Source organism: Bacteroides sp. D55t1_190419_B8, assembly GCF_015558905.1.
GTDB lineage: Bacteria > Bacteroidota > Bacteroidia > Bacteroidales > Bacteroidaceae > Bacteroides > Bacteroides vicugnae.
Genome location: NZ_JADMOU010000002.1, coordinates 288,358 through 346,028, shown reverse-complemented (window position 1 = coordinate 346,028; position 57,671 = coordinate 288,358). Strand labels below are relative to the sequence as shown.

38 protein-coding genes and 1 CRISPR repeat array (1 of these 39 running past the window's edge) are annotated in these 57,671 nt (G+C 40.5%); of the genes, 15 read left to right on the top strand and 23 right to left on the bottom strand.

Translation table 11 applies throughout. The annotated features are described in order from the left end of the window. Positions 1-124: 124 nt before the first annotated feature. Positions 125-2,482: a glycoside hydrolase family 3 N-terminal domain-containing protein gene (locus I2I13_RS03520; RefSeq protein WP_195648785.1), complete on the top strand. Its 2,358-nt coding sequence runs from the start codon at positions 125-127 to the stop codon at positions 2,480-2,482. Positions 2,483-2,666: 184 nt separating this feature from the next. On the opposite strand, the gene I2I13_RS03515 is transcribed toward I2I13_RS03520, so the two are convergent. Continuing rightward, on the bottom strand, positions 2,667-3,011 hold the full coding sequence (locus tag I2I13_RS03515; RefSeq protein WP_195648784.1) for a hypothetical protein: 345 nt from the start codon (positions 3,009-3,011) through the stop codon (positions 2,667-2,669). Between the two features lie 765 nt (positions 3,012-3,776). On the opposite strand from I2I13_RS03515, the gene I2I13_RS03510 reads away from it, so the two are divergent. Further along, the gene (locus tag I2I13_RS03510) at positions 3,777-4,433 is read left to right on the top strand and encodes an HU family DNA-binding protein (protein ID WP_148366840.1); all 657 of its coding nucleotides are present in this window, start codon (positions 3,777-3,779) and stop codon (positions 4,431-4,433) included. 181 nt (positions 4,434-4,614) lie between these two features. Here the strand turns inward: I2I13_RS03510 and rhuM are convergent, their stop codons facing one another. From rhuM to I2I13_RS03480, 6 genes are all read right to left on the bottom strand, one after another. Further along, complete coding sequence (gene rhuM, locus I2I13_RS03505) at positions 4,615-5,601, bottom strand: RhuM family protein (protein WP_195648783.1); 987 nt, start codon at positions 5,599-5,601, stop codon at positions 4,615-4,617. Positions 5,602-5,711: 110 nt separating this feature from the next. Further along, complete coding sequence (locus I2I13_RS03500) at positions 5,712-7,304, bottom strand: glycoside hydrolase family 30 protein (RefSeq protein WP_195648782.1); 1,593 nt, start codon at positions 7,302-7,304, stop codon at positions 5,712-5,714. An 84-nt stretch (positions 7,305-7,388) separates the two neighbouring features. Next, complete coding sequence (locus I2I13_RS03495; RefSeq protein ID WP_195648781.1) at positions 7,389-8,387, bottom strand: family 43 glycosylhydrolase; 999 nt, start codon at positions 8,385-8,387, stop codon at positions 7,389-7,391. A gap of 77 nt (positions 8,388-8,464) precedes the next feature. After that, positions 8,465-9,139: a DUF3823 domain-containing protein gene (locus I2I13_RS03490; RefSeq protein WP_148366842.1), complete on the bottom strand. Its 675-nt coding sequence runs from the start codon at positions 9,137-9,139 to the stop codon at positions 8,465-8,467. A gap of 12 nt (positions 9,140-9,151) precedes the next feature. Further along, complete coding sequence (locus I2I13_RS03485) at positions 9,152-11,002, bottom strand: RagB/SusD family nutrient uptake outer membrane protein (protein WP_195648780.1); 1,851 nt, start codon at positions 11,000-11,002, stop codon at positions 9,152-9,154. A gap of 14 nt (positions 11,003-11,016) precedes the next feature. Beyond that, positions 11,017-14,148: a TonB-dependent receptor gene (locus tag I2I13_RS03480; protein WP_195648779.1), complete on the bottom strand. Its 3,132-nt coding sequence runs from the start codon at positions 14,146-14,148 to the stop codon at positions 11,017-11,019. Positions 14,149-14,338: 190 nt separating this feature from the next. Between I2I13_RS03480 and I2I13_RS03475 the strand changes: the two genes are divergently transcribed. Beyond that, on the top strand, positions 14,339-18,457 hold the full coding sequence (locus I2I13_RS03475) for a two-component regulator propeller domain-containing protein (RefSeq protein WP_195648778.1): 4,119 nt from the start codon (positions 14,339-14,341) through the stop codon (positions 18,455-18,457). 117 nt (positions 18,458-18,574) lie between these two features. On the opposite strand, the gene I2I13_RS03470 is transcribed toward I2I13_RS03475, so the two are convergent. After that, the gene (locus I2I13_RS03470; RefSeq protein WP_148366845.1) at positions 18,575-19,537 is read right to left on the bottom strand and encodes a glycoside hydrolase family 18 protein; all 963 of its coding nucleotides are present in this window, start codon (positions 19,535-19,537) and stop codon (positions 18,575-18,577) included. A gap of 215 nt (positions 19,538-19,752) precedes the next feature. On the opposite strand from I2I13_RS03470, the gene I2I13_RS03465 reads away from it, so the two are divergent. The 7 genes from I2I13_RS03465 (at position 19,753) to I2I13_RS03435 (ending at position 30,123) form a co-directional block, all read left to right on the top strand. Then, the gene (locus I2I13_RS03465; protein WP_148366846.1) at positions 19,753-20,322 is read left to right on the top strand and encodes an RNA polymerase sigma-70 factor; all 570 of its coding nucleotides are present in this window, start codon (positions 19,753-19,755) and stop codon (positions 20,320-20,322) included. Positions 20,323-20,401: 79 nt separating this feature from the next. Beyond that, on the top strand, positions 20,402-21,298 hold the full coding sequence (locus tag I2I13_RS03460; RefSeq protein ID WP_148366847.1) for a FecR family protein: 897 nt from the start codon (positions 20,402-20,404) through the stop codon (positions 21,296-21,298). A gap of 260 nt (positions 21,299-21,558) precedes the next feature. Further along, a complete protein-coding gene (locus I2I13_RS03455; protein ID WP_370540796.1) occupies positions 21,559-24,792 on the top strand; it encodes a SusC/RagA family TonB-linked outer membrane protein in 3,234 nt (1,077 codons plus the stop codon). Positions 24,793-24,804: 12 nt separating this feature from the next. Beyond that, positions 24,805-26,358 (top strand): SusD/RagB family nutrient-binding outer membrane lipoprotein, encoded by a 1,554-nt coding sequence (locus tag I2I13_RS03450; protein ID WP_195648777.1) that lies wholly within the window; start codon positions 24,805-24,807, stop codon positions 26,356-26,358. A 28-nt stretch (positions 26,359-26,386) separates the two neighbouring features. After that, positions 26,387-27,319: a glycoside hydrolase family 18 gene (locus tag I2I13_RS03445; RefSeq protein WP_148366850.1), complete on the top strand. Its 933-nt coding sequence runs from the start codon at positions 26,387-26,389 to the stop codon at positions 27,317-27,319. Positions 27,320-27,325: 6 nt separating this feature from the next. After that, positions 27,326-28,471, top strand: coding sequence for a DUF1735 and LamG domain-containing protein (locus I2I13_RS03440; RefSeq protein ID WP_148366851.1), 1,146 nt, complete (start codon positions 27,326-27,328; stop codon positions 28,469-28,471). Between the two features lie 158 nt (positions 28,472-28,629). Then, entirely contained in the window at positions 28,630-30,123 is a 1,494-nt protein-coding gene (locus I2I13_RS03435) for a sulfatase-like hydrolase/transferase (protein WP_195648776.1), read from the top strand. Positions 30,124-30,239: 116 nt separating this feature from the next. On the opposite strand, the gene I2I13_RS03430 is transcribed toward I2I13_RS03435, so the two are convergent. Then, on the bottom strand, positions 30,240-32,621 hold the full coding sequence (locus I2I13_RS03430) for a family 20 glycosylhydrolase (RefSeq protein WP_195648775.1): 2,382 nt from the start codon (positions 32,619-32,621) through the stop codon (positions 30,240-30,242). A gap of 30 nt (positions 32,622-32,651) precedes the next feature. Next, positions 32,652-34,070, bottom strand: coding sequence for a sulfatase (locus I2I13_RS03425; protein ID WP_148366854.1), 1,419 nt, complete (start codon positions 34,068-34,070; stop codon positions 32,652-32,654). Between the two features lie 156 nt (positions 34,071-34,226). On the opposite strand from I2I13_RS03425, the gene I2I13_RS03420 reads away from it, so the two are divergent. The 4 genes from I2I13_RS03420 to I2I13_RS03405 all read left to right on the top strand — a co-directional run bounded on the left by I2I13_RS03420 (position 34,227) and on the right by I2I13_RS03405 (position 38,821). Further along, the gene (locus I2I13_RS03420; RefSeq protein ID WP_195648774.1) at positions 34,227-35,096 is read left to right on the top strand and encodes an AraC family transcriptional regulator; all 870 of its coding nucleotides are present in this window, start codon (positions 34,227-34,229) and stop codon (positions 35,094-35,096) included. Between the two features lie 211 nt (positions 35,097-35,307). Further along, complete coding sequence (locus I2I13_RS03415; protein ID WP_148366856.1) at positions 35,308-36,012, top strand: succinate dehydrogenase/fumarate reductase cytochrome b subunit; 705 nt, start codon at positions 35,308-35,310, stop codon at positions 36,010-36,012. Between the two features lie 37 nt (positions 36,013-36,049). Then, the gene (locus I2I13_RS03410; protein WP_004324018.1) at positions 36,050-38,029 is read left to right on the top strand and encodes a fumarate reductase/succinate dehydrogenase flavoprotein subunit; all 1,980 of its coding nucleotides are present in this window, start codon (positions 36,050-36,052) and stop codon (positions 38,027-38,029) included. 36 nt (positions 38,030-38,065) lie between these two features. Then, a complete protein-coding gene (locus tag I2I13_RS03405; protein ID WP_004324019.1) occupies positions 38,066-38,821 on the top strand; it encodes a succinate dehydrogenase/fumarate reductase iron-sulfur subunit in 756 nt (251 codons plus the stop codon). A 123-nt stretch (positions 38,822-38,944) separates the two neighbouring features. Here the strand turns inward: I2I13_RS03405 and I2I13_RS03400 are convergent, their stop codons facing one another. The 7 genes from I2I13_RS03400 to I2I13_RS03370 all read right to left on the bottom strand — a co-directional run bounded on the left by I2I13_RS03400 (position 38,945) and on the right by I2I13_RS03370 (position 46,927). Further along, complete coding sequence (locus I2I13_RS03400) at positions 38,945-39,784, bottom strand: helix-turn-helix domain-containing protein (RefSeq protein ID WP_148366857.1); 840 nt, start codon at positions 39,782-39,784, stop codon at positions 38,945-38,947. A gap of 281 nt (positions 39,785-40,065) precedes the next feature. After that, complete coding sequence (locus I2I13_RS03395; protein ID WP_195648773.1) at positions 40,066-41,067, bottom strand: fimbrillin family protein; 1,002 nt, start codon at positions 41,065-41,067, stop codon at positions 40,066-40,068. A gap of 53 nt (positions 41,068-41,120) precedes the next feature. Continuing rightward, complete coding sequence (locus I2I13_RS03390) at positions 41,121-42,122, bottom strand: DUF5119 domain-containing protein (RefSeq protein ID WP_195648772.1); 1,002 nt, start codon at positions 42,120-42,122, stop codon at positions 41,121-41,123. A gap of 9 nt (positions 42,123-42,131) precedes the next feature. After that, a complete protein-coding gene (locus I2I13_RS03385) occupies positions 42,132-43,409 on the bottom strand; it encodes a DUF3575 domain-containing protein (protein ID WP_195648771.1) in 1,278 nt (425 codons plus the stop codon). Positions 43,410-43,639: 230 nt separating this feature from the next. Further along, the gene (locus I2I13_RS03380; RefSeq protein WP_148366861.1) at positions 43,640-44,128 is read right to left on the bottom strand and encodes an HU family DNA-binding protein; all 489 of its coding nucleotides are present in this window, start codon (positions 44,126-44,128) and stop codon (positions 43,640-43,642) included. Between the two features lie 396 nt (positions 44,129-44,524). Next, entirely contained in the window at positions 44,525-46,300 is a 1,776-nt protein-coding gene (locus I2I13_RS03375; RefSeq protein WP_195648813.1) for an oxaloacetate decarboxylase, read from the bottom strand. Positions 46,301-46,534: 234 nt separating this feature from the next. Then, entirely contained in the window at positions 46,535-46,927 is a 393-nt protein-coding gene (locus I2I13_RS03370; RefSeq protein WP_164727300.1) for a hypothetical protein, read from the bottom strand. A gap of 124 nt (positions 46,928-47,051) precedes the next feature. Here I2I13_RS03370 and I2I13_RS03365 point away from each other — a divergent pair, with 124 nt between their 5' ends. Beyond that, positions 47,052-47,276: a helix-turn-helix domain-containing protein gene (locus tag I2I13_RS03365; RefSeq protein WP_004322957.1), complete on the top strand. Its 225-nt coding sequence runs from the start codon at positions 47,052-47,054 to the stop codon at positions 47,274-47,276. 499 nt (positions 47,277-47,775) lie between these two features. Here I2I13_RS03365 and I2I13_RS03360 read toward each other — a convergent pair whose 3' ends face one another. The 6 genes from I2I13_RS03360 to dprA all read right to left on the bottom strand — a co-directional run. Next, positions 47,776-47,997 carry a DUF4248 domain-containing protein gene (locus I2I13_RS03360; protein ID WP_195648770.1) on the bottom strand — a complete coding sequence of 74 codons (222 nt, stop codon included), beginning with the start codon at positions 47,995-47,997 and terminating at the stop codon, positions 47,776-47,778. 367 nt (positions 47,998-48,364) lie between these two features. Further along, a CRISPR array of direct repeats spans positions 48,365-49,712; the repeat unit is 47 nt; unit sequence GTTGTGATTTGCTTTCAAATTAGTATCTTTGAACCATTGGAAACAAT. A gap of 108 nt (positions 49,713-49,820) precedes the next feature. Continuing rightward, positions 49,821-50,153: a CRISPR-associated endonuclease Cas2 gene (gene cas2, locus I2I13_RS03355; protein WP_009001195.1), complete on the bottom strand. Its 333-nt coding sequence runs from the start codon at positions 50,151-50,153 to the stop codon at positions 49,821-49,823. After that, the gene (gene cas1, locus I2I13_RS03350) at positions 50,153-51,085 is read right to left on the bottom strand and encodes a type II CRISPR-associated endonuclease Cas1 (protein WP_195648769.1); all 933 of its coding nucleotides are present in this window, start codon (positions 51,083-51,085) and stop codon (positions 50,153-50,155) included. The genes cas2 and cas1 overlap by 1 nt, the downstream gene beginning before the upstream one ends. Beyond that, on the bottom strand, positions 51,078-52,091 hold the full coding sequence (locus tag I2I13_RS03345) for a virulence RhuM family protein (RefSeq protein WP_195648768.1): 1,014 nt from the start codon (positions 52,089-52,091) through the stop codon (positions 51,078-51,080). Before I2I13_RS03345 ends, cas1 begins: the two co-directional genes overlap by 8 nt. Beyond that, the gene (cas9, locus tag I2I13_RS03340; protein WP_195648767.1) at positions 52,088-56,620 is read right to left on the bottom strand and encodes a type II CRISPR RNA-guided endonuclease Cas9; all 4,533 of its coding nucleotides are present in this window, start codon (positions 56,618-56,620) and stop codon (positions 52,088-52,090) included. The genes I2I13_RS03345 and cas9 overlap by 4 nt, the downstream gene beginning before the upstream one ends. Before the next feature lie 880 nt (positions 56,621-57,500). Continuing rightward, positions 57,501-57,671 carry the end of a DNA-processing protein DprA gene (gene dprA / locus I2I13_RS03335; RefSeq protein WP_195648766.1) on the bottom strand. It continues 954 nt past the right edge of the window, so the window shows 171 of its 1,125 coding nt (coding positions 955-1,125); its start codon lies off the right edge, out of view; its stop codon occupies positions 57,501-57,503.

The window sequence follows — 57,671 nt, the reverse complement described above, 5'->3', positions numbered from 1 at the left end:
ATACGCACAGAATGTATCTTATTGGGGCATCATATGTATTCAATTGTATTTCGCCCTTTCGAGTGACTGCAAATCTTTCTACATTTGTGGTAGATTTTAAGTCTCACTCTAAAAATATCAACTCATGAAAAGCATTAAGAAAATGGTATTAGTATCAGCCTTTGCCGGTACCTGCCTTACAACTCACGCGCAGGCTACCCCTCCCGCCATCCCAACCGATCCGGCTATTGAAGCTAACATCCGGAAATGGCTTCAAAAAATGACTCTCGAACAGAAGATCGGTCAGATGTGTGAAATCACCATTGATGTGGTGTCTGACCTTGAAACCAGCCGTGAGAAAGGATTCTGTCTAAGCGAGGCGATGCTCGACACGGTTATCGGTAAATATAAGGTAGGCTCACTACTGAATGTCCCTCTGGGAGTAGCACAGAAGAAGGAGAAGTGGGCGGAAGCCATCAAGCAGATACAGGAGAAATCAATGAAAGAAATCGGTATCCCGTGCATCTATGGAGTAGACCAGATTCATGGAACGACCTACACGCTGGACGGAACGATGTTTCCGCAAGGCATCAACATGGGAGCCACTTTCAACCGGGAACTGACAAGGAAAAGTGCCGAAATATCTGCCTATGAAACCAAAGCAGGATGCATCCCCTGGACGTTTGCCCCGGTTGTCGATTTAGGTCGTGACCCTCGTTGGGCACGTATGTGGGAGAACTATGGAGAAGATTGTTATGTAAATGCAGAAATGGGCGTGTCGGCCGTAAAGGGATTTCAGGGAGAAGACCCGAACCGCATCGGAGCATACCATGTAGCTGCCTGTATGAAGCACTATATGGGTTACGGTGTACCCGTTTCCGGGAAAGACCGTACTCCTTCTTCCATCTCACGCAGCGATATGCGTGAAAAACACTTCGCTCCTTTCCTGGCTGCCGTGCGTCATGGTGCATTGAGCGTGATGGTGAATTCTGGCGTTGACAACGGCCTGCCTTTTCATGCCAACCGTGAATTACTGACCGAATGGCTGAAAGAAGACTTGAACTGGGACGGTCTGATTGTAACAGACTGGGCGGACATAAACAATCTCTGCACACGGGATCATATTGCTGCCACCAAGAAAGAAGCTATCAAGATTGCCATCAATGCCGGAATCGACATGTCAATGGTTCCTTATGAAGTGAGTTTCTGCGATTATCTGAAAGAGTTGGTTGAAGAAGGAGAGGTATCTATGGAGCGCATCGACGATGCAGTAGCCCGTGTGTTGCGTTTGAAATATCGTCTGGGATTATTCGACAATCCGTATTGGGACATTAAGAAGTATGACAAGTTCGGTTCTAAGGAATTTGCTGCCGTTGCCCTCCAGGCTGCCGAAGAATCGGAAGTGTTATTGAAGAATGACGCACATACCCTGCCGATAGCGAAAGGCAAAAAGATTCTGCTGACCGGGCCGAACGCAAACTCCATGCGTTGCCTGAATGGCGGATGGTCGTATAGCTGGCAGGGACACGTTGCCGATGATTACACGCAGGCATATCATACAATCTACGAGGCTTTGTGTGAGAAATACGGAAAAGAGAATATTATCTACGAACCGGGAGTCACCTATGCTCCTTACAAAAACGATAACTGGTGGGAAGAAAACAAACCGGAAATTGAAAAACCGGTAGCAGCGGCAACACAGGCAGATATTATCATCGCCTGCATTGGCGAGAACTCTTATTGCGAAACTCCCGGTAACCTGACGGATCTTACCTTATCGGAAAATCAGCGCAATCTGGTAAAAGCTCTGGCCGCTACGGGTAAACCTATCGTTTTGGTTCTGAACCAAGGACGTCCGCGTATTATCAATGACATAGAGCCTTTGGCAAAAGCTGTCGTCAACATCATGCTGCCAAGCAATTATGGTGGCGATGCACTTGCTAACTTATTGGCCGGTGATGCCAACTTCAGTGGAAAAATGCCGTTTACTTATCCCCGCCTAATCAACGCTTTGGCAACTTATGACTACAAACCTTGTGAAAATATGGGGCAAATGGGAGGTAACTACAATTATGATTCGGTGATGGATATTCAATGGCCGTTCGGCTTCGGATTAAGCTATACCAATTATAAATATAATAACCTAAAAGTAGACAAACCGACTTTCAATGCCGATGATGAGCTGATATTCACGATTGATGTAACCAATACGGGCAAAGTTGCCGGAAAAGAAAGTGTGTTGTTATTCTCTAAAGATTTGGTGGCAAGCAGTACACCGGACAATATCCGTCTGCGGAACTTTGAAAAGATCTCTTTGAAACCGGGAGAAACAAAGACTGTTACGTTGAAACTAAAAGGAAGCGATTTGGCATTTGTCGGATATGACGGTAAGTGGAGACTGGAAAAAGGAGATTTCAAGATCAAATGCGGTGACCAATGGATTGATATTGTATGCGATCAGACGAAAGTATGGAATACTCCGAATAAAAATACTCTTCATTAATAAGCTTCTTCTCATATATAAAAAATCACTTTTCTCTATCACCTATCACCAACGGCAATCAAACACCTTATTCATCGAGGTTTCCGGCGGTGATAGGTTGTTTTTTAACCTATCACCACATCTGTCACCTATCACCGCAAAAAGCACTACTTTCATCACATTTTTGCAAAGACAACTTGAATAGCTATGACTTAGAGAGCCATTTCTTTCTTTTCTTCACAGGAGCCATCACCAATTTAGTATGCAGTTCTTTGATTTCACATAAATCGAACCTTTCCTGTATATACACATACATGATGACCAAACGAATGAGTTCTTTATTCGGACATGAAAATTCATCTTTAGACAGCCCGTCTATCACTATATTCAATAAACAGAGAGAACACTGCAATTCAGCCTTTGACAATTGGTCTACGCTTTCAATATTTGCAAAGCTAGGCCAGTTTTCTTTCATAAAACTAAGCTTGTCGACGGAGCGTTCTAAATCGTGCTTCATCAGACAGGAACGGGAACAAGTAAAGTTACTCATAACTATCATTTTTAAATTATGTGTTCCCGTTTGCCAATAAAAAAGGCGCGGAAACTATTACTGTACTATCCTGTGAGAGGCTCTGGTGGGCCGTACCCGAATAATAAGCAATAGCTCCACGCCCGTTGAGGTATATAACAAATATATATACAACATGGACGTGGAGACCGATCACTTATTATCTACGGGTGCTAAATTTACCAGATTTCTCACAATAGATAATAAAAACACTATCTCCAATACAAAACAAGCGTATCCTCTCCCGAAGACACGCTACAAATATAACTATATTTTTCAGACAATGCCACAGTTGTCACAGTAAAATAGTTTAATTCTCCCTTGCCCTATATCTATCAAATAGAACAAGGCATATAAATACCTACAACAAGTAGGAATACTTTGCTTTTCTCCCTGATATAGTTTATCTTTGCTACCGATATAGTTCATTCTTCATGGCCGTGGCGAATTCCTACCACGGCTGTGGAAAGATACTACCACAGCCATGACGAGATCTCTCCACGGCCGTGGGAAACTAATGATAAAGGCACCGGAAGATAACTATCCCTATGCCTTAGTCCAAGAATAAAGGCAGGATAACTTATAAAAGCCGCTTGATAGCAAACAAACAACAGCTATATAACACCCTCCCTCTAAGTCCGAAGATGATCGATTAGCTTCGCAACAACAAAAAAAACAATGTCCTTATAGGCTTACAACGATAAATTTAAAATACGTAGTAATGTATAAGGCAAAAACAAGTAAATAATGGCAATACAATTTGAATTGTACAAGACTCCCCGTCCCAAGGATGAGGAAGGTAAGGAAGTGTATCACGCACGTGTAGTCAACTTCCAACACATTGACACAGACTATCTGGCAAAAGAAATCCAGATAGCAACTTCTCTAACTGAAGGGGATGTAAAGTCAGTTCTCGAATCCCTAAGTCATTTTATGGGGGATCGTCTTCGGGAAGGACAAAGCGTCCATCTGGATGGCATCGGTTATTTCCAGATAAAGCTGAATAGTCAAGAACCTATCACTTCGCCCAAACTAAAAGCGAATCAGATAAAACTCAAAGCCAACATCAGCTTTAAAGCGGATGCCAAACTGAAAAGGTCAGTCAGTGTTGTTCATGTGGAGCGAAGTAAACTGAAACCCCATTCGGCTGTCCTTTCAAATGACGAGATAGACAAATTGCTGACAAACTACTTCAAGAGCAACCCTGTATTAACCCGTCGCGACTTTCAAAGATTGTGCGGCTTTACCCCTACCACTGCCGCACGGCAAATCAAACGGCTGAAAGAGGAGGAGAAGAAGTTGAAGAATATCAATACTTATTATAATCCGATTTATGTGCCGATGCCGGGATATTATGGCAAGGCGGAGATAAAAGAGGATGAAGCAAATACTATACAGCAATAAAGTAAAGAGTATGAAAAAAGTGCCCAAGAAGACACTGCCGATCATTTTGCTGACGTCAGCAAAATGGTATTCCTGATAATAAATTTCCCCCAAAAAAATAACCTATTTTATGGTAGAATGAGAGACACCTTGAAGCGAGGTATCTCTCATTATCTATATCACTCATTAATAAGACCTAAATTCAATTATTCTTATTAATCAAATTGATTACTACCTTCACCATCACGTCCTTTTCTTCCGTCCGGCTTTCGGCAATCATCAACGTAAGTGCCACAAGCGTATTGTTTCCAATCAACTTCGAACCATCGGATTTATATAATATACCGTTCTTCTCCAGAAACCAAAGAAACAAGAAAGCGGCAATACGCTTGTTACCGTCACTAAACGAGTGATTCTTTACGACAAGGTAGAAAAGCATTGCGGCTTTTTCTTCAATGCTTGGATAAAGTTCTTCTCCACCGAATGTCTGATAAATGGTGTTGATAGAGCTTTTGAACGACTGATCCTTTTCATTTCCAAACAAATCACTGCTTCCGAACTTTTCCTGCAAAAGGTGAATGGCTTCCATAGCTTCTTCATAGGTGGCACGAAATTCTTCAGTAGGAGTCGTGGAGTCTACTTCCAATTGCTGGTAATCGTATTTATCCAGTGTATCCAGACCGTAAGTATAATCGGTAATCACACGCAAGAGTCCATTAGCCTCATCCAGCGTCAGTTGCTTATGCTCGATGACGTTGGAAAGAAGACGCACGGTGCTCTTCAGGTCTTCCAGTTGAGCAGCTTTGACCTGCTGATTAATGGCGTAACCCTTAATCAGGTAGTCTTTCAGGATTTTGTTCGCCCAGATACGGAATTGGGTGCCGCGCATGGAATTGACCCTATAACCGACAGAAATAATCATATCAAGATTATAATAAATAATGTGACGCTTGATAGTCCGATTCCCTTCCATCTGAACTTGTGCAATTTTTGCACAAGTTGAGTCTTTCTCCAACTCTTCCGACTTATAGATGTTATTAACATGCTTCACTATGGAAGTTCTATCCGTTTGAAACAATTCCGCCATTTGAGCTTGATTGAGCCACACCGTCTCATTCTCCAACTTTACATCAATGGAAGTTTTCCCATCCTTTGTCTGATAAATGACAATTTTTCCTCTATTGTCCATAAAATGCCTCCTTATTTATGCATTGTGTCCGTCCATTACCTTCGTAGCAATGGACGGACACACAAATGTACAACTTTCAAAAAGAAATAAAAATATAGAGCCGTTTTTAATTATTTGCTCTGAAGCGTTACAATAGAACGCGCCGGAATCTGAACTGTTTTTCCACTTTTCACTGTCTTCACCGGAAGCAAATTTTCCCCTTCTTTATCCGAAGTACGATAAATCTGCCATTGCGTATTTCCTACTTTTTCTTTATGAATAGAAAACTCTTTTTCCTCATTGGCATAGTTTATAACGACTATCACATACGTTCCATCTACGTTTTTGTAAGCAGAACACATCAATCCTTGCTGATCGGTATCGCCATCAGGGATGAAAGCGTTTGTTTGATCGAAAGCCGAAACGGATAGCCTGACTGCTCCCGGACGGATAAAACGGCTATAATTTCCTAAAGCCCACATCAATTTAGAATCTTCTACTCTACCATCCAAGAAGTTATCGTCAGTAGTGTACTCGCGAATCAGTCCGTCTTTGTAGTCACCACCAATGGCACGCCACCATTGCCAACTTTCGGCTCTAGCATACACAATGTCATGATGAATGATACGTGCCACATAGAGCGCTGTCTTCATTGTACGGTCGAAACCATTTCCACCACCAATTTCTTCATCATTACCCATGATGCAAGTCTCCGTTTGCCAGAAGCCAACTTGATGTTTATCTAAGGTATCCCGCAACTGGCAGCGGATATTACGTAATTCACTTAACGGAGTCGTTGTCCAATAGCTATGTCCAAGCATCAGGCGGGGAACATTCGGAGTATCTCCTAAATATGTATCTACACTATCCGGACTGAAAAAGGCTTGAATCTGATAACCCCGTTGCCAATCTGTTTCGTGAGTGCGGAACATACAGCGATAATCGGAAGATTCATTCACTAAAATCTGCGTATCCATATTCCGGCTTACAAATTCTTTGCTTAACAAACGGACAGTATGAGCTACTTCTTTGTTGGTTGCCGGACAACCTTCCTGTTTCGGTCCTACCCAATTCCAGTGTCCGTCCGGTTCGTTGAAAGGACAGATGTAATTGAACTTGATGCCATCATGTTTTTCCACTCCCTGTATTACATCTGCCAGAAAACGGACGTACTTTTCATAACAATCCGGCTTCAGATTTGCCGTACCTCCACGACCGGTATTGGTTGCCAATCCGTTCTGTGTATAATGTACGGGAGGCGAGTTCAGGAAAGCCAGGAATTTATTGACTCCCCGTTCCTTTGCCAGTTTCAGAAAATTGCGTTGTCCTTGTTGCTTGTTCCAGTCGTACGTTCCATCTGCATTGAGGAAACACTCGGCTCGCATCCAGGGAGAAGCAATCTGGCTGTGCTCCCCTTGTTCCGCACTACCTGCTCCGACATTGAAACGCCAGAGGGACAGGCCGATACCTTTCGGCTGTCCGTTCGCATCATTCTCCGTACTGAACAGCCAATCGGCTACCTGGTTTTGTTTCTCTTCCGGCCAAAGTCCGATAAACTGCATACTCCAAGCGTCTGAAGCACTGAAATATGCCATCGTTTGACAGGGCTTATCCGTTTCTATCTGATAACTTATATCGGGTACAGATTGAGAACATCCACCCGCCACACATACAAACAGAAAACCTAAAATCGCTACTCTCTTTTTACCTATAATCCTATTCATCTATAATCTTCCATTATTCAAATCATACAATATAATTCCGTCCTGAAACAACCTGACCATCTACCAAAATCAAGAAAGATATTATCAAGGAGTAGGTATTACCTGCTTAATGCTCCCATCTTCATTAAATTCCATACGATCTATACATACTTCACGATGAACACCGGGATCACTTTTCAGATAATTCTTATTGATGCGATGATAAACAATATACCACTTATCAGTGCCGGGAATTTGCAAAACAGCATTATGAGCAGGACCATATATTTCCTTTTCCGGGTTTTGAATCAGCACAACAGGATTATCAGCCACTTTAATCGGTCCCAAAGGTGATGTTGAAGTGCCATAAGCTACATGATAATTGGGAGAGCCAGTATCATCTACCGACCACATAAAATAATAAAGCCCGTTACGATAGAACACATAAGCCGCTTCACGATAAGCATAATCCTGCAAAGTACCTCCTACGGGAGTCATCACTGTGACTGTTTCCTTCTTTATGGAAACCATATCCTCATTCAGCTCCGCACCTGCCATATAACCATTTCCCCAATACAGATAAGACTTCCCCGAAACCGGATCGGTAAACACATCCACATCTATTTGCTGACCGTTTCCGGTGGGTGAATCCGTTACGATGGGACGTCCCAAATCAACAAACGGCCCGGTGGGAGAATCGCTCGTAGCTACTCCGATCTGTTTTCCTCCTCCTGCTTTCGGATGACCGCTGTAGTAAAAGAAGTATTTATATTTTCCTCCTATCAACTTCTCCTCAATACAAGGCGCCCACGCATTACCATCCGCCCAAGGTACTTGGTCTGATTTCAGATCCAGCATTATCCCTTCATCCCTCCAATCCTTTAAGTCAACAGACGAAAAAACGGTAAAATACCAACCACCCCATCCGGGCTGTCCGTCTGTGGTAGAATAGATATAGTATTTCTTAGTCTTGTTGGAATATAAAATTTCAGGATCAGCATGGAAACCTGGCAACACAGGATTACCAGACAACGAGAAAGCGGGCAGCGTCACTGCCAGCATCAAGCCGATTGTAATCAAAGTTCGTTTAATAGGTACTATCATATTTTCATTAGTTGGATAAAAAGGGGAAATATCAGGTTGTGATACTCCCCCTCCGGTATTTACATTCTTGATACTATTTATTTCAATGCTACTTTAATAGATTGACTGTAACAATATTCCGATGATTTGTCTGATTTGACTCCTACACGGGCATAAAGATAGGATTCGTTTATCAAACCATTCGGGATCTCAATTTCAGCAGTGTTTTCCTGACCGAGTGAGACTGTATTACCCAACTTCAACTCTGCTTCTTTCTGTTTCTCATCCGTCAAAACACCTGTACCCAGATAGATACCTACATTCTCCATATTGGCATCAGCAACCACTTTATTAATAGTAAACCGTGCGGCAACCTTGTTGCCGTTTCTGGCAAAAGATACGTTTCTAACAGAGAAATACGGTGTCACAGGAATATCCTGCACAGTGTTTCCTTTCACTGTAATATAAATTGTGTCATTAGAAGGTCTTTCCCAAGGAGCATTACCCATACGCACCAATTTATAATCACCATTGAAAAGGGACACGGAATAGCTTCCGTCCTGCGCAACATACACCGGAATAGAGCCATGCAAAGCATAACCGTCCTGGAATAAAGCAAACTCTGAACTTCCGCTTCTAACTCCTACTGCTTCACCGTCATAAATTGCTCTTCCGGTCAATGTAGCCTTAGGTTCCTCAAAGTTGTCGTAGCTGCAACTGCTTACTGCCAACAAACAACATATCATAATAAAGAAAGGTATAATCTTTTTCATAATCTCTTATTTTTATTGGAATGGATTCTTCACAATCGTCGGATTGTTATTAATTACATCATCAGCAATGAATGAATAATAGTTAGACTGCTGGAAGGTTCTTGCCACCTTGAAACGTTCGGATTTTGTCTTTACAAAAATGTACTTGTCCTGATCCGATGTTCCCGGTTTTGGTTTAGCAATACGATAAGGATATAAACCGTAAACGATCGCTTTATCGTTATCTGTATTTCCGTTCCAGGTGATATCAGCTATTCTCCATCGTTTCATATCAAAATAACGGTGATCTTCGAAAGCTAGTTCCACACGACGTTCGTTCTGAATCTTTTCTATTGTCAGGCTTGTCAGACTGTTGGCCGGGAAACCGGCACGCTGACGCAAGCGGTTAATGTAGGGTAAAGCTGTCGGCTCGTCATTCAATTCAAAAGCAGCTTCGGCAGCATTCAAATAGATTTCACCCAGACGGAACCAAGGCCACCAGTTTTCAGCGTAGTTACGGAGAGTGTAACCGGATGCCTCACTGATAAACTTACGGATATAAAATCCGGTATTGCTCACGTTAGGACTATTAGTCTGAGGACCGTCCTGGCCGACAAAAGTTTTATCATCGTCATAAGCACTTCCTAATTTCGAGTCTGTCAGTAAGTCGTAGGAACCGGTCTTATCATTCCATACTGCTACTCCTGCCTGAATATCCACATCCTGATTTCTGAACTTTGAGCCCGGATAGACGATCGTACCATACAAACGTGCATCTTTATTGGCAAAGATATCGCTCGGAGTATCATATACTACATAGTCATTACCATTCTTATAATGTAAGGTCCCCGAAGTTCCATCCAAATAATCAAATGCTTCTACCAATCCTAAAGACGGACCGATGCAAGAAGAATTATCGTTATCTTCTCTTAAATGATGAACTACATTATCATAACCGAAGCTATGCACTTTCAAAGGATTCTTATAGTCTTTCACCCAAATAGCCTCCTTATTCAGCGTCTTGTCCACAAACATCTTATAGAAGTTCACTCCTTTATCTGACTCCTTCTCATAAAGTTCATATCCACCGTTTTTAATGATTTCCTGCGAAGCTGTCAACGATTTACGATAATAATCGTCTGCCATATCAGCCGGAATACCTACTTCTCCGCCAGACGTTACAATATTAGGAGTCTTCAGCGCATTATATTTGGCAATAGAACCGGCATACAGCATAGCACGGCTTTCCAATGCCAATGCAGTGTAGTAATTGGCACGACTTTGACTACCTTTATTGCCCAATTGTGACTTGATTGCTTCACATTCACTGTATACAAAGTCATATATTTCGTGCTCCTTGGCACGCGGATTACGTAAGTAAGAAGGATCTCCATTGTAGTCATATGCCAGAGTAGTAGTAATCAACGGCACACCACCCATACGTCTTACCAGTTCAAAATAAACGTAAGCACGGATAAAACGAAATTCGGCTTTGAACTGGAGCTTATCATCTGCTGAAATATCCGTTCCATACGTATCAATATTCTCAATAGACATATTGATGTCACGTATCAACTTATAATCCCACCAACGTCCATAGTCGTTTCCATAACGCAGCTCGTTACGATAATTTTGATCTAATGTTCCACAGTACATGGCATCGTCCGTTTCGCACATACCGCCGGTGTTGAAGTCACCGTGCAACTGCGGAATACGATTATATAAATTGGCTAACTGCGATTTAATCATGTTCGGATCATTCCATACCAATTCATTGGTAAGGATATTTTTGGGATCTCTTTCGAACCAGCTGTCGCCACAACTCGATAACATGGAAGTAAGGACGACTCCCAACAGAACTATTTTTATAGATTTGCTTTTCATGATAGCGTTCTTTTTTAGTATGTAATATTAAATCCAAGAAGGAATGTACGTTGTTGCGGATATACCACTGCAGCTGCGGCAGTAATTTCAGGATCGACTCCAAACTTACCCACATTGTCGAACGAACACAAGTTAGAAACATTAGCATAAACACGCACCTTCTGTGCACGAATCGGTCTCAACAGTTGTGCCGGCAGGCTGTAACCCACTTCCAGATTCTTGATACGGAGATAGCGCACATTGTGCAACCAGAAGTCACTATTCTTATTGTTATAGCTGAATTCACCTTTACGGATAGCCGGATAACGTCCAGGTATCCATTCACTTTCCGGATCGTACAAGTCGGCACGGTGCCAACGATCTTCCAATAAATAAGCAGGTGAGTTTCCGTTACCATGATATGCATTAGCCAATTCATAGTTCTGTCTCCATCCTTGCATAGCACCACCGGAAAGGTCGATATTCAGGTCAATTCCCTTCCACGCCAAACCAATATTACCACCAAACGACATGATAGGCGCCCAGCCTTCCGGATAACCGATAGGACGCTCATCCATACTGTTGATTATACCGTCACCATTCACATCTTTATAGATAAAGTCACCGGGAAGCAGTGTCCGGTTATTATTGCCATCCAGATTTATCGGATAATTACGAATTTCTTCTTCCGACTGGAACTGACCAATTACCTGATATCCCCAATAGATACCCCCCCAACGATCTTCTGCGGAATTACGGTATTCATCCCAGGAATTATTGAAACGTGGCTTATAAGTCGCAATGCTTCTGTAGCGTGAGAAAGTAAAGTTACCACTTACAGTATAGTTCAAATCGCCGATATGGTCGGTCCATGTAACCATACCCTCCGCACCGATATAAGCCTGTTTATTCAGATTTTCATTCGGTAAATCATAACCTACTTCAGTAGGCAGTAATACGTCATAACGAGGAGTCGGTACCCCGGTAATATCTTTGCGGAAAGCATCAGCCGTGATCTTCAAACGATTATTGAACATAGTCAGGTCAAAACCGATATTCGATGTTGTATTCTTCGTCCAGGATAAGTTGGTAATAGGTAATCCTCTCTGGTTCAATCCGGTCACCAGTTCACCATCCAATACAGCATTACCATTATTCCACGTATAACCACTCAAGTAATCGAACAGTTTTACATCCTTTTCTGTACCTGTCTGACCAATAGAAGCACGAAACTTCAAATCATCTACAACAGGTCTCAACTTTTCAAAGAATTTCTCTTCCGAGATTCTCCAACCTATAGATACACCCGGGAAGAATCCCCAACGATTATTTGCTGCATAGAGATAAGAACCGTCATAACGAGCCAATAATTCAATCAGATATTTGTGAGCAAAGTCGTAATTGATACGGCCAATCCATCCGGCACGCGCTTCGTAACTCCATTCATCAGCGAAACTGTTGAGCTCATCAAACTGCAATAACGGCAGATAGTCAGTAGAAGGTTCTGTACCATAAGTTTTCTTAGTCCAATCATAATCGGAGGCTTCATAACCCAAAACCGCCGAAATATTATGGTTTTTAATCTGTTTTGCATAATTCAATTGCAATTGCATATAACGCGCAGGCACACTACGATCTATTTGATTTCTCCAACGTCCTGCGGCAGATGTTCCGTTATAAGTATCTTTCTCCTTATCGTATGTATAGATTTGATAAGCATATTGATAACCGTCAAAACGACTGTTGGTGTAATTGTACGAGAACGTAGCTTTTGCAGTCAAACCGAAAGAGAAATCATACTGCGCATAAGCATTGATATTGGCATTACGAGTCAAATTATCTTTGTAACCGGCAATGTCACGACTGAATGCAGCCGGATTGTAACCATTCTCATGTACATTATTGATATATTCCGGATTATCATTGGCATAAGGGCTTTCGATAGGCTGCATTTTGAACATAGCCAATATAGCCGAATAATAACCGTCACCACCCGGCAAACCTACGTCTTCACTCTTTTCATACTTACCGCTAATCTGTGCACCTATTGTAAAACGGTCTGTTATCTTAGTATCAATATTCAACTGAAGATTGGTACGCTCATATTTAAAGTCAGGCATCATCGCATCTTGTCCGGTATGAGCTACAGAAAGATAATAGTTGGTCTTTTCAGAGCCACCTGTCACATTCGCATTGATGTGGTATTGAGGCACATTTTTTCTCATTACCATATCATAATAGTCATAGCTCTTATATCCCGGTTCGGTACCAGCTTCCCATTTAGCAAGTTCTTCGGGACTATATAATTTGCTTGGATCTTCACCTCTATTCTGTGCTGCTTCGGCCAAACCTCTTACATATTGTCCTGCATTTGCCAATTCGGGGAAACGGGTCAGATTCTGCCAACCATAGTATCCATTGACATTGATGCTTACTTTATCATTCTTTTTACCTTTCTTGGTAGTTACCAGAACTACACCATTTGATGCACGCAGACCGTAAATAGCAGCAGAAGCATCCTTCAAGACAGTGATACTCTCGATATCCTCGATATTCAGAGCATTAAACACATCGCTACCGGAAACATCCGATGCCTGCAACCAGTCGCGGCTGTTCATTCCTCCGTAAGGAATGCCGTCGATTACAAACAGGGGGCTACCCATATTACGAATTTCAAGATTAATGCCTCTACCCGGACGGGCATCCACAGCACGCGTAGACACACCTGCTATCTTACCGGATAAAGCTCCCGCAGTAGTCGTAGAAACAGAACGCGTCAACGCATCAGACTTAACATCACTGATGGCTCCGGTCAGACTTTTCTTGGTTTGTGTACCATAACCCACCACCACAACTTCATCCAAGGTTTCCGTATCTTCTTCAAGAACGATTTGAAGATGTGTCTTTCCATCCACCTTCACCTCTTTAGTCTTATAACCGATGAACGAAATTGCCAATGCGGCATTTTTACTATCTACATTAATTGTGAAATTACCATCGATATCCGTAATGGTTCCATTAGAAGTTCCTTTGACAGTAACATTGGCACCAATGATATCATCTCCTCTCACATCGGCCACATGTCCTGTAACTTGTGTTTGTGCAAATGCTGCAGCTGACAGAAGCAACTGTATGACACACATGCATAAGATTCTTACATACCTCATAAATTAGAATTTAAAGATTAAACATTTTTTGTTGTTTTTTCCGATGCAAATATAGAGTATTGATATAAATCAATTAAGCAAAAATCATGCAGAAGAGCTATGCAAATCATTCATTGCACGATTTACACACTCTAAATAAAATATTTATTCTTATTTTTGAACTGGTAATTGAAACAAATAAGCACGAGTTATGAAAAAACACATTGCTTCTACTTTATTTTTATCCTTGTTGTCTATTCTTCAATTGACAGCCCAGTCTCATTCTGTAAAAAAACTGGGGATAGAACAAGGATTATCCAACAATTATGTAGTCAGTATTACACAGGATAAACAAGGCTTTTTATGGTTTGCTACAGAAGAAGGACTTAATAAGTTTGACGGTACCCGCTTCATTACTTATTATAAAAATGATTTGCCACATAACAATCAGGGAATCACCGGCAACGAACTCAACCGGGTGTATGCTGATTCCAAACGTCCCATCATTTGGATAGCCACTCAGCGAGACGGACTAAATGCATACAATTATGACGAACAAACATTTACTGCCTACCAACATAACCCGGAAAATCCACACAGCCTGATTACAAATGACGTAACGGACATCTCTCCTTCCACCCAAAACGACGATGGTTTATGGGTCAGCACCTATTATAGAGGTATAGAATATCTAAATATTAATAACGGGCAATTCACACATTATAATAGGAGTACGGTGCCTAGTCTGCCCTCCAATCAGACATGGACAGTATTGGACGGAGGAGACAACAATTTGTATATCGGCCATGTCGGAAGCGGATTCAGTATTTTTTCTCTCAAAGACAAAAGTGTAAAGAATTTCCAGAATGAAACGGGAAATCCGACAAGCTTGCCCGGTAATGATGTGTTTTGTATCATAAAAGATGCAAACGGCAACATCTGGTTAGGAACGAATAATGGATTGGCTCTATATAATGCTGCCAATGATAACTTTATCACATTCAGAAATAACAAGAATGACAAGTATGCTACTTTATGCAGTCGCATATTATCCATCCGGCAATTAAAAGATAATAGACTTTGGATTGCTTCAGAACTCAATGGCATTGCCATATTAAACCTGAAGCAAGGTATGTTTCTCTCACCAGAGGAGCTTTCTATTGAATACATACAGGAGGGTGATGATAGTCGAAGCCTCTCTAATGCAAGCGCTCGATGTATATTTCAGGATTCTTTCGACAATATCTGGATAGGAACATGGGGAGGAGGCATCAACTTTATTAGTAGCAAACCTCCTTTGTTCACCACATTAAGCTATTCCCCGATTCCAAACAATGAAAACAGCCTGAACAACAAAGTAGCCAGCAGTCTTTGTATGGACAGACAAGGACGGATTTGGATCGGAACAGACGGAGGAGGTATTAATGTATTTGAAGGAGAGAAACGGATTGCCATTTATAAGAAAGAGAGTGGAGATATTCCTTCAAATTTTATATTAGCTTCTTTACAGGATTCAAAAGGGAATTTATGGTTCGGTTCCTACCAAGGAGGAATCAGCTATTATGATAGCCGGAATAGAAGATTCCGTTCCATCTCCCTCATGGGACAATCTAATCTAGACGTCCGTACGATCTATGAAGATGCCCAACATAACATTTGGGTAGGATATAGTGGAGGAATTGTTGTATTAAACCCTCTAACCATGAAGATTATCCAACATTACAATACAGATAATAGCGAACTGCACAGTGATTTTATACGTTCTATAGCTCAAGATGAGAAAGGACGTTTTTGGATTGGAACTTTCGGAGACGGACTTGGCATATACACCCCGAACTTACAGAAAATCAAGACGTTCACTCAAAGAGATGGCTTTTGTTCTAACACCATCAATCAGATCATACAGGATAAACAAAAAAGAATGTGGATAGGAACGGGGGAAGGATTAGTTTGTTTCCTGTCGACTGATGAGCTGAATTACAAAACTTACCAACGGAAAGATGGGCTGATCAATACGAATATTTGTGCCATAACAGAAGATAAAAAAGGGAATATCTGGTTTAGCAATAATAAAGGTATCAGTTGTTATGTCACGAATAAAGGCTGTTTTTATAACTATGACCACTCTGACGATGTTCCGGCAGGAAGTTTTTCAAGCAGTTGTGTCACACAAAGCAAGAATGGACAAATTTATTTCGGTTCTATCAATGGAGTATGTTGTTTCAATCCAGACATTACTATGAATGAACAACCGGCCCCGGCAGCAGTTGTCACAGAGATGAAAATACTGGGACGGTTGAGTAATCTGGAAAACAATGACATGATTATCAATCTCTCCAAAGGACAAAACGTTGAGTTGAGTCATGCACAAAATAGCTTCGGATTGACATTCTATGTACAAAACTACTCACTTGTCAATCAGGTAGAATATGTGTATATGCTGAAAGGACTCGAAAATTCCTGGTATACCGTCAACGAAAATAATAGTGTCACTTTCCGAAACATTCCTCCGGGAAAATATGAGTTCCTTATCAAAGCACGAATTCATAATCAAAAATGGCCGGAAGAAGCCACTTCCCTGACCATCCGTATCAATCCTCCTGTCTGGTTGACGTGGTGGGCAAAACTTATCTACATCTTGGTATCTATCAGCATCACTTATCTTATCTTGCATGCTTACAAAAAGAAGTTAGATCTGGAGAGTCTCTATACGTTGGAAAAGAAAAACCATGAGCAGGAACAGGAGTTAAATCAGGAACGCTTGCGTTTCTATACCAATATCACGCATGAGCTGCGTACACCGTTGACCTTAATCCTCGGTCCTCTCGAAGATATGCAAAAAGAAGCATCACTTCCTGCAAAACAAGCCCAGAAACTATCAGTTATCCATCAGAGCGCACTACGTTTGCTCAATCTGATCAATCAGATACTGGAATTCCGAAAGACGGAGACACAAAACAAGAAATTGTGTGTCAGCAAAGGAAACATTGCCCCTCTGATTTATGAAATAGGGCTTAAATACAAAGAATTAAATCAAAATACCAAAATAGATTTCCGGATTCAGATAGAAAAAGAAGAAATGTTTCTTTTCTTCGATAAAGAAATCATCACGATTGTTTTGGACAATCTGATTTCCAACGCTATCAAATATACGGAACAAGGGTGCGTAACGCTAAGTTTGCATCAGACCATGCGTAATGAGGTAGCTTATACGGAAATAAAAGTCAGTGATACAGGGTACGGAATTTCCGCCGAGGCCCTGCCACATATTTTCGACCGCTATTATCAGGAAAGCGGCAAGCATCAGGCATCCGGTACAGGTATCGGACTGGCCTTGGTGAAGAATCTCGTCACCTTACATGAAGGGGAAATTCGTGCAGAAAGCATCCAAAATGAAGGAAGTACGTTCTATATCAGTTTACTGACGGATAATATCTACCCCAATGCCTTACACGCAGACTCAACGGAACCGGTTCAAGAAGAGATGAACCAGAATACGGAACTGGAATATTCACAAGAAGCGACATTAGATACCAGTAAACCAATCCTATTGATTGTAGAAGACAATGAAGAAATACAGAAATATATAGTTGAATCCTTCACCGACTCGTTTGAGGTAATCACGGCCAACAACGGAGAAGAAGGTAAGCAACAAGCTCTTAGCCGTATCCCCGATATTGTAGTCAGCGACATTATGATGCCTGTGATGGATGGCATCACTTTATGCAAGCAATTAAAAGATGATGTGCGCACCAGCCATATTCCTATTATTCTGCTGACAGCCAAAGATTCTCTCCAAGATAAAGAAGAAGGATATGAAGTAGGAGCCGATTCTTATCTGACGAAACCTTTCAGTGCTTCTCTGTTACGTAGCCGAATCAATAATCTGCTCGATTCAAGGAAAAAGTTAGTAGCCCAATTCCAGGCGCAATCTACTCCGGGAAGTCAAATAGATTTAAGTGAAAAGCGTATAGTAATTGCCGAAGCTTTGAGCAAATTAGATAATGAGTTTATCGAAAAAATTACCCTTTTAATCGAGGAAAACCTTTCTTCAGAGAAGATTGATATTAACTATCTATCTGATAAAATGTGCATGAGCGGTTCCACTCTTTACCGGAAAATGAAAGCACTTACAGGACTCTCGACCAACGAATATATCCGAAAAGTGAAAATGAAGAATGCAGAACGTTTGCTGCTTGAAGGGAAGTTCAATATCTCTGAAATAGCCTACAAAGTAGGAATGAACAGTACGGGATATTTCCGTCAATGCTTTAAGGAAGAAGTTGGGCTCTCTCCTTCAGATTACCTGAAGCAAATTAAACAATCTTGAGAAAGGGAGATGTATCAGAAGTAGAATCTGCCTTCATGTTGTTCTATTATTCAGAACGATAATGAAGAATCTCTTCTGATACCTCCCAATAGGAAATTCAGCGACCTGTAGGGGAGGTCATTTCCTTAATTCTTCAACCATCACTTTGAGCAATGATTTAGAATCATCCAGCGGCAAATCCGTGGCCAAATCCCAACTCATCATGCCTTTTAGTCCTTGCTCCATCGCATAACGGGTCTTAGTGCGGATATTGTCCTGTCCGTCAAACACATATTTCTCTCCCTTATATATTACTTCATTTTGTGCAGGCTCAGTAATCAATCCCTCTTGTACAAAACTGAAATAAGCCTCTGTCTTCTTTGAATTATCCTTTGTCACACCATAGAAAGGAACTCCCGCTACCAGTTTCTCTTTGGGAATACCATACTTCAATACCATCTGAATATCCGAATCATATTTCTCTACCGGAAAACGAACCGGCGAAGGACCGTAGCATTGAAGTGAAATAAAATCAACTGCATCAATAGCTTTCCTGCTAATTTTATAGCAAACAGGATGCAGAGAAACACTGAAAATATACTTATCGCCCAACACCTCCCTCATCTTCACGATAGCCAGACTATAATCTTCATACTCTTTCTCATTCTCCGCCCATTCAAAGTCAAGGTCAATGCCATCCAATTTATTCTTTTCCAGCACTTTCTTTATGTTTCTTGCAAATGCCGTACGAGCAGTCTCATCAGCCACCATTGCCTTCCATTCACCACTGGAAGCTCCTAAACGTATTTTCGCTTTTGTTCCTTTTACTTTTGCACGAACCGATTTAATCAATCCTTCCCAAGTTGTCACCCCCTTTCCCTGAAATGCACGTGGGTTCTCGAATGAAAGCGATCCATCTTTATCAGGATGAACATTCAAGAAAATAAGGTCGTCACTCGCCCGCAGACTTTCAGTAGAAATACGTCCGCGATTGTAGAAATTACCCCGCACATAAGAACTCACCATATAGTTTTGTTGTGCAAATAACGATAACCCTACAAACAAAAAAAAGAAGAATACAATTTTTCTTAGCATTAGCATAATGATTGATAATTAATGAATTTAGATCACAAAAATACGCATGACAAATAGAAATAGATGTTCAATAATTACTATAATACTTCCAAAAATCAACATAAAGTTTTCTCAATAACAGAGAAAAAACAAACACCACTCATAAAAACGTTAGGAAAAACAAAATAAAGTCTGTTTCTTTGTACGCCAAACCACAATCTTTTACCAGAAGAGAAAAATCTATGAGTAATAAACAACGTATAAGCAATGAACAAGAGATACTGAAATTAGTATCTGAAGGGGATTCGAAAGCTTTTCGTACGTTATATATGCATTATTACGACCGCCTTTTCAATTTCGCGATGCTGTTTCTTCATTCGGAAGCTGCGTGCGAGGACGTTATAGGAGACGTATTTTTTGTTTTGTGGAAAGACAGAAGCATGCTTACGGCTATCCCTAATTTTCACCCTTACATTTATCAAGCAGTACGCAACGGATGCCTCAATGTACTGAAAAGTGGATATATCTCCAAAAGGGATGATCTTCCTGAGACCGAACTGCAAATAAACATCACTACCCAGAATCCTCTGGACGAATTATCCTACAAAGAATTGCATCAAGCAGTAAAACAGGCAATCTCCTCATTGCCCGAACGTTGCCGTGTCATCTTTCAAATGGCGAAAGAAGATGAAATGAATCATCGCGAAATAGCAGAGGCTTTAAACGTGAAACTTTGTACCGTAGAACGCCAGCTTTTACTCGCCAAAGCTAAAATAAAGGAATCAATAAAACCGTTTCTAGAAAAATTTTAAAAAAAAGTTCTTTTTCCTTTTAGTAGTTTTACCACTTGAGTTTTCTATATAGTATAAAGCTTTAGAAAACAAGAAAAAAATGCGCATTGAAAAAGAAAAAACAAATGAAATGGATGAGTTGATTGCCGGTATCAAACTGCGATCTCCGGGACCAAGTAAAGAACACTCAGCAGAAAAGTCTTTCTCCCGGCTGATGACACGAATCCAAACTGACAGCAACTCTATTGACATTTTCCGCCGCCGTAACAAGCAGTACCGAATATGGCTCGCAGCAGCTACGGTGGCTTTGTTAATTGCAATGAGCGGGTGGTTGTACATGATGTTGGATACAGATCCTTCGTTCATCATAAAGACCAACAACAGTGGGATCGTACAGAAAGTGCCATTGCCCGATGGAACCATGATTCAGTTGAACAATCATTCCAAGCTGATTTATCCGGAGCATTTTTCGGGCGATTCAAGAGAAATCTTTCTGGAAGGGGAAGCCTACTTTGATGTAAAGCATGATAAGAAACATCCATTCATTGTACGTGCCGGTGAATTAAAGATCAGAGTGTTGGGAACAAAGTTCACTGTAAATGCCAGTTCGCAGTCTCCGCAGATTACAGCGACCTTACTGGAAGGCTCTATTGAAGTAAGCAATGAAAAGAAACAGATGTTGATGAAACCCAGTCAGCAACTGAAGTACGATGTTAACAGCGGAAATATGCTGCTTACAGAATTAAACAATGCCATCCGTGAGATACGTTGGACCCAGAATGTATGGGTATTGTCAGATACTCCTTTGCTCGACATCTGCCAACGCCTGGAACAACTGTTTAATGTGAAATTTATCATCATGAATGATGAGCTGATAGGAAAATCCTTTACGGGAGAGTTTTATACCAATGAGCCGCTTGAGTCTATTTTAAAAATAATGCAGATAAGCACCCCGTTCAAGTATGAACGAAAAGGAAAAAATATAATACTAAAATAACCCATATTGTAAAACTTAAAAAACGAATAGCCTATGACATAGTACTGTAAAAAACACAGAAAAAGCGAGAAAATAGTACCAATATTTTCCCGCTTCTGAGACTTTGCAAAAATCATGACGATGCCCATCGTCACAATCCTTAATTTCTAATTTATAAAAGTATGACAAACTTAAGAAAGTACCAAATTTCTTATCAAAAATATTGCCACACTTCCACACAAGAGCTCAAAAAAGACCTCTTTTTGGCAATATTACTTTTAATGATTCCCTATTTTGCTCTCGCACAGACCGTGAAACGGGATGTCAAGCTAGACTTTACGAATACCTCCATTGCCAAAGTAATCGAAAGTATTGAGAAACAAAGTGGATATTCTTTCTTTTACAACAGTGACATCAACACTAATCAGAAGACGTCAATAAAGATGACATCGAATGATATTAATCAAATCGTAACCTCTTTACTGAAAAACACTTCCATAGATTATCGGATTACAGACAAACGGATTGTTTTGTTTATCAAAAAATCAGGAACGGAACAACAGAAATCCTATGCCGTTTCGGGTGTAATAAATGATTCCTCCGGTCCTGTTATCGGAGCTTCCATCTCCACTAAAAACGGACAGGGAACCATTACTTCTATTGACGGTGATTTCCGTTTGGAAAATATACACGTCGGTGATGTGCTGACTGTTTCTTATATCGGTTATCAGACACAGAACATTGTTTTCAACGGTCAGACGAGACTGAACATCGTCCTGTCGGAAGAAGCAACTGAACTGGAGCAGGTGGTTGTAACCGCTTTGGGTATCAAACGTTCGGAGAAAGCGTTGAGCTACAATGTGCAACAGTTAAGCTCTGACGATATCACTACTGTAAAGGATGCGAATTTTATGAACTCGCTGAATGGTAAGGTTGCAGGTGTGACAATCAATTCTTCGGCATCCGGTGCGGGTTCTGCAGCGCGTGTGGTAATGCGTGGCGTGAAGTCAATTACCAAATCTAATAATGCCCTTTACGTTATCGACGGTATTCCGATGTTCAACGTTGTGAACGAAGGGACCGATACGGGTATCACAGCCGACCAGCCTGGTAGTGACGCCGTTGCGGATATCAACCCGGAAGATATTGAGTCCATCAACATGCTGACAGGTCCCGCTGCAGCGGCACTTTATGGTAATGCTGCTGCTTCCGGTGTAGTACTTATCAACACCAAGAAAGGAACAAAAGATAAAACGAATATCAGTGTATCGAGCAGTACTACTTTCTCTACTCCCACCATGTTACCCAAAATGCAAAGTAAATATGGAAATAAAGATGGAGTATTCGCCAGCTGGGGTGACCTTGTGAACAGCAACTATGACCCTGAAAAGTTTTTCCGCACAGGTGTAAATACCATTAATTCGGTATCGCTCTCTACTGGTACGTCAAAAAACCAGACGTATGTTTCCGTCTCGGCAACTAACTCAAACGGTATTCTGCCCAACAACAAATACGAACGTTATAATGTATCAGGACGCAATACCGCTAGTTTCCTGAACGACAAACTGGTTCTGGACTTCGGTGCCAACCTGATTTTCCAGAATGACAGAAATATGACCGCACAGGGACGTTATTTCAACCCGCTTACCGCTTTATACCTGTTCCCACGCGGAGAAAACTTCGATGCAATCCGTATGTACGAACGCTACAACGAAGGTTTGGGCATTTATGAACAATACTGGCCGTACGAAACTCAAAGTATGGAACTGCAAAATCCTTACTGGACCATGAACCGCATTGTCCGTGAGAATAAAAAGAAACGTTTCATGACCAATGCATCGTTGAAATGGAACATCATCGACGGAATTGACATTACCGGTCGTCTGAAATATGACAAAACAGATATGCGTTCCACCGATAAGCGCTACGCTTCTACTATCGAGCAGTTTGCCAGCGATTATGGTGGTTACTATGACAACCGCAAAGAGTACAGCAGTTTCTACGGTGACATCATGCTGAACATTGCCAAATCATTCAACGAAAACATGTGGTCCGTAAATGCCAATATCGGAGCTTCTATCAACGACCAGAGAGAAGAGCAGATAGGTCATGGCGGTAACCTGGAAGGTATTTATAACTTCTTTGCCGTACACAACATTGACACATCTGCCAAATACAGAAGAATCCAATCGGGATATATCCAGCAGTCGCAAGGTGTTTTCATCAATGCGGAAGTCGGCTACAAGAGTATGTTTTACTTAACCGCTACCGGACGTAACGACTGGGAATCACAACTTGCCTTTTCCGAAGCATCTTCTTTCTTCTATCCATCCGTAGGTTTGTCCGGTGTCATTTCCAGCATGGCCAGACTACCCGAATGGATTTCATTCCTGAAAGTGCGCGGTTCATATACAGAAGTAGGTACTTCTTTCGAGCGTTTCATCACACGTCCGACATACGAATTCAATATAGCTTCCGGTAAATGGTCTTCCACATCCATTTACCCGATGCGTAACCTGAAACCGGAAAAGACCCGTTCATGGGAATTCGGTCTGAACTCAAAATGGTTGGACAACCGTCTTTCTTTCGATTTGACTTATTATAAGTCGAACACGATCAACCAGACTTTCACCGCCGACCTATCTATCTCGTCCGGATACTCCAAAGCGTATATCCAAAGTGGTAATGTCCGCAATGAAGGTATAGAAATGGCATTAGGATATAGCGACAAGTGGAACGGTTTTGCATGGGACAGCCACCTGACTCTCTCTTGGAACAAGAATAAAATTATCAAGCTGACCGAAGGTTCCATTAACCCGATGACCGGAGAGCCAATTACCAAAGATAATTACGATATGGGACAATTAGGCAATCTCGATGCACGTGTAAAATTATACAAAGGCGGTTCTATCGGTGACGTATATGCTACTCACCGTATCAAGAGAGACGGTAATGGTAACGTCTTCGTTTCACAGGAAGGAAAGATTGAAATCGAATCGGTAGACGAATTCAAACTAGGTTCGATCCTGCCGAAGACAAACATGGGATGGAGCAACAACTTCTCTTACAAAGGTGTCAATCTGGGTATGACGCTTACTGCTCGTTTCGGTGGTATTGCCTTGTCCGGTACACAAAGTGTGCTTGACCAGTACGGAGTTTCACAAGTAACTGCCAACTACCGTGATACTGGTGGCGTGCCTATCAATCATGGATATGTAGATACGGAAAAATACTTTGACACTGTGAAAGGATACGCTGCATATTATACATACAGCGCCACCAATGTGCGTCTGGCGGAATTGAGCCTGAGCTACACATTGCCTAAAGAATGGTTCCGTGACAAACTAAGAATGACCGTCGGATTAGTAGGTAAGAATCTCTGGATGATTTATTGCAAGGCACCTTTCGACCCAGAAGCAACCGCATCAACACAGTCGAACTACTATCAAAGTTATGACTACTTTATGCAGCCCACTACACGTAATCTCGGATTTAGCGTAAAACTCAATTTCTAAACAAAAAGAATTATGAAAAAAGTAACCCAAATAATATGTTCGGTACTATTGACAGTACTCATGTGTAATTGTACGGGAAAATTTGAGGAATTCAACACCAATCAGTATCAGCCACCTACGTTGAACTCCCGTCTGCTGTTTGCACAACTTATCACGTGTATGTCTTCTACCGAAGAGAACCCCGCCCAACGTAACATCACTTTCTGGGCAGGTCCGTTCGGTGGCATGCTGACTCCTTCCAGCAGTTGGAGCCGGTCGCAACATTTCTATACTTATAATGTAGACGACAACTGGAATAAATGGTCGGTTGACTGGTATTTCAAAAATTTCTACCCCAACTATTTCTCCATCGAGCGTTTCAGCGAAGCCTCGGGACACTATTATGCATTAGCTAAAATCATGCGGGTATATATCATGCAGATTATAGCTACCATGCAAGGTCCGCTTCCTTACACAAAAGTTGAAAGCGGACAATACTCCGTAGGATACGATAATGAAGAGACTGCATGGAAAGCAATGATGGACGATTTGGATTACAGCATCGGCGTACTCACCGCATTGATGAATACCGACCCGTCCTTTAACGAGTTGACCACAGAAGACCGTATCTATCAGGGGGATTATAAGAAATGGATTAAATTCGCCAATTCCCTGAAACTACGTATCGCTATCCGCATCAGTAATGCAGTACCCGAATATGCACAGGAAAAAGCAGAAGAAGCCGTATCGCATCCATACGGAGTGATGGACAGTAACGACTGCGACGCCTACGACAACATCACTGCAACGAACTATAAGAATGGTCTTGCCAGTGTGAACTCTTGGGGGGAGGTTCGTGCCAATGCCTGCATCGTCTCCTTTATGAACGGATATCAGGATCCTCGTTGCGAAGCCTACTTTACTAAATCATCCGTATCCGGAGATTATGATTATATCGGCGTGCGCTCCGGCATACAAGGTATTACCACCAGTATGTTCTCAACCTATTCTACCGTCAAAGTAGAAACGAAAACTCCCATGTTGATATTCAACGCAGCAGAAGTAGCTTTCCTACGGGCTGAAGGCGCACTGAAAAAGTGGAACATGGGCGGAACGGCAGAAGAATTCTACAAAGAAGGTATCCGCCTGTCATTCAACGAGCACGGAATATCAGGTGCCGATGCATACATTGCCAACAATACGAACGTACCGGCTGATTACATATGTCCGTTGAACGCTGCCTACAACTACACAAACCCATGCAAATTAACGGTAGCTTGGGATAAGACAGGTGCTAATGCAGACGAAGATAACCTGCAACGCATCCTGACACAAAAGATGATTGCCAACTTCCCGATTGGAAACGAAACTTGGGCTGACTTCCGTCGCACCGGATATCCGGCTGTATTCCCCGCACATGACAACCTTTCCACACAAGGTGTCACTAAAGAACGCCAGCAACGCCGTCTGCGTTTCTCGGAAGATGAATACAACAGTAATGGAGCCAACGTTACAGAGGCTTGTACTTTCTTGTCGAACGGACAGGATACGGATGCTACTGATTTATGGTGGGCAAAGAAGGATTAACCGGATAAATTACCAAAGAATAAACAATATGAAAAATATATTCAACCTATTATTTGTGATGCTCATAGCTATGAATTTCCATAGCTGCGATGACTGGACTGAAATGGAAACCAAGAATTTCGAACCTGAACCGCTGTCTGAAGAATATTATGCAGCACTCAGGGAATATAAAAAAAGTGATCACCCCCTCACATTCGGATGGTTCGGAAGCTGGTCACCGCAAGGGGCAGCCTCGTTATACTACAGTCTGAAAAGTATTCCGGACAGTGTAGATATCGTTTCTATCTGGGGATCATACGGCAGTCTGACGCAATTCCAGAAAGACGACCTGAAATATGTTCAGGAAGTGTTGGGAACACGTGTTACATTCACCCTATTCTCACACAACATGGCCAATCTTCCCGGTAACTTCGAGAACGTAGCGGAAAATATTCCGAAAGCTGCACAAGCGATAGCCGACAGTATACACAAATACGGCTATGACGGAATTGATTTCGACCACGAATGTACCAGCAAAGACTTGCTGTACAAAGAAGAAAACATGACTACCCTGTTAAGGGAAATGCGTCAAAGATTAGGTCCGGACAAGTTGATTATTGTAGACGGCTTTGTAGATCTCATCTCGGAAGAGGGTTGGAAATATGCCAATTATGCAGTATCGCAAGCATACGGAGCAACTTCCGCCACAAGATTAAAACAACGGTTCGACTGGATAAAAGAATATATAGGTCCCGAACGTTACATCGTAACGGAAAACTTTGAAAGTTGGGCCGCAACCGGTGGAGTTACTTTCCGTGACCCGGAACGAGGAGAAATGCCTTCCTTGCTCGGAATGGCTTACTGGAACCCTGTTGAAGGACGCAAAGGGGGACTGGGTACATTCCACATGGAATACGAATTCTCCAACAATTACAAATACTTGCGCCAAGCTATCCAAATAATGAACCCAGCTAAAAAATAATATATTATGAGAAAGAATAAAGCATATACATTATTTGCCGGATTATTGACTTTGTTAGCCTTAACCGGTTGTAAGGAAGAATATGACCCGATAGGAAACCGCATTTACATCAATGAAGCTGCTTTCAAGAATGTAAAGAGCGTGCCTGTCAATGTAGGTGAAAAGACAGTAACAGATTTTACGGTCCGCATCGCCGACATCATGTCTAAAGACGTCAACGCCACATTGGTGGTGGATGAAACCATACTGAACGAATACAATGAAAAGACGCTGGCCAACTATTCATTATTGCCGGCAGACAAACATTCATTCAACAAAGAAGTGACCATCGCAAGCGGCAAGACAATGGCTCAACCGACTGTTGTGACCATTAGCCCTTATGACGCGGCAGAAGGCGTAAAATATGCATTGCCCATCAGAGTGATAGGCGACGGCAGTGTCCCCGAAGAAAAACTGGGTTCCAAATATCTTTTGTTACTCGACAAGCCGTGGACTCAGTATACACCTTATATGAGTACTCTAGGTGGCTTCAAGTCGGAAAATGTAAACACTATTTCGGTAGAAAACTTCACTATCGAATTCTGGCTGTGGATGGACGGCTTCAATTACAACAACCAGTGTGTTATCGACTGTTCTGCCTTCTACATTCGTTTGGGTAATGCCAACAACCAGATTACCAAAGACCAGATGCAGATTAATATCTTCGGAACGCAAGCCGAAAATAACAAAGGGTTCTTCAACAAGTTCTCCTTCCAGAAACGGACCTGGACACATGTCGCTCTTGTCTACGACCAAGTGAAATGTTATTTCTATGCCAACGGAGAAAAAGTACAAGACGTTGAAGCAAGCGGCATACCTGTTCCTATCACATCCATTGCATTCTTCAACACCAATACGATAAATGAGCACATGATGGGACAGGCACGACTCTGGAACAAAGCTCTCACGCAGTCTGAAATCCAAAACAACATGGCAGGTCCAGTCACTGTAAACTCCAATCTTGTCGGTTACTGGAAAATGGATGAAGGTCCGGTCGAGGAAGGTAAAGACGAAATTCTGTATGACAGTTCAGGAAACAATAACCATGCAACGTTAGTATCCGGAAGTGTCAAGGAATGGAAAGCCGACCAATGCTTTACAAAGACAAACTAACTTTTGTTGAAAAATAAATAGCGCAAATTACATTCATTATCTTTAGACGTGAATTAAGTGACCTTACGAATTTCTTCCCGGTTCGTTCTACAAACTTAATTCACGTCTAAAACATAATAAACCTTTTAAAGGTAACTTTAAATACAGCCATTGTCAACATGAAACAAATCATCCAACATTCATTAAATATCTGCTATCTCCCATTCATTTTTACGCCATTAGTCACCGGATGTCAGCCGAACACAGAAAATACTCCGAAGCATCCCAACCTCTTATTCATTTTAACAGATGATTTACAAGCTTCTTCTATTCATGCTCTAGGTAATAATGACGTGTGCACTCCTGCAATCGACAGCCTCATCGCCGCAGGTATCACCTTTACAAATACTTATACGAATGGTGCGTTGTGTGGAGCATTATCCATGCCAAGCCGCGCCATGTTGATGACCGGACGCGGAATCTATGATATTCAGGCGGACGGGATGAAAATTCCCGAAACACACACCACTTTCCCGCAACAATTCAAACGGAATGGTTACCGCACCTTTGCCACAGGAAAATGGCATTCGGACAAGGCCTCCTTCAACCGCTCATTTCAGGAAGGAGACAACATCTATTTCGGTGGTATGCATCCGTATGAACTGAACGGGCATTGTTCACCTCATCTGAACCATTACGACTCGACAGGTGTATATGGAAAAGAGACTGAATTTACAGGAAAAGAATTCTCATCAAAAATGTATGCTGACGCAGCTATCCGTTTTTTGCAAAGGCGTAAAGATGAAAAGCAGCCTTTCCTTGCTTATGTCGCATTTACTTCACCTCACGACCCGCGCAACCAACTCCCTGCTTACGGTCAGAAATACGCTCCGGACACTCTTAACCTGCCGGCCAATTTTCTCCCCCGCCACCCATTTGACAATGGAGAGATGAACGTGCGTGACGAATTACTGGTACCTGTCCCACGGACAGGCGGGCAGATACAAAAAGAACTCTCCGATTATTACGGGATGATTAGCGAAGTGGATGTACAGATAGGACGTATTATGCAGGCATTGCAAGAAACGGGACAGGCGGACAACACGATTGTCGTCTTTGCCTCCGACAACGGTCTGGCAATGGGACGTCACGGATTACTGGGAAAGCAGAACCTTTACGACCACAGCGTGAAAGTACCGCTCACCCTTATCGCTCCCGCCTACAAAGTACAGAAAGGGAGAAAGAGTAACGCCCTGTGCTATCTGCACGACATTGCCCCGACACTTTGTGAACTGGCAAACATTGCCTTACCGGAAAGTATGACGGCACAATCTCTCTGTCATGTGTTGGAAGACTCTACCGCCACACACCGCAGCGATTTATTTCTCGCCTACTCCAACCTGCAACGGGGATTCGTCAGCGGAAAATACAAATACCTTATTTACAATGTAGGCGGAACAATTACCGAACAATTATTCGACCTGCAGAAAGATCCATCGGAACAACATAATCTATTACCCGGACAGGAAAAAACAGCGCACGACCTGAAAGAACAATTAGCCTTCCGTATGGAAGAAGAAAAAGATTTCTGCAACTTATCCGACTCCCACTGGTGGCAAGACGGGCACAAACTGACATTTGAGGAAATGCAACACTTATATATCTATAAATAAAACGATACTTACCGGTCTGTCGGCAGACTATGCCTGTAATAGCAACATCCGCCGACTGACAACTACTCTGCAAGCCAATGGCTACAGTACGGGACTTGCCGGAAGAAGTAGTAGTACTAATAGATTCTTATTTCATCAATAAATAGAAAAGGGGGTTCGTTTTCACCGGAATGTCCTTTAGGCAAGCTTTTAAAAGGCTCCGCCACAATCTTTACATAACGCGCAGACGTTGCATCAAAAGAAAGCCGGTTCAGATCACTCTGTTTTTCTCCCATAGCGTCTGTCGGCGCATTGTATATTTGGCGGGATACTGCTGCATACTTCTCTCCATCCGTAGATACGAATACGGAAATAGACTGTGGCCCCATAATCCAGGCACTTAAATCAGTCAAGGCAGAGACTTCCACCGAAGAAATAGATTGCAAAGACTCCAAATCTATCACTACACTCAGATCAGAGGAGTGGTTCCCTACCCACAAACCTGTATTATGAAAGTTTATGCTTCGGATTCCATCTACCAGTACTCTCCCATTTTCCCCCTGATAACGTTCGGAAGGGGCATTTAATAACCGGACAGGTCTGAATGTGGCTTTATTCACAAAGATTTCCTGACGCAATTCATCACTGGAAAGTCCGTCAGATAAATAGGAAACAGCCCTCAAGACACAACTCTTATCTATCCGGAAGGCAGATTTATATAAGGAAGAAGTAGATTTAATTGGTTGACTGCCATCCAACGTGTAGTAAATTTCCGTATTGGGCAAACTTTCCAACGAAATCTGCAAGTTCCTTTCTTCAGGAACGGACTGATAGGCTGCGGAAATAGTAAAGAAGTGATTCGCATGTCCATATCCCAACCGGTTATAACAATTCAGAAGACCGGGCAAACGGTGCAAGAAATGATCGTAAGTGCCACGCCTCCCTTCACACCATGCAGCTTCTGCAAAAGCAGCCAGACGCGGAAGGAGCATATAATCCAATAATGAGTCATTGTCGATAAATGAAGTCCACAAACATGCTTCCGCCCCTAGCACTCTTTCCTTTTCGGTCGTTGAAAGTTGCAGGGAGAAAAAAGGAGTCTCAAATACTTTCTTCATCTCCACCAGTCCGCCGGTTGCACGAGGTTCCTGTTCCGAGTTTATTGTCTGATAATGATTCAAATACAAATGAGAATCCGCAGATACAATCACAGAGTGACCTTTGCGGAGCGCAGCCGTGGCACGTCCTAGCCCACGCCAGGACATAATAGTAACCTCCCTGCTCAAACTATCGGAAAGCACTTCATCCCAGCCAATCATCCGCTTTCCCAATCCATGCAGATAACCAGCTATTTCTTCATTAAAAGCACTTTGCAAAAACTCCTCTGCCGTATGCCGACCAGCATCTTTCAAACCATGTTTCGTGATTGCCTTCTGGCAAGCATCACATTGCTGCCAACGGTCTTTAGGCACTTCGTCCCCTCCGATATGAATAAACACCCCCGGAAATAACCCGGCAACTTCTTTCAAAACGTCCTTTACAAAAGGCAGGGTAAAATCATTTCCCAGGCACATCACATCTTTATGAACTCCACCAACTTCCGTAGCCACTTCATAATTCTTCTCCATACAACCTAATTCCGGATATGCCGCCAAAGCAGCCTGTGTATGACCGGGCATATCTATTTCCGGAATAATCGTTATAAATCTTTCGGCTGCATAAGCCACTACTTCTTTTATATCTTCATGGGTATAATAACCACCATATTTGTCCGCCCCTCTCCATGCACCGACTTTAGTCAGATTCGGGTATTTTTCTATTTCTATCCTCCATCCCTGGTCGTCCGTCAGATGCCAGTGAAAATGATTCAAACGATGAAAAGCCAATAAGTCGATATAACGTTTCACCTGCGCAACGGAAAAGAAATGACGGCTCACATCAAGCATGGCCCCTCTATATGACATGGAAGGATAATCTTCCAACGCCACAGGAGGAAAACTTAACTCCTTCCCCGATACGATTACTTCTCCTATTCTTTTTTCCTGTTCCGCCGGTCTTTCCCACCCAAGAAGTAATAACTGCCGCAACATCTGAACAGCATAAAACGCTCCCGCCAAGTCTGCCGCCTCGATAATCATATAATCTTCCGTAACTTCTAACTTAAACCCTTCTTTCGGCAGTTGGAAATTCCTTTCAAAAATAATTTCATTACTACGCTGCAGCTTTGAGAACTTTCCAATAGTCAACGGATATCCGGTACTTTCCGAGAGATAAGCAGCCAGTAAATCCGCAACAGATTTCCATTCAGGATAGTTCCCCGAATAAATCACCTTCGTCTGCTCATTCACGACGAATGGTCTCCCATCTTTTTCTACTATCGACACTGGTTCGGGAATCAAGTTCCGATAAGAAACCGATGCCACAGAATCCACCGTAAACAAAGAGAAGCCTACAAAAATGAATAGAAATAATGATATAGGTGGAAATAATGCACTCCGGCAGATATTGACTTTAACCATATATATTCTGAATCTATTAGGTTATCTTATCTACTTGGCAGCCTTATCCGACTTACCGGCTTCCCTTCGTGCTTTTCCCTGACGCCCGGTCAGATCATCTCCCAGTTCATCACGCCACACATCGGCCTCTCTCATCAAATCTTTCACAATTTCCGGGTACTGCGTAATCACATTCACACGTTCACCCATATCCCGTCTCAAATCATAAAGTTCGCACTCCTTCACTTCACCCTTTCCCAACGCTCCGGGAAGTCCGTCATTACCAGGCACCTGGCTGTCATAAGACACATATTTGTGAGGAAAAACCAGCTTATAACTTCCATCAGTAATAGCCTCCAGCGAATTCTTATGATAATAAAAACAAAGATATTTGCGGGCAGCAATCGTAGGATCAACCGTCAATGCTGGCAACATACTAATTCCATCTATTTTTTGCTTCGGTTTTTCAGCTCCCGCTATCTCAACCAAAGTAGGCAGAATATCGATATTGGAATATAAACTGTTGCACACTGTAGCCGGTTGAATCTTCCCTTTCCAATAGAAGAAACAAGGAACACGGGTACCTCCATTAAATGTATTCGCCTTTGCTTCCCGAAGTCCGCCGGACGACCCTGCATGATTGCCATAATTCGCCCACGGCCCATTATCCGAAGTGAGAATCACTATCGTATTGTCCTCTATCCCCTCCTCACGAATGGTTCGGAGAATCTCCCCCACACTCCAATCTATCTCCATCATCACATCACCATACAACCCCTGCTTGCTTTTTCCTTTAAACTTATCAGATACAGCCAAAGGTACATGAGGCATCGAATGGGCCAGATACAAAAAGAACGGCTTACTCCTTGCATTGCGATGAATAAAGTCGACTGCATAATTGGTATAGTCGGTAGTCAGCCTTGTTTGATCCGTATTATAACCGATAATATCATTCCCCTTAATTAAAGGCAGATCCGGGAACTTGTACTGGGGATGATGAGGCCACATATCATTCGAATAAGGCAGCCCATAATATTCATCGAAACCATGCTGAAGCGGAAGAAACTTTTTCTCATCTCCCAGATGCCACTTCCCGAAAATAGCCGTTGCATATCCTTTGTCGCGCAATAATTCCGCAACCGTTTCTTCCTCCGCACTGATCCCATAAGGAGAACCGGGATTCAGAGCGTAAGCAAATCCGATACGATTCGGATAGCATCCTGTCATTAACCCCGCCCTCGAAGCACCACTAATAGGCTGAACCGCATAAAAATTGTTCATTGCCATCCCATTGGCAGCCATCCAGTCAATATGTGGAGTCTGATAACCAACTGCTCCACGACAAGAGAAATCTCCGTTTCCAGCATCGTCCAGGTTGATAAGTATGATATTGGCCGGTTTCTGTGCGATAGCTTCGGCAGACAAAACAGCCATGCCCGCCATTCCTATTAATACCTTTTTGTTCTTCATAATATAGTTCATAATTTTAGTTATAAATTCATTCCACTATAATAAAGACAATCGTACAAAGCTTTCTACTAAAACATAAATGAAAGAAAGAATGTCATTTTCCGCAAAAAAAATTATATCTTTGTTCCCCGTAAATAACAATTCACGAATAACTTCATGCCAGGAGATTCATTTTGCATACAATATACCAACTGTACAGGATGTCCCAAAGCTGTTGAGAATATCCTTATATACAGAAACTTACCCAAAGGGGAACATATCCCCAAGGATAAGTGTACGCAGAATTGTATGCTTTTCATGATAAAGGGTGAGTTACTTATCAATAGTGAGGAGTATCCCGGAAATACACTGCGTGAAAGACAGTTTATCCTGCAAGCTATTGGTTCCAAGGTCGAAATACTAGCATTGACAGATGTTGAATACGTTGTCTACTGGTTCAACGAACTGCCTCTGCTCTGCGAAGACCGGTACAAGGAAATGATGGAACACACAGAGGTCCCGGTGACCTACACTCCACTGATTATGAGTGAAAGGTTATACCACCTTGTCACCAGCATGCCCGAATTCCTCAACGAAGAAACTCCTTGCGGCAAGTATATCGACTTAAAATGTAAGGAACTTGTTTTCTTGATCACCAATTTCTATCCTCTGCCCCAGCTAAGTTCATTCTTCTATCCCATCAGCACTTATACGGAAAGTTTCCACTATTTCGTCATGCAGAATTACAGTAATGTAAAGAATGTGGAAGAATTTGCGCATCTGGGAGGATACACGACCACTACCTTCCGCCGCCTTTTCAAAAACTTGTATGGCATGCCCGTATATGAATGGATACTGGAAAAGAAACGGGAAGGAATACTGGAAGACCTGCAACACACCAAAATGCGAATCACTGAAATCTGCAACAAATACGGATTCGACTCCCTGTCTCACTTCGCCCACTTCTGCAAAGACTCTTTTGGCGATACCCCACGCGCTTTACGCAAGAAAGCAGCCAGTGGTGAGAAAATCGGAAAGATACAATAAATAGTCCCATAATACCAATATGCCAATCAGTTGCGCCATGCGTGCATACTGGCTGGCATATTGACACATTAGCACATTGATTCATTATTAAAGAATTATTTCTTTAATTCCTTGCTCAATCAATCTATTTCCCCTATTTTTGCAGTCCGTAAGAGGTGTAAAACGTCGAAATTTTAGTTCTAACAATTAAATAATTTAAATTCAATCATTTATGTGGTTAAGTAATTCATCTGTAGGAAGGAAAGTGGTGATGAGCGTTACCGGTATCGCCCTTGTCCTGTTTCTAACATTTCACATGGCGATGAACTTGGTTGCGATCATCTCGGCTGATGGTTACAACATGATTTGTGAGTTCCTGGGAGCAAACTGGTATGCATTAGTGGCTACCGCAGGACTGGCTGCTCTTTTCGTAATTCACATTATCTACGCATTCTGGCTGACAATGCAGAATCGCAAAGCGCGTGGTAGCGAACGCTATGCAGTGACAGACAAACCGAAAACTGTAGAATGGGCATCTCAAAACATGTTGGTGCTGGGTCTTATCGTTATCGTAGGTCTTGGTTTGCACCTCTTCAACTTCTGGGCAAAAATGCAGTTGCCGGAACTGATGCACAACATGGGCATGCATGCTGACACACTGACACTGGCTTATGCTGCTAACGGTGCTTATCACATCCAGCAGACTTTCTCTTGCCCGGTTTACGTAGTTCTTTACCTCGTTTGGCTGTTTGCTTTGTGGTTCCACCTGACTCATGGTTTCTGGAGTTCAATGCAATCACTGGGATGGAACAACAAAGTATGGATCAATCGTTGGAAATGCATTTCTAACATCTATTCTACGATTGTTGTACTCGGTTTCGCACTGGTAGTAGTGGTATTCTTTGTGAAAACACTGATTTGTGGCGGTGCTTGCTAAATAGTAAATTGTAAATGATTAAATTGTAAATAATATTATGATCAAGATAGATTCAAAAATTCCAGAAGGCCCGGTGGCTGAGAAATGGACCAACTATAAAGCTCACCAGAAATTGGTGAACCCCGCTAATAAACGCCGTTTGGACATCATCGTTGTGGGTACGGGTCTGGCAGGTGCTTCTGCCGCTGCTTCACTCGGTGAAATGGGTTTCAGAGTATTCAATTTCTGTATTCAGGATTCTCCCCGTCGTGCGCACTCTATCGCTGCACAGGGTGGTATCAATGCTGCAAAGAATTATCAAAATGACGGTGACTCCGTTTACCGTTTGTTCTACGATACTGTAAAAGGTGGTGACTATCGTGCCCGTGAAGCTAACGTATATCGTCTGGCTGAAGTATCTAACGCTATCATCGACCAATGTGTGGCACAAGGTGTTCCTTTCGCTCGCGAATATGGTGGCACACTGGACAACCGCTCTTTCGGTGGTGCACAGGTATCCCGTACTTTCTATGCTAAAGGCCAGACTGGTCAGCAGTTGTTGCTGGGTGCTTACTCTGCATTGAGCCGTCAGGTAAACGTAGGTACTGTAAAACTGTACACTCGTTATGAAATGCAAGACGTGGTGATCGTTGACGGACGTGCCCGCGGTATCATCGCTAAAAACCTTGTAACAGGTGAACTGGAACGCTTTGCCGCTCACGCTGTAGTTATCGCTACCGGTGGTTATGGCAATGCTTACTTCCTGTCTACCAACGCTATGGGATGTAACTGTACAGCTGCTATCTCTTGCTACCGCAAGGGTGCTGTATTCGCTAACCCCGCTTACGTTCAGATTCACCCGACTTGTATCCCGGTACACGGTGACAAGCAGTCTAAACTGACTTTGATGTCTGAATCTCTCCGTAACGACGGTCGTATCTGGGTTCCGAAGAAGAAAGAAGATGCTGTGAAACTTCAGAAAGGCGAAATCAAAGGAAGTGATATTCCTGAAGAAGACCGCGACTATTACTTGGAACGCCGCTATCCGGCATTCGGTAACCTGGTTCCGCGTGACGTTGCCAGCCGTGCTGCCAAAGAACGTTGCGACGCAGGTTTCGGTGTAAACAACACCGGCTTAGCCGTATTCCTCGATTTCTCTGAAGCTATCAACCGTTTGGGTATCGACATTGTTCTCCAACGTTATGGTAACCTCTTCGATATGTATGAAGAAATCACTGACGTTAATCCGGGAGAACTGGCAAAAGAAATCAATGGCGTAAAATATTATAATCCGATGATGATTTATCCGGCTATCCACTATACAATGGGTGGTATCTGGGTAGACTACGAACTGCAAACCACTATCAAGGGGCTGTTCGCTATCGGTGAATGTAACTTCTCCGACCACGGTGCAAACCGCCTCGGTGCTTCTGCATTGATGCAAGGTTTGGCTGACGGTTACTTCGTATTGCCTTATACAATCCAGAATTATCTGGCAGATCAAATCACTGTTCCTCGTTTCTCTACTGATCTTCCTGAGTTTGCAGAAGCAGAAAAGGCAGTTCAAGCTAAGATCGACAAGTTCATGAGCATCCAGGGTAAAGAATCTGTTGATTCTATCCACAAGAAACTGGGTCATGTTATGTGGGAATATGTAGGTATGGGACGTACAGCAGAAGGCTTGAAGAAAGGTATTGCCGAACTGAAAGAAATCCGCAAGGAATTCGAAACGAATCTGTTTATCCCCGGTTCTAAAGAAGGCATGAACGTAGAACTTGACAAAGCAATCCGTCTGTACGACTTCATCACAATGGGTGAGCTTGTTGCTTACGATGCATTGAACCGTAACGAAAGTTGTGGTGGTCACTTCCGTGAAGAATACCAGACTGAAGAAGGAGAAGCTAAACGTGATGACGAAAACTTCTTCTATGTAGCATGCTGGGAATATCAAGGTGACGATGAAAAAGCTCCGGTGTTGTACAAAGAACCGCTGGTATACGAAGCTATCAAGGTTCAAACCCGTAACTACAAGAGCTAATCGGTGAAGTTAAACATTTAAAAGAATTAGAAGAAAATGGATAAAAATATATCATTTACACTGAAGGTATGGCGCCAAGCTGGTCCGAAAGCTAAAGGTGCTTTTGAAACCTACCAAATGAAAGATATCCCCGGCGATACTTCCTTCCTCGAAATGCTGGATATTCTGAACGAACAGCTCATCAGCGAAAGAAAAGAACCGGTAGTATTCGACCACGACTGCCGCGAAGGTATCTGCGGTATGTGTTCTCTTTACATCAACGGACACCCGCACGGTCCTGCAACAGGTGCTACTACTTGTCAGATCTATATGCGTCGTTTCCAGGATGGTGATACGATTACTGTTGAACCTTGGCGTTCGGCCGGTTTCCCTGTAATCAAGGACTTGATGGTAGACCGTACTGCTTATGACAAGATTATGCAGGCTGGTGGTTACGTGAGCGTACGTACAGGTGCTCCGCAGGATGCTAACGCTATCCTGATTCCGAAGCCTATCGCTGACGAAGCTATGGATGCTGCTTCTTGTATCGGTTGTGGTGCTTGTGTAGCTGCATGTAAGAATGGTTCTGCTATGTTATTCGTTTCTGCAAAAGTTAGCCAGTTGAACTTGCTGCCGCAAGGTAAACCGGAAGCTTTGCGTCGTGCAAAAGCTATGTTGTCAAAGATGGACGAACTGGGATTCGGTAACTGTACCAACACTCGTGCTTGTGAGGCTGAATGTCCGAAGAACATCTCTATCAGCAACATCGCCCGCTTGAACCGTGACTTCATCATCGCAAAATTAAAAGACTAGAAATTGCTAGATTTCAAGATAGCGAGAGCTTAATTTGATTAATGACAGAATCCCCTGCCGGCTAGTCCGACAGGGGATTTCTTTATGTATGAATAGATCACGGTTATTCCAAATAATCAATCATCATGAACGGTTTTGTCCACGCAAATTACGTGGAGAAGCACCGAAAGATTTCTTACAGAAATTAGAAAAATGCGGCAAGGACTCAAAACCATATTTATAGCATATCTCGGATATACTATAAGCAGAATTACTCAAATCATCGAGAATGCCCTCTTTACGACGCGCCAGCATCCATTCATAAACTGGTTCATGGAAGACATTGTTGAAAATACGACGAAATGTGCTAAGGGTATATCCACCTAATTGAGCCAGCTCTTCTACTGTCTTTACTTTCTTATAATTTTTAATAACAAAGTAGTGGAAACTGTTTATGTACTTAGAGAGCGGATGCACCAGACTCGAGAGGTCATAATCAGAATAATAATACCCCAACACAAATGCCAGTTCTTTCCGCTTGAGAGACAACAAATCCCGGCAGACTTTATTTCCTTTTAAATAAGTGATGGAACCTTTCAAAAAATATTGTAGTTCAGGAACTATCTTTATTGGAGAATAGATAAGTGGAGGTGATACATCTTTCATTATATGATTGAAACGAGAATCACAAAATAATTCCGGTTGAATAAAACGATAATAAATGCACTCACATTCAAGCATGGCAAGCATCTCAAATGTAGAATCAATAGCTTGAAGTATAAATTCACCTTCTTTGAGCATGGTACCTGCATATTCCTTACTATTAATCAGCATTTCTCCCTTCATCAGAAAAAGGATAAAATTTTCCTCACACCTTTGAGCTGGTTTATGAAAACCACGCTGATAAATCACATGAGTAATAGCATTGCTCACTGCTTTCGGACATATCTGACAATCCCAAGTTCCTTGACAAATAGATGGCATAAGCTGGCTGTGTTTGTATTTCGTTTATGCTGCCAGCAAAAATAGATGAAAGATTTCATATTGCCATAAAAATGGGAAGAAAAATAAAAAAGAAGTTATATGGAAAGAAATAGAAGTACTCAAAAAATGCAAGTTTAGCTCTCAAACAGAAAGCTCCCACTTTTCTTGAAAAACTGAAAAATCAAAAATACTTATATAAAAAAACAGAATCCAGATATAAGCCAAAATATCTGAATTCTGTTTTCTCATTTATGCAAAATCATAGACTGTGTCACATTTTATCATTTAGCAGTCTCCTCTTTTTCGTCTGCTGTAGTATTCCATTCGCTAACCTCTGTATTAAGCCCAACTTTAGCAGCACCGGCAGGTAATGTTAATACATATAGTACATTCTGACCAACTGTCCATTTGGCATCACTAGGAAGAGTTACTTTTTTAGTTCCTGAAAAGACTTCCATCTCACCCTGTTTCGTTGAATATGTTATTGATATAACCTTACCATTTACTTCTTGAGGGAATAGCATCCAAGATGCATTAGTATCAGCCAAAGAATAATAATTCTTATTTTCAACCTTATCTGCTGATTGTTTAACAGTATAACTATATGATGAAGTAGCATCAGCAGCCAAATTCCATTCACCATCACCTGCATTAAAACTATATTTACCTGTTCCACCTTTAATATCAGCTATACTAATACCAGTCACTTTATAAGTAAGCAAAGGGTCTTCAGGAGTAAAAGCAAAATTAATACGGGTCAGAACGTGTTTAAAATCTAGGGTTAATGTACCATTAGCTACTTCACTCAACTCTGAAGTAACATTAGCCGCATGTGCAACAACCAAATCTTTTTGGTTTGCAGGAGTACCATCAACAGTGAAAGATATTGTAGGATAGCCAGTAGATGGAAGAGAGTAAGATGTAGGTTCCGTTGTCGGGTATGCAAAGAATTGTACTTTTTTTCCTGAACTTATTGATGGCCAATAATACGTTCCTTTATCGGTAGTAGTCCAAGGTGCAGCAGCATTATCTTTCGTATATGAGATTCCATCCATGTATGCAGCTCCTAAAGCACCTGTTTCGTTATAGTCATCATCTGTAATATAGGAACTTACAGTGAACCCTAAAAAGTTATTACTATTTGTATCTGTAGCTCTTGTAGCTTTCCTTACTACTGAAGTAAAATCAATCTTTGTTTGTTGATTTGGAGCCTCAAATTCTTCATTCTGTGAGCAACTCGTAATTGCTAAAGCAGCTGTAACTGCCAATAAAATTTTCTTCATAACTGTATTTTTTAAGTTTATAATATTGTTATATTTTGTTTATAGCTTCTATTTTATGTAACAGGTAACTCAACATTATCTTCGGGCCCCCATCCATCAACATTTCCTCCCATGCCTCCACCTCCATCAGGATTTGGCGGTGTTTCCGGTTTTTCTACCTCAATCTTATCATCAGGCGGTAGCTCAATCTCGGGTGGTGGGGTTGGCTTTCCATCTTCCCCCGTTCCAGTATCTTCAAGCGTACCTATTATTTCAGTAACATCAATCACAGTTTCTTGTACTGTATTATCCGTTTTGATAAATCTCAAGATCAACTTTATATCGCCTACACCACGGGAACTTGTGCTCCCAGATTCTGATATTCGTGTTGGTACTGACATTTCCTTTTCAGGTTTGAAAGCTGTGAAATACGCCACTACCTTATTACCATCTTTCTTTACCTCAAAATAAATAGGTTGTGAGGAAGATGCTCCATAACCTTTGCCAATGTGGTAACAATCAGATAGTCCGTTAATACACCCTACGATTGCTGTTACGTACTCCAAACCTTTGACCTCTACCGCAAAAGAATACTTCTTCACTACCGACTCCAGTTTCCAATCCAAAGAAAGTACCTCTTCACTCTTATCTATTTTCAGTTCATCAATATTCAGCACATACAATGAATCCGGTGACCAAACCATCTTTTCCGTTCCTGCAATCCCTAAACCATTGCAGTTTCCTGTATAGGCTTCTATCGTTTCATATGACTCTTCTCCCCGGATACGTATGGACTCCGTATTATAGTTGTAAGCTACAACCGAATATCGTCCCGGAGGAACTTTCATTTCTCCACCTCGTACCGAAAGGTACCTATCTACCTTTTTACCTTCACCATCCTTTGGATAAAATATAACCCGAATACCTTCTGGTAATTTATCTGTTACTCCATCCCAGTTTAATGATATTTCTACCCCACTTACAGGATAATCATCCAATATATCGCGACGGCTACACCCGTTTAGCACCAGTAGCGAGGACAGAAGCACAAGAAGTATGAATCTTGCATTTCGCATAACGCCCTCCTATCTCTTTGTTGTTATCAACCATACCAAAGAAACTTTTGCTTTGGTAGGACCAATAAAGTTATAACGCCCACTATTTGTCCATATAATATCCCCCTCATAAGGAGTATATTTCTTATATTCTGTTGTCAAATATCCTATGCCAAGACTGAATTCAAGGGAAAAGTGCTGTGCTAATTGCTTTGCATATCCATAAGTCACTCCAGCAGCTCCATAATACTTACCCTGATATCCATCTCCACGTAACTGGAAATCGTATATTCCACTTTCAGCATAAAGTCCAATAAAATGTCCGGTCAATCGGTTGCGTTTCTGCCGGTTTCCCAGCCAACAACGTCCTTCCATCCCTCCAGAAAGGAGCTGATAACAGAAATCGTGTTTACTATTCAGCCACCACGGACATTTATATTCAGTATTCAAAGACCACCTCTTACCTATCGGAATTTCTACTTCTATATTCGGCGCCAATGCCAAATCATATAATAGATTGTTCTTTACCGCAAGCACTGTTTTGCTTTTCACCGGCTCTTCTGCCTCCGACACATCGACCTCACAGGTCTGTTTTTCTTCACTTTCTCCCACAGGCTTATCAGGTTGATTCTTCGGAAGCGCCTCTTCCTGATTCGAAACAAACAACCCGGAGACAGAAGATACCGGTTCAAAAGCCTCTCTATCTATTATCGTGGTTTCCCCGACAATCATTATAACAGACCGCCTCAATTCCGGAAATATATTGCGAACCATATATCGGTAGGCGGCTCCCCGATTTAGCTTTCGCAACAGTTGCTTTCTTTTGGTGATATCATCCTTATGATAGTCGATCAACATCAGCACTTCTTCCCGGTCGGGTAAGTTGGTGTCAGATGCCACCAACTTACGAAACTCCAACCAATCCTCTCCCTTTGAACAAAAATGAATCTTATCAACATTATTAACTAATTCATATCGCCGCAGGAATTCCTTTATCGAGTCATTTCTCTTAGTAACCAAACTTTTATTATAAGACTCATCACCATCAGGAGAAACAAAACTCACTACATTTAACGATGTTATATTTTTCGTATCCAAGTTTCCGGACAACAAGGAATCCAATGCAATAATTGCTTGATTATTACCCTTATAACAAGGATCCACATTCGTCTTATTCGCATCGAAATATATCACCACCCGGCGGATTGTATCATTTACAACAGTAAAAAATGGTACCGCAGCATACCCACTTTCTGAAAGGCTTAATAAAACCATAAGAATAGCCAATATATAGATACCATGTTTCATTGTCGTTCGTTTCTGTTGACAAATATAGAAGTTAGAAAACAAATCAAACCATACTTTCAGGAGAAAAGACAAGCTCTGAAAGGTTCTGTGAAACGATTGAAACGATTTTGCAAGTTTGAGAAGTATAAAAGCAGAAAATTATATAAAAAAATGCACAGATTACCGATTAAGAATCGATTCTCTGTGCATTCACTAATTAAAAACTTGCTTTCATACAAAGCCCAATCCAATTATGCAGCCGGGTCCGGTGCTTCCCCTTTGCCATCATCGCCCGAATCAGGGTTACCCCCATTATTCCCCCCATTACTACTTCCGTCCGTATAATCCGTTTCAATTTCCGCACGGCGGGTAATACTCATATCCTCCAGCATATTTTTGAAGATTTTCCCCGGATAGAATAAGATCTTTCTCTGAACGATCGACTTGGATGAGACCTCTTTCTCGTCATCCGTACTTTTAGCACGGATAGTAGGAGTGAAGATACCAAACTCACCCATCTGCACGCTCTTTCCATCATCAATATCCTCCGCCATCTTATCCACCAGACCACTGACGACCAAATCTACCACCTTACGATGGACACCACAAAGCTCACTCACTTTCCGACACATCTTTGCAAAATTCACCTTACCGGAACGAACCGATTTTGCCACATACTTTTCGTTTTTGTCCTTGTCAAAACCGAACACTCTTTTTGTTACTACGTACTCTAAACCCATAATTGTTAAAGTTTAATTGGTTAAAAAAATAAAGGTTATCTGTTTGCCATTCTCTTTGTTTGAATGACTCTGCAAAGGTATATCAACCGTGAAATGTCCAGTCCCCTTTTGTCTCCTTTATGTCTCCTTTCATCGTTTGGAATCAATTATTATCGGAAGAGAATATTGTTAGTTATCAATAGAATATATCAAAGAATTATTTTTTTTCATAAAATGCGTATTTTCCATATTCAACACTCGAATTTACCAATGGATAGCCATCGAAATTCTAACAGATAAAAATCCTCCTATAACTTTTACACTGAATGCCTACAAACAAGTCAGGCTGCAACCTCATCACAGATTGCAGCCTGACTTATTTATAAAGTGACCTATAGTCTAACTCACATGAAAATCTTACGCAAAGATATCGCTCCGCAGAATATAACCGATAACGTCTCCCTTACGTACGGTAGCACCTTGCTGTGCACATATTTCCACCACCCGTCCGGTGAATCCGGTCAGAATCTTTTCATATTCTCCCCATGGAGTAGAAAGGTAACAAAAGACTTCGTCATGCTGATATTTACGTCCGATGAATGGCGCAATGGACGGTCCTTCCACGGAAACTTCCCAAAGCACCTGCCCGTTGTCGGGAGCAATAACCGGATCTGCCTTGACACGTTTCAACTTCTTGATATCTTCCTCGGAATAACCACTCTTTGCCATGGATGCATCCTTAGCATGTTGTAATTCATCCTCAAAACGTTTCTTGGCAACACCCGACTTATAATCGCGATACTGACGATCGTGCATAGCCAGTTCAAAAAGTTCTTCGTCATCCTCTCCATACTCCCAGCCATTCTCATCCATTTCCTTGCGATAATCATCCAGAGCATCCGGATAATTCAACTGCGGATCAGTATCAACAAACTCATATCCTTTCGATTTAGCCAATTCTATAATCTCCGGAGCAAGCGTGCCCGGCAGACGTCCGCTCTTACCCAGAATCATATCCCAGGTATGATTATCTATCATCGTCCAGCGCTCTTCTCCTTTTACCAACTGCATAAGATTCATCAATGCAACATTCTTCACATACTGGCTGAAAGGAGTCACCAAAGGAGGATAACCCAACTTAGGCCATACATATTCCACTTCGTCGAAAAGCATTACCAGCAGATCGTCAAGACTAAGTTCAGGTTCGTTCTTACTCCGCAATATCATATTGATACCGGAATGTACCCCTTTCAAATCTGCCATCATAGACCCCATCATGCCACCCGGCAAACCACATTTCAACAAAAGTGAAGACATATATTTATTGGTAGGATCCATGAAGTAACCCAGAAAATCGTCTATGAATTCCTGCGTCATCGCGCGGGCTTTCATATATGCTTTCATATTGATATCGGGAACTTGGAATCCTAAATCTTTCAACATTGCCTGTACCGAGATCACGTCCGGATGCACTTTGCCCCAAGACATGGGCTCCATAGCCACATCTATGATATCCGCACCATTTTCGCAAACCTCGAGGATAGATGCCATAGACAATCCCGGTCCGCTATGACCATGATATTGTATCAATACATCCGGATGTTTTTCCTTGATAGTCCTGACCAGTTGCCCCAACATACCGGGGCGACCGATACCTGCCATGTCTTTCAAACATATTTCAGGTGCACCGGCCTCAATCAGCTGATCGGCAATCCGGGCATAATACTCAACGGTATGTACCGGAGAATATGTGATGCAAAGAGTTGCCTGCGGAATCATGCCTGCTTCCAAAGCATATTTAATGGAGGGAATTATGTTTCTCGTCTCATTCAGTCCACAGAAGATACGGGTGATATCCACCCCTTGTGCATGCTTGACTTTATACATCAATTTACGCACATCCGCCGGAACGGGATACATACGCAATGCATTCAATCCACGATCGAGCATATGCGTTTGAATGCCCGCTTCTCTAAAAGGTGCGGTAAAAGCACGGACGGCTTTATTAGGATTTTCACCGTACAATAGATTCACTTGCTCAAAAGCACCTCCATTCGTTTCAACTCTTGTAAAACAGCCCATTTCAACAATCAATGGAGCTATACGTACAAGCTGGTCAACCCGAGGCTGATACTTACCGGAAGATTGCCACATATCCCGATAAACAAGACTGAATTTGATTTCCTTTTTCATCATAGCCAATAATAAGTGATTTTTTCTTTGGTTAACTTCACATATACAAATATAAAGGTTTGTTTTGACATATAGTCAAAAACAGGCTTTAAAAAACGGGTAAAAATAGATGTTTTACATCATAATGAAAGCAAAACACTACCACACACACCTTAACAGTATAAATAACAAATCAAATTGTCTAATGTTCAAAGACATATCCCCTTAAGAATCCAAAGACTTCACAAAGTTCATTCATACTAAAGTTTGCACGAATGCAAATCGCTTTTCAAAGTCATCATTCGGTATAAAAAGGGTAAGATAACCATCAGGCATAATCCATCTATCACGGAGTTTATCATATTCAAAATTACTATTGCAATAATTAATATAAGATGTTATATTAGTGGAGTCATTAAGATAAAGAATAGATTTATTACAGATATCATTTTCCAAAACACAAACTAAGACAGCATTGTCCACTACAATCTCAATGCCTTTACTCGCTTCCTCCTTAAACAAGTATTCATATATACACATCTCTTTTTTAAAAAATAATCTTTGAATGCGGCTACTTGTATTAGTGAGCACGCTTCTTCCCACATACAGTAAATTTTCAAAGTGTGAATGCAATTTAAGAGTATCCATTTCATCATTTTTTTATTGTTATTACTTTGCTAAATATTTTATGTTCAACACTAAAATCCACAATACAATCATATATGATTGTAGATATGCAAATATAAATACTTTTCTTTGAAAACAATCATATATGACAGAAATTATGCTCGATAAACAAAAAACATTAAATGAGATAGGTACTAGAATTAGAAGATTACGAGAAAGTAAGAATCTATCTATTCAAGAGTTTGCAGATAAGCTTGAAATAGAATACAATAATGTCATTCGAATAGAGAAAGGAAGAACAAACTTCACTATTGGTACTCTTGTAAAAATCGCTAATACATTAGAGGTAAATTTAAAAGATATAGTATAGTCATTAAAGATAATGATATGTGGCTATATACTTTATTATATATAATCATTTGTACAATAAAGTATATAGCTGCCTAAATTTCAAGCAAACTTATTAAGTCTTAGTTAAAGCTCCACAATTTCTCAACAAGGAAGTTATTTCAAAATACAGCTCAAACACTACTACCAACATTACCAGTTTGAGAAACATATTATCACAAGTTCCATACTTGTTAGATAAAACGCCCTCAAATGTCACAATTATTAACCACACAAAGAATTCAATAAAGAAACTTCTCATACTGTTCATTTCAGGACACCGAAAAAAGTTTATCTTTTCTGCATAAACAACTTTTGAGTTTCTAATAAATTCTTAAGGAGTTTATTAAAAACGGTATCCAAGTTTATTAAAAACCCGAATGTAGCTTTCAGAAGGATTTACATTGAATTTATGCAACAAAAAAGGCTGCAAACCCTATAAAAGGTTGCAGCCTCAAGCTTTTCATCGGGTCGTCTATACCCTAATCCTCATAAGGATCTCCTAGATGTTTTGTTATAATCTTATACTGTTTCATCGTCAGATAACGATGATTATACGGCATATAACCGGTCGGTACAAGCTCTTTGGTCAACGGGTTACAGTCTTTAATCCATCGGCTCAGACAACGCACTGCATTTTTACTGGTCGTACATCTGGGGAAGTACAATGCAGCTAATACAGCAAAAGATAAGATTCGTCTCATTTCGTTTTTAAAGTTTTAATTTATCGTTTCATTGTTTCTTTCGTACTACAAATATACAACATCAAAAAGCGTTTGTCAAGTCATTTGGGATTTTATCGTTAATATAAAGGAATACCCACCTTTATTAACCCAATTACTAAGCAATTGAAACAGATTGAGTATTCTCAATATTTAACACTAGAATTAAGTCTAATGCTCACAAAAGGAAACTTAAAAATACTTATACGAAAATGACAATCTTTAAATCACAAGAAATAACATGTTTATATTAAAAAGAGATGCATGAATGGATTGTGATTTACTTTTAAATTAGTAACTTTGAACCATTGGAAACAATTCCATTTGGAAATTAGGAGTTATAGCTAATGTTGTGATTTGCTTTCAAATTAGTATCTTTGAACCATTGGAAACAATTTTGCTGTGAGTATATAGAGGATTGTGTAAGTTGTGATTTGCTTTCAAATTAGTATCTTTGAACCATTGGAAACAATCCTAGCAGGTAGAGGTGTAACAAAAGGACGTTGTGATTTGCTTTCAAATTAGTATCTTTGAACCATTGGAAACAATCGCTATGGAGTTGATATAGTATTCACGCCTGTTGTGATTTGCTTTCAAATTAGTATCTTTGAACCATTGGAAACAATAGAACTCAAACGAGCCGGAGTAGACTATAGTTGTGATTTGCTTTCAAATTAGTATCTTTGAACCATTGGAAACAATCGTCTCCATGTGGGACAAACTTCCCAGTAGTTGTGATTTGCTTTCAAATTAGTATCTTTGAACCATTGGAAACAATTATTGGTAAAAATACCATTGGAGACAATAAGTTGTGATTTGCTTTCAAATTAGTATCTTTGAACCATTGGAAACAATTTTTTAATCTCATTAAGTAGTTTTCTACTGTTGTGATTTGCTTTCAAATTAGTATCTTTGAACCATTGGAAACAATGTACAGACGCCTAACCCGTATGCTTATTGCGTTGTGATTTGCTTTCAAATTAGTATCTTTGAACCATTGGAAACAATGGGGCTCGAAATATTCGAGGATACGATACTGTTGTGATTTGCTTTCAAATTAGTATCTTTGAACCATTGGAAACAATTCTTGCTTGTCGTAAATTGGCGCAGGATAGTTGTGATTTGCTTTCAAATTAGTATCTTTGAACCATTGGAAACAATCGTAATACTAGGGCTAGCAGACATTGCAGGTTGTGATTTGCTTTCAAATTAGTATCTTTGAACCATTGGAAACAATTTAGATAGTTCATTGGTACGTGGAAAATTGTTGTGATTTGCTTTCAAATTAGTATCTTTGAACCATTGGAAACAATTTTTAAAGTGTTACCAACTTCACACGAAGGTTGTGATTTGCTTTCAAATTAGTATCTTTGAACCATTGGAAACAATCATCACAGATTGCAGCACAAGCTGATGCGCGTTGTGATTTGCTTTCAAATTAGTATCTTTGAACCATTGGAAACAATTAGACAAAGTAATTGAAGAACTTGAAAGCAGTTGTGATTTGCTTTCAAATTAGTATCTTTGAACCATTGGAAACAATATTACGCACGGTGTTGGAATACCCGTTGGAGTTGTGATTTGCTTTCAAATTAGTATCTTTGAACCATTGGAAACAATACCCCGATTATATAGAGGGCTTGAAAACCAGTTGTGATTTGCTTTCAAATTAGTATCTTTGAACCATTGGAAACAATACATTTCGTATAATAAAATGTAATTCAATTAGTTACAAAGAAGATTAGAAAAGAAAAAAGAAGACTGTTTCCAACACAAGATCTCGCATTAATGCGAGATTTTGTGTTCTAAAACAATTCCAATTGCTGCCCTGGTGTATTAACACTCTGCGCCTTCTTTCCATAGAAAAGTTCTATGTCCCCAAATTGTTTATCCGTAATACACATGACTCCGACATGCCCTAGTTCCGGAAGGAAAGATTTAACTCTTTTTATATGTACTGCTGCATTCTCGCTACTAGCACAGTGACGCACATAAATGGAAAACTGAAACATCGTAAAACCATCTTTTTGCAGATTCTTTCTGAAATCCGCATAAGCCTTCTTTTCCTTCTTCGTTTCAGTTGGCAAATCAAAAAGAACGAGCACCCACATTATACGATATTCACTAAGACGATCCATTACCGTTCGGGATAGGCAACTCGACGAAGCTCTCCATTGAAACATTTATAAAGTGAGGCAGTAGTTTGCCCCACAGCAATCATCAACGGACTGCGTTTACCTCCAATTATTACTTCCAATGTCGGAATAATAAGCAATCGCGTTTTCACCTCTTTCGTTAGCTCCACACCCTTTCCATACTCCTGTATCAAGCTAAATACTAATTCATCCACATAAGGACGATAAGGTTCCATAATATCATCCGCCAAGCAATAAGCATTGTATCGATTATGATGATGGATACCCAAAGTAGGAAGTAACCCACTTATTACCAACCCACGTGCTACCACTGCACGAAGAATTGCATATCCGTAGTTTAATAGGTTATTTGGAGGAATACCTTCACGATCTCGCGTAAAACCGTCAACATCTGCAAATAAAGATTTCCAATAATATGCAGCAGCACGTGCTTCCAAATTGTCAGGGTCGCCACTACGTACATCAGCTGCCCACACGCGCATACACTTTACCTCTTCATTCATACAATCCTTGAGCACAGATGCTTGGTTGTTAATCTTCGCCTGAATAGTTTGTTGCCAAAGTTGTTTCTTCAATGGCAACGAAGCGTCTAATTGTTCACGAAAACGCTCATTCTGCGTTGTATTTCCATAAAGAGGAAGCATCAGTCCAACTGGCATACTCTTACTATCGCAAGTGATTACAGAGCAAGTGTTTTCAAGCAAAGCCTCCAACACACCGGAAGTGATGGTGATTTGCTTGTTATCCAACACTACAATGCCAATGTCTTCTATAGGTTTTGTCACTTCCGCCTGCTTTTTCAATACTTCCGGTAAGGCCGTTGCTTTTTCCACATCAGGCAATTTAATAACTAACTGCGCATTGCGCAACGATAGATAAACCGGATTTCCGAAATAAAGTGTTTTCTTAATCATGATTCATTCCTTTCAAAAGTTTATCAAAGTCCGATTCGTAATTCCGAAGTTGCCTAGCATGAAACTTGTCATATTCTTGTTCCGCCAATGCTTTGGCGACCTCATGGCTCACCTGCCCACTATGTTGCAATACCGCTTCCTCGTTAAATTGCAAGAATGCATCTAGCTTCTTCACCCAATCTTTCATATACATCACCTGTCCTTTTTTCGCTTGACGTTCTGCATAATCCAAATACATCGAAACAATACGATTCAAATCATCCATTTCAGTTTCATTGAGATAGTTCTTTGCGATGGATACATCCGGTTTACGAATCATCCCGTTAGGCGCATTTTTCCAAGTAGTCAATCCCATATTAGGTTTCTCTGCATCCACACGGGTAACAATTATCTCCGCTGCCGTCTGTCCGGAAATTGCCCAATGCAACTTATTCTGAACAGTTGCAAAAAACGTCTTTGTCACCTCGCTACCAGCTTCGTAATCAGCACTACATTGCGAATAAATATCAGTTATCTTCTGATAAAAACGACGTTCACTGCTACGAATATCACGAATACGAGCCAATTGCTCCTCGAAATAATCTTTGCCGAATAGCATTTGTGGATTTTTTAATCGCTCGTCGTTCATGGCAAAACCCTTAATCAAATATTCTTTCAGTACGCTGTTTGCCCAGATTCTAAAATGTGTGGCCTGAATGCTGTTGACACGGTAGCCTACGGATAAGATAGCATCAAGATTGTATAGCTTCGTTTGATACTTTTTACCATCAGCAGCAGTTAGTGCAATTTTTGCACTAACTGAATCCTCCTGCAATTCAGCCGTTTGAAAGATATTCTTCAAATGTTTTGTCACTACGCTTCTATCCACTCCAAACAATTGCGCAATCTTATCCTGTGTCAGCCAAACTGTTTCATTAAAAATATAGATTTCGACTTTCACTTCTCCATTACTATCTTTATAAAGAAAGAAATCAGAGGGAATTGGGGTGTTATTATTTTTATTCATAAGCCAGATATTCCTTTAATATTTCCTAATCGATCAACTTTTAGTTTTATACAAACGTCTTTAATCATCTCGCCAGTCAGACTCCTTCCAATCTTATTCAATGACGAATATTCAACTTTGTTTACTATAGGACTTGCTACATAATAAGGAACAAAATGACACTCTGAACCTGTACAACTTACCATTTTATAAATTCTCTTCCGTTGTTCATTATTAAGTTGGTCCAAATTAACAGCGTGAATGTTTTCTCGTTCATCCTCTATAGGCACATATACCAAATCATTAGGAGATAAATAAAATAATAGACTATGTTCCTTTCTATTTTTTTCCGGAACCACACTTAATCCTTGTTTTAAACGTTCTATTACGATATTTAAAGGTATAGTTTCATAAGAACGAATACCATTTTCATCTACATATATAGCAAAGAACAGATTGGTTCCCTTTGCCGCTTCCACATATTTGTCTTTCTTGTTTCCTTTTACTCCAACAGAGAATTTATTACCAATTGTTTCATAAACACGAACTTTAAATATTGGAAGATGCAACTTCCCTTCATTAAGCTGAATGATATTCTTATTCATCTCCTCAATACCTTCAGGAGAGAACGCAATTTCAACCTTGTTCCCTTTTGCCTCTAAATGATTAAGCAAGATTTTTTGTATGCCAGTGTCTGTTACAGATCCTTGAATAAACTTCTCTGTAAAAGATGTATCTACATTTTTTCGCACCGCCGCATTTTCTTCATCAAAATAATATATTTCTACTTTTGATACATCTACTTCTCCAAACTGGTACTTCCGATCTTTAAAATATCGCAAGATTGTATCCACATCAAATTTACCATATTGACAGGTAAGCCGTTTTATTTCTTGTTTTAGCTTTTTATCGACTATCCTTTTCCAATCTTTTAAAGCCTCACTCAAACGTACGGTTTTTCTTTTACGAAGTGATACTTTTGCAAATACAGTTTCTTTGTGTAGAGGTTTACGAATTGCCCAATTAAGACCTTTCTGGCTTACCTTTATCTTTTTACCGTTTTCATATTTCGTATATATATTGGTTGCCTTATTAATTATACGCAAGTTTTGTTTAAAGCTAACAATAATTTTTTCCAATTCATTACGGGCATCAACAGTGAAATTATCCCATGGCTTTTTAAATTCTTTCGGAATATCTTTTGTTACATTGTTTTTTGTTTGCGGGTCAATATATGTCACTCGCTCAAACAATCGTAATTTCCGTTGTAAATCATATCGAATTGTATCAGTATTTGCATGTTTATTGTTTAGCAGATTGACATGGTCACGAGTTGCACAGGCTATTACCAAAGCATCCATTGCATGATGTCGATGATCAATACGCTTCTTTTGAAACCCTTTTGATAGTTCTAATGGAACAGTAGGCAAATATTTTTGATATTGTTCATTCCAACTGGTGAATGCGATAGTCTTTGCCAACTCATTCATCCGCACAAAACGAGGAAGAATCAAATCATTCCAAACATCATTCAGCCCCCAATCTTGTTTCAACATAGTTGTAATCTTGCCATTTACAGGAAGTACATTTTTTGAATTTACTCCATTGTCATTTTCTTCTGCACGTACAAGATTTGACAGAAGAGGGAGAACAAATTTGCTGATGTAACGTGTATCATTCATTTGGCGTTCTATCATCTTTTCAGGTATTTCTTCCAATAGAAGCTTTGTCCTCTTGGAACGATTATAAGCATAATGCTGCTTTACAAAATTCTGATACGCTTCCTCATCAAAGATAGTTACTTTTTGTCCAAAGCCTGTTTCCACAATCTGTCCATGGTAGTTTTTTATAAACTCCAACCCTAAACATTTATCCTTCAATTTATTTACAGCGGCCTCACAAATTACTTTATTACTGAAACTATCATCATAGTAACGAGATTTTGGAATGATATGCTCAATCTGATATTCTTCGGTAAAGAGCTTCCCTAACGGGATGACCTTACCCGTATATGGAGAACAATATTTTTGCTCCAACCATAGTTTGTAGCGTTGTAGTTCTGTTGTTGTAGGTTGTGCAACCCTGCTTATTTTCTTTATATCTTCCTTTACCTTTTCATCCTTTTCGTTATCAAGCCCAGTGCTAATTGCATACTCTTCATATATTTTCAGAATATCCTGCTGCATGGGCGAATAGGGTCGGACATTTTCAACCTCCAATTTGCCATCAGAATTATTCTTTAATTCCATTAATAATGCTTTGATTCGCAAATTGGTATTCTCATTTTCTGTTACAACATTAGCTATTTTTTTCCTTTCGTCAGCAGTGTTCTTCATATCACGTCCAAGCTCAACATGGATTTCACTAAAAAAGTTTTCTGCTCCCTGTCCGTATTTTTGCCAAATATCTCTCACTACCCGTAAAGTTTCCGTAATTATTTGTTCTACAATCGGATTACGTAAGGAATGCTGTTTAAACTCATTCAAATACTTCTCTAAATCAGCAACTGAATGCCATTTTCCTGCAATATCAGCTTCTGAATGTCGCCCATAAACAAGATATTGAGCCAACCATAACTGTAAACCTTGAAAATCGTTTTCATTAGTTAGAGCAATGGACTTTTCACGAACTATATCCTTAATTTCTTCATCATACTCGCCTATGATTATTTTGGATATTCTATTTTGGATATTATTATCAATATCACTCCATTTCCAATATTTCCCCAAACGCATCAAAGGTAACAACTTCTTTATTGCTTTTTCGGAGAATGATCCATATTCATTTTTAAAGGGAGGAATTTTCTTGAAATTACCTACAAAAGAAGCAATATCTAAATCATACTTTCTTGCAAAAGTTCCCAACGCTTTCTCAAACTCATTTTTATCCGTAACAGAATAAATGATATGCCAAAGTTTTTGTTCTATTTCTTTTGTAAGGAAATCCTCTGGAACATTTTTTACTTTAGCCAAACGTGTAGAAATCATCGTTTTTGTTTCACTGCAAGGATATATCTTATCTTCAACATAATTCCATCGATATGCCTCTGTCTTTACCTGTTTTTTCAGACCTTTTGCCTTTATCAGATATTCAAGCAAAGGTTTCTGTTCTATACTTTTCCTATTACTCAAGAAATCAAATAGCTGTTCTTTATCTTCAATGTTTGCAATAAATTGCAAAGTAACATCTTCGTCATCTTCCTTCCGATATATCTTCAAATTGTACAGCCATTGCCATATACGGAATTCCTGATAAAGAGGATTGGATTTTGAAATGACCTTCAGATACTCTTTAATATTATTTCCATCTTTATCTTTGTATGTTTTAAATTCAAGTATACAATCACCTATCGCAGACTTCTGACTCCGTAATGGTCTCTGATAAAATAAAATATCGTCTAAGAATAAATGAACAAAATCTCTTTTACTTAAAATAAATTGGTACGTCTCATTGCTCCGATATAACTCTCTTACACAGTCGTTGTATAAATCTTCATCTCTCAATTCGGGATGAAACTCTCTTTGTTTCTCAAGAATTTGTTTCAGTTCATCCTTGTAGAACTTACGTTCGATTGTCCGTACAAGCTTTCCACAAACTTTTTGCATAGGATTTTGCAGTAATGTCTCATAGACATACGTACCAACTGTTTTATGAGACTTTTCTATATCACTCTCCGTCTTCTTTTTCAACAATACCCAATCATTTTCGCTTGGCGCACGAAAAGACCGCTTTTCTATTCCTTCCTTATCTTTTTTAACTGTCCCGTCGTCGTTCAAATCTGTAGTAACAATAAAATCACGTGTTTTATCTTTCCATCCAAATAACGGAATCTTACTGGAGCGACGATAAATCCAGCCGTTTTCTAAATGTAAAGAATACCATATATCACCTTTACTATTCGGTTTTTCATCGGCTATGACATCCACTATTTTCAATGAATAATATTCTACTAATTTATTAGGGTTCTCTTCCTCTTCTTCCCCTCTTAATTGATAATATCCCCGTTTCTGATTGAAATTTAATAAAATCCAAGCTAGTTCTTCCTTCTCTATCTCTTGAGAAAGAGCTTTCTTACGCAAATAATAGATAGTCCAATCATATGGGATTTTTTTATCTTCTCTAACCACCCCCTTATTCTTAAATTCTTCTATCATTTCATTAAAAGACTGTTGAAAAATAAACTCGAACCTCCCTTCATCATTTTGTTTCCAAGCTAGTTTGGGCTCCTTTTCATCAAAAAATTGTCCTAATCGCTTCTCAAAATCTATTTGAGAAGCATAATGTTCGGGTAAAAACTTCATCATATTCAAAACACGAATCAGACGCTCACGACGTAATAATGCTCTTTCACGCAATCGGCGTGTGCCACGATAGGCCGTTCGCGCAGCTGTTTGAGTCTCTACCGGATTCCCCCCACTGAAAGTATCCAACACACCCTGATCCATAGGAATAATCCGACTACCCATTCCTAAAATTCTCTGCTCTTCGCTGTCAACCAATGCCCAACCAATACTATTGGTTCCCAAATCCAATCCTAATATTCTTTTCATATTTGCCCTATCTTATTATAACTCATCAAATATATTAATATTTTTCCACAAATTAGACATTAAAACAAAATAAATTACTATCTTTGCCACACTAATTAAAAGCAAATCACAATAAGGATTATTCCGTTGTGAAAACATTCAGGGTGGGGCATTTGCCTCGCCTTTTTTTGTACTACTACAAACAAAATATCTCATATCAACAGATATGTTATATCATCTTTCAACGCCAAGTTTTTCGAATGAATCATACAATCTCCTTCTATACATTTATGAAAACTTTTGTTGATTTTTCCCAAATAGTCCTCGTAACACTTTTCTTTATTATATAGAACTTATGCTCCGTAGTGACAAGCATCAGTGTTATAGCATTCTCATAAAAACATTCATTGGTAGTCATCGAATTTGACAGCCAAAAATCTACCATGGCTATTATGAAAAGATAATTCTATATACTACACATAATATACAGGTTCACATTTTCCTTTAAAAGGAACGCCCCGTTGGTTTTAAAGGAACGATGCTTTGGTTTTAAACCAACGGGGTGTTCCTTTTAAACCAAGAAAACACTTATATTCAGACCTTATTTTCTAATTTTCCCAGAAGCTGTAATAGTATTCAGGAAGACTTACTTTCCTCCCCATTACTTATCCCAAAAGCATCCTACTTTAGCCATTAAGAGTGCACCGTGTACGATAACAGTGAAAATCAGTGAAAGAATTTAAAAGAGAAACAAATACAACAGAATTATTTGGAGGTTAGTTTGCAAAGACATACATTTGTCATGTGATTTTTTTCATAGTATTAGATTTAAGGTTAACAAAGGTTGGAGCAAGGCGTTGCTCCTTTTTTTATATCCATATATGAGGTTAGTCTATACGAGTTAATTCAATAACTGATACATTCCTCCTGCTAATACACGAACTACTCCTTTCATTTCCAATTCAAAAAGAATAGCATTTATCTGATGTACGGGAATATCTGCTTCTACCACCAGAGAATTAATCTGTAAATTCCCCTGTTTCTCCAGGATAGAGACAATCTTTTGTTCTTC

Coding starts and splice junctions, on each gene's coding strand:
- I2I13_RS03520 (WP_195648785.1), top strand. CDS start 125: ATGAAAAGCATTAAGAAAATGGTATTAGTATCAGCCTTTGCCGGTACC.
- I2I13_RS03515 (WP_195648784.1), bottom strand. CDS start 3,011: ATGAGTAACTTTACTTGTTCCCGTTCCTGTCTGATGAAGCACGATTTA.
- I2I13_RS03510 (WP_148366840.1), top strand. CDS start 3,777: ATGGCAATACAATTTGAATTGTACAAGACTCCCCGTCCCAAGGATGAG.
- rhuM (WP_195648783.1), bottom strand. CDS start 5,601: ATGGACAATAGAGGAAAAATTGTCATTTATCAGACAAAGGATGGGAAA.
- I2I13_RS03500 (WP_195648782.1), bottom strand. CDS start 7,304: ATGAATAGGATTATAGGTAAAAAGAGAGTAGCGATTTTAGGTTTTCTG.
- I2I13_RS03495 (WP_195648781.1), bottom strand. CDS start 8,387: ATGATAGTACCTATTAAACGAACTTTGATTACAATCGGCTTGATGCTG.
- I2I13_RS03490 (WP_148366842.1), bottom strand. CDS start 9,139: ATGAAAAAGATTATACCTTTCTTTATTATGATATGTTGTTTGTTGGCA.
- I2I13_RS03485 (WP_195648780.1), bottom strand. CDS start 11,002: ATGAAAAGCAAATCTATAAAAATAGTTCTGTTGGGAGTCGTCCTTACT.
- I2I13_RS03480 (WP_195648779.1), bottom strand. CDS start 14,148: ATGAGGTATGTAAGAATCTTATGCATGTGTGTCATACAGTTGCTTCTG.
- I2I13_RS03475 (WP_195648778.1), top strand. CDS start 14,339: ATGAAAAAACACATTGCTTCTACTTTATTTTTATCCTTGTTGTCTATT.
- I2I13_RS03470 (WP_148366845.1), bottom strand. CDS start 19,537: ATGCTAATGCTAAGAAAAATTGTATTCTTCTTTTTTTTGTTTGTAGGG.
- I2I13_RS03465 (WP_148366846.1), top strand. CDS start 19,753: ATGAGTAATAAACAACGTATAAGCAATGAACAAGAGATACTGAAATTA.
- I2I13_RS03460 (WP_148366847.1), top strand. CDS start 20,402: ATGCGCATTGAAAAAGAAAAAACAAATGAAATGGATGAGTTGATTGCC.
- I2I13_RS03455 (WP_370540796.1), top strand. CDS start 21,559: ATGATTCCCTATTTTGCTCTCGCACAGACCGTGAAACGGGATGTCAAG.
- I2I13_RS03450 (WP_195648777.1), top strand. CDS start 24,805: ATGAAAAAAGTAACCCAAATAATATGTTCGGTACTATTGACAGTACTC.
- I2I13_RS03445 (WP_148366850.1), top strand. CDS start 26,387: ATGAAAAATATATTCAACCTATTATTTGTGATGCTCATAGCTATGAAT.
- I2I13_RS03440 (WP_148366851.1), top strand. CDS start 27,326: ATGAGAAAGAATAAAGCATATACATTATTTGCCGGATTATTGACTTTG.
- I2I13_RS03435 (WP_195648776.1), top strand. CDS start 28,630: ATGAAACAAATCATCCAACATTCATTAAATATCTGCTATCTCCCATTC.
- I2I13_RS03430 (WP_195648775.1), bottom strand. CDS start 32,621: ATGGTTAAAGTCAATATCTGCCGGAGTGCATTATTTCCACCTATATCA.
- I2I13_RS03425 (WP_148366854.1), bottom strand. CDS start 34,070: ATGAAGAACAAAAAGGTATTAATAGGAATGGCGGGCATGGCTGTTTTG.
- I2I13_RS03420 (WP_195648774.1), top strand. CDS start 34,227: ATGCCAGGAGATTCATTTTGCATACAATATACCAACTGTACAGGATGT.
- I2I13_RS03415 (WP_148366856.1), top strand. CDS start 35,308: ATGTGGTTAAGTAATTCATCTGTAGGAAGGAAAGTGGTGATGAGCGTT.
- I2I13_RS03410 (WP_004324018.1), top strand. CDS start 36,050: ATGATCAAGATAGATTCAAAAATTCCAGAAGGCCCGGTGGCTGAGAAA.
- I2I13_RS03405 (WP_004324019.1), top strand. CDS start 38,066: ATGGATAAAAATATATCATTTACACTGAAGGTATGGCGCCAAGCTGGT.
- I2I13_RS03400 (WP_148366857.1), bottom strand. CDS start 39,784: ATGCCATCTATTTGTCAAGGAACTTGGGATTGTCAGATATGTCCGAAA.
- I2I13_RS03395 (WP_195648773.1), bottom strand. CDS start 41,067: ATGAAGAAAATTTTATTGGCAGTTACAGCTGCTTTAGCAATTACGAGT.
- I2I13_RS03390 (WP_195648772.1), bottom strand. CDS start 42,122: ATGCGAAATGCAAGATTCATACTTCTTGTGCTTCTGTCCTCGCTACTG.
- I2I13_RS03385 (WP_195648771.1), bottom strand. CDS start 43,409: ATGAAACATGGTATCTATATATTGGCTATTCTTATGGTTTTATTAAGC.
- I2I13_RS03380 (WP_148366861.1), bottom strand. CDS start 44,128: ATGGGTTTAGAGTACGTAGTAACAAAAAGAGTGTTCGGTTTTGACAAG.
- I2I13_RS03375 (WP_195648813.1), bottom strand. CDS start 46,300: ATGAAAAAGGAAATCAAATTCAGTCTTGTTTATCGGGATATGTGGCAA.
- I2I13_RS03370 (WP_164727300.1), bottom strand. CDS start 46,927: ATGGATACTCTTAAATTGCATTCACACTTTGAAAATTTACTGTATGTG.
- I2I13_RS03365 (WP_004322957.1), top strand. CDS start 47,052: ATGACAGAAATTATGCTCGATAAACAAAAAACATTAAATGAGATAGGT.
- I2I13_RS03360 (WP_195648770.1), bottom strand. CDS start 47,997: ATGAGACGAATCTTATCTTTTGCTGTATTAGCTGCATTGTACTTCCCC.
- cas2 (WP_009001195.1), bottom strand. CDS start 50,153: ATGGATCGTCTTAGTGAATATCGTATAATGTGGGTGCTCGTTCTTTTT.
- cas1 (WP_195648769.1), bottom strand. CDS start 51,085: ATGATTAAGAAAACACTTTATTTCGGAAATCCGGTTTATCTATCGTTG.
- I2I13_RS03345 (WP_195648768.1), bottom strand. CDS start 52,091: ATGAATAAAAATAATAACACCCCAATTCCCTCTGATTTCTTTCTTTAT.
- cas9 (WP_195648767.1), bottom strand. CDS start 56,620: ATGAAAAGAATATTAGGATTGGATTTGGGAACCAATAGTATTGGTTGG.